This is a genomic window from Candidatus Hodarchaeum mangrovi (assembly GCF_975850365.1).
The window spans coordinates 1-45,732 of sequence record NZ_CDLCQJ010000126.1 but is presented as its reverse complement, the minus strand read 5'-3'; the positions used below and the strand labels follow the sequence as shown (position 1 = coordinate 45,732).

Below are 45,732 nucleotides of genomic sequence, written 5' to 3'. Positions count from 1 at the left end.
TTTTTGCTTTTAAATTTAAATAATTTCGATTTGTTTGCAATTTATAGAGACCATTAGGAACATATGGATATCCAAATCCTTTCTTTCGGTAAAATTTCACTATTAGTGGCCAGAAAGGCTTTATAAATATTAATGGAAAATACGGTATAAAAATTGGACGCCTACGACCAATTTTGTCTGCTATTGTACAAAAAATTTGTCGATAGCTTTGGGGATTATCAGAAACCAAATGATATATTTGTCCCTTAGTTATCTTTGGATTTTGAATTATCCGGATAAGTCCTCTAACCACATCATCGACATAAGTAAATTGAACATTATTCATAGCTTTTGTGGGAATAAATTTATTGAGAATGGTCCGATCTATTGAATCAATTATTTCTTTAAATACATAATTTTCTCCTGGACCAAAAACTCCACTGGGCCTTACTATCGTAACTGGAAAATTCTTTTCATGATACATTTGAAGAAGGATTTTTTCTGCTTCCATTTTGCTTTTGCCATATACCTCATCAGGATGGTATTCAGATTCCTCTGTTCCATCAATGACAACTCCTAGGGCTTCTGTACTTGAACAATATATAAAGTGGTTAGTATTTAACGAGAGACACGTCTCAGCAAGTTTCTTTGTTGCCTCAACATTCTCCTTGAATAAAGATTCCTCTGATGCTAAAAAGTTAAAATTTGCTGCTAGATGAACTACAACATCCTTGCCCTGAACAGCACGTTTAAAGGTAGTATAATCATTTAAATCAAAATTTTCTAGTTTAACTCCCAATTCCTCCAGTTTAGTGATGTTAGAAGTCTTTCTAACTGCCCCAAAAATGTTGTAATCAGGTTTTTCAGTAACTAAATGATGAATTAGGGTGGTACCAATAAATCCACTAGCTCCAGTAATGAGGATTTTCATTTGAATCAAACTTCGATCAGATAAATAGAAGTACGTAAAATTTTCCTACATATTTCAAAATATTAAGGTTTTAAGACATACCATTTTTATAGATAAAAATGATCTGTATTTTTAAAATATTTCATGAAATCTAATATTTCTATAATTTGAGAACAAAGGATTCATCTGAATTGAAAAAGATTGGTTTTATAGTTAATCCTATTGCTGGAATTGGAGGTAGAGTGGGATTAAAGGGAACTGATTCAATAGAAATCCAAAATGAAGCTCTAAAAAGAGGTGCTATTCCAATAGCTGCAGATCGAACACGTCGATTTCTTAGTCATTTTTCCAAATTCCCTGAAGTGAAAAATGTTGAATTTTTTATTCCTAAAGGAAAAATGGGAGAAGAAATTTTCCATTCATTTCAACAAACCAAATTTGTAATAAAATATTTCGTTTTGGATGAGATAATTATCCCTGATTTAACTACTTCAAGAGAAACGATACTATGTGTAAAAAAACTCGTCTCTCTGAATGTCGATCTCATAATTTTTGTAGGAGGAGATGGTACTGCACGTGACCTACATCAAGCTTTAAAATCACAAACTCCAATTCTTGGTATCCCTTCGGGAGTAAAAATGCATTCAGGAGTTTTTGCTCAAAGTCCGGAAAAAGGAGCTGAAATTTTACGTAAATTCGTTATGGATGAAGTATACTTTATGGAATCAGAAATAATAGATTTAAATGAAGAAAAATTTCGCAAGGACTCTATTCAAACAGAATTATATGGATTAGGAATTATTCCCTATGTACCAACTCTTATGCAATCCACAAAATTAATGACAAAGATAGAAGATACTGAGCTTGAAAATATTGAGGGAATAGTTAAAACATTGAAAAATTTAATAAAACAAGATGTTATTTATATTTTAGGGGCGGGATCAACTATAAAACAAGTATCAAAAGCATTTGGATCTCATATCTCTACTAATAAAACAGTTTTAGGAATTGATGCTGTAATAAATGGAACCTTCCTTGGAAAAGATCTTTCAGAATATGGGTTACTTGAAATACTTAATAAAAATAAAGAGAGGGAAGTTATAATCTTATTAACACCAATTGGAGGACAGGGTTTCATCTTAGGAAGAGGAAATCAACAAATTAGTCCTAATGTCTTACAAATTGTTGGAATAAATAACATTCTAATAATAGCATCAAAAAATAAATTAAACAAGATCGAAAGAAAGACTTTGCATGTTGATACAGGGGACTTACAGCTCGATGAAGCATTAATTGGGTATGTTAAAGTCCTAGTAGACTTTGAAGAATATATGATGGTAAAAATTAGCTAATTTATTCAGAAAAAGAGATTAGACCCTAATCGATTCGAGAATTTGATTTGCTTCTCCAGGTAAACTAAATTCTAATAATTGAGATAATTCTTCCTTCATACTATTGTTTAAATTTAATACTATTCTTTCAAAGATAGTGTCCACAGTTTTTTTATTACCTTGAGTTTCAGGAAACCTAGGATTCACACTACAACACCCTCCTGGAAGAATTGAAGCGTGATAATATCCATACTTCTTTGATAATTCCACAACTTCTTTTTTATTATATCCAATCAGTGGTCTAACCACAGGGATATCAATCTCAGCATTAACTAAAGGGAGATTACTAAGAGTTTGACTAGCCTGTTCTCCCAAGATCTCACCTGTGACTATAATATCAGCAGAAACTTTTTTAGCATAATATTCAGCTTTTCTAAACATTTGGATCCTACAGAAAAGACAAGTTTGCCTTATTTCTTTGTCATGAAGTTGATTAAGTATAATTTCTTGGGATTTACCGTGTGGTATTATGATTAGACTAATATTTTCGTCTAGATTATTTAAAGCAATTTTATTTGAGATTTCAATAACTTTTTCAAGAGTACCGAGAGAATGAAAGGGGTAATTGTGATAATGTAACAAATATGGTTGGAAACCAAGATTTATCGCTATCTGAACAGCAACAGGACTATCGATCCCACCAGATAATAAACAAACAGCTTTCATGACGCATTTTTTCCCTTACTGACTAATATGCCTTCATTTTTTTATTTTAGAGTCAAATTATAGTTTTTCGTTTCTGATTTTAGAAGCTACTTCTTTTCAAACCTAAGAAAATTTCCCTTAAAATTAACTTAGATTAACGTTATTTGAAAGAGTATGATTCTTAAGATAATTTACAATCTCGAATTAAAAATTGAATATGGGTTTATTGAATGGGTGCTCTAAGCTTTTCTATCAGTCCTTGTACATCTAACCCTAGGCGATGGTATGTATATTTCTCAATTAAAAGTCCTTTTAACATGGAACAAGTGAAAAAGTCTATGAGTGGGAAAAATTTTACGATCTTAGCAGATACACCTAGTGTAGTAGTATTTCGTTCCTCACTCCATCGTTTAACATGGCATCGACAAGGTATGATTCAGATTGATATTTATGCATCAAATGGAACCAAAAAAGATAATATCGAACAGCTTATTAACCACATTTTGGAAGATAATTCGATTGAAATATTTGGGTGATTTTTTTGGATGATGCCCGTTTAGAAATATCTACTAAAAAGTTTACTTATTATTTCCCTTTAGATAGATACTATTACTCTAATGATCCAGGCCATATTTGGTTTAAGAAAATAGATACTTTAATTGAAATTGGATTTGATGATTTCGGGCAAAAGCAAGCAGGGCATCTTCATCATATTCGAACACGGCGGATAGATGACGAATATCAACAAGGACGAGCTTTTGGAACTGTTGAGAGTGATAAATGGATGGGGCAACTTCGATTACCCCTTTCAGGCATTCTAAAGGAAGTAAATGAAAAAGTTATTAAAAATCCATCCTTGGTGAATACAGATTGTTATTCTAATTGGATTGTTCGGATCGAACCAACGAATTTCAAAGAGGAAATCAAATCTCCAGATATTATTAAACAAGGAGAATGTGATAAGTTAAGGGATTATATAACCTCTGATTTGCAGAAATATGATGAGCCCCCTATCTAACAGTTAATGGTTTATATAATATGGGATGTCTTTCTAGTTAGGTTTAAATAGTGGAATTTTGATTAAACAAAAATGATTGATGAATAAAGAAGATATTCTGAACAATAAAAAAAAGAAAAGTAAGGGGATTATTCAATTTGGATATTTGGTCACTCATAATAACATTAATAATAATTGGTGTCATTAGTCTTCTGGGGATTTTTCTTATTGTTGGGATAATAATTCTTGCATATCTAGCATTGACAGGTAACCGTTGGGATTAGCCTCCCATACTATTTTTGAAAGATTTTATCTGAAAATAACACTTTATTACCATAATTTTCTTCGATAATAATTTTGAGCCATTTAAAAGTATTAGGATACATTTCATTGATTGCTTTAGAGATTTCTAGATGAAGATATTTAGCTAGATTTTCAGAAGTGATTGCAGAAAATCCTTCTAATATTATAACATCTTTCTTTGGAAAGGAATATCTTTTTTCACCAGTTGTCACAATCCAATTAGAAATATTTAATGCAGATTCAATTAAGACTTCAAAATTAGAGCCAGCAAGTAAAATTTTTTGATCAAGAACTTTTACTTTTGATCTTATCAGTAGATTTATTTCTGAAAAATTTACAGCAGGGACATTTTTCTTGTATTCAAGACGGACCTCCACTATATAGTTATGACCATGTAATCGTTCACATTTTCCAAATCCTAATAAAAAATGGCTTGCACAAAAAGAATTTTGGGGGTGGGAAAAGACTAATTGAAGTGATGACATATATTTCAGCAATTTATTCATCTAATTTCAGTAATAAATTATTTTTCTATTATCAGTTGGGTTAACTTGTGGAATACTCTATCTCCCATAATATGTTAATATCATGTTTTCTTTAATTTTTATTTGAGACTTATTCATTCATATACTGCTTGGAGATAAGAAGCTGGCTACAGAAGTAATTGCTAGTAAATTGATCTTGATCGGTGATGGAAAGGTTGGTAAGACTTCATTATGCTCAAACCTTCGAACAAAAAGAATTCCAGGTACTTATGAACTAACAGTTGGCTTAAATATTGAAGTTCATGAAACCCTGTTCAATAACAGATCTATAAAACTTGTATTATGGGATTTAGCTGGTCAAGAACGATTTGGTTGTATAAGGGGTGATTTCTATTATGGGGCTTGTGTAGCAATCATTGTTTTCGACCTTCAGAATCGTGGTTCCTTTTTTGATATCAAACATTGGGTTAGAGAACTTCGATTATATGCTAAGAATACACCTATAATTCTTGTTGGTAACAAAAACGATGTGTTTAAACGAGAAGTTACAAGAGAAGAAGGAGAACTTCTTGCTAGAGAATTAAACGCTCCTTATTTTGAAACAAGCGCTCTAAAGGGTAACAACGTGGAAGAATTATTTAAAACAGCTGCAAAGATTGCGTTACAAGGAACCGCTGTAGCATATTAAAATAAAATACAGCACTATATTAGAAACAAACCTATTCAATCTGGATTGGAAAATTACTTCATAAACTCATCTTTTTTAATTTTTTCAAAGGAGAAACAATGAATTGATCCATCTTATTACTTCTCGAAACTTACTAAAGTAGTTACATATTTCCGGAATATCGATGTGTTTTTCAGCATATATACTTTTACAACCACAAAAAGCTTTGTATTGTTACATTGATTCCCCCTTAGTAAAATACAGGTGACACACTTAATGAAACAATTATATAAGAGGATTTTCATTTTATTCATAATTTTAGGAATGATAAACTTAGCTAATTCAGTTACAAATGGTCAAAAAATATCGATTGATGCATCTCCTCTTATAGTTTATCAAGTTGCTGACCCTATTACTGTTTATCAGACTGAACAATTCAACTTAAGTATTTCCGTCACTAATATTTATTTTGAAGATTTTTACAATGTATCTCTTAAAATTATAGTACCATCTCAAATTGAATTTTTAAATAGTTCAAAAACTGGAACCGAATTTAACAATGAAACCGATGAAATCCTCTATCATATTGGTAATTTATCTGTTAGTTATAATTTTCAACTTACTATTATTTATAATGTCACTTCAGATAATATTGAAACACTTGTCCTACCAGAGGTTGAAGTAACATTTTACTTTGAAAATGGCATCTCTGGAAGCATTAAATCATCAAGCAATATAGAAATCTCTTTTAGAGGAAAGAAAATCACAACAACAACCACTAGTTTACGACCCATTCCAACAGGAACAATTGATCCTCCTCCATTTATAGAATTACTAATATTTATCATTCCATTAGCAGCATTTACCTTTGTTGTTTTTGCTCTCAGAAAGTTGAAGCTCTAGAAGAATAATAAATTTTTCAAATTGCTAAAAAACTTCTATTTTTCCATCTCCACAGTCTCTAAGTTCCTATTATTTAATCCGAACAGTTTTAAAAATAACTAGCTTCACTGGGATTTGTATCTTCTTGTATAAATTCATGGTGAAATTGTCTATGACATTTACTCAACGATTCATTCACCCATATCTACCTCAAACTGATGCTCAAATTAAGAGTATGCTTGATGAAATCGGTATCTCATCTATTGAAGAATTATTTTCAGATATCCCCATAAATATTAGGTTTTCAAAAGAGCTTGATCTTCCTAACATGCATTCCGAACAAGAAACCATCAATAGAATACGAAAAATACTTTCCAAAAATGTAGAAGTATCAAAAGTCTCATCATTCCTAGGAGCAGGAATTTATTATCAAGCAATTCCAACCATAATAAATGCTATACTTAGTAGATCAGAATTCTATACAGCATATACCCCTTACGCTCCAGAAATTTCCCAAGGTATGCTACAAGGGCTGTGGGAATATCAATCGATGATTGCTGAATTAACCCAACTGGATTTTGTAAATTCATCGATGTATGACATGGCTACAGCATTAGGGGAAGCTGCTTTAATGTGTACAAGAACAAATGGAAAGAATGTTTTTCTTGTTCCTTCTGCAATTCAACCTGAGCGATATCAGACTCTTGAAACCTATGCTTCTGGAGCAAACATTTCTGTTATTAAATATCCATTTAATTCAAATACAGGGGCTACAGATATTTCTGCTCTAGAAGAGCTTTTAAAAATGTATAAAGGAAAAATTTCAGGTGTATATACTGAACATCCTAATTTCTTTGGCGTGATAGAGACAAAAATTAATGAAATCAGTAAAATTGTTCATCAAAACGATGCTCTTTTTGTTGTAGGAATAGATCCAATCTCACTAGGAATTTTAAAATCCCCTGGAGAATATGAAGCAGATATCGCAATTGGAGAAGGACAATCTTTGGGATTACCAATGAACTTTGGTGGACCTTTACTTGGGCTTTTTGCTGTGAAAAATGATATAAAATTATCAAGAACAATGCCAGGCCGAATTATTGGGTTGACTACTGAAAAAAAATCAGAGAAACGAGCATTTATTATGACTTTGCAAACCAGAGAGCAACATATTCGTAGAGAAAAGGCAACATCAAATATTTGTACTAATAATGCTCTTTGTGCCTTAGCATCGGCAGTTTATCTTAGTACTATTGGAATGAACGGTTTAAAACAGCTTGCGAGGATAAATATATCAAAAACAAATTATTTGATTCAACAAATGAAAAAGATAAAAATTCTTAGTGTGCCTGTTTTTTCAAATCCTCACTTTCGAGAATTTGTTTTCCAACTTAATAATGAAAATTTACAAACAGATTTTGAAAATCATATGTTTAAAAACGACATTTATCTAGGATATTCACTCAAAAAGTTTTATCCAAATCTTGGAACATCTTATTTATCTTCTGCAACTGAAATGACACAATTATTTGATATTCAACATTTTATATCACAATTGAATAACTTTCAAAATATTACTAGAGGTGCCTGAATGTATCGCCAAACTACTTGGGAAAAGGAACTTATTTTTGAGAAATCAAAACAAGGACGTATTGGATTCCTTGAAACTGCTCTTTCAGAGGAAGAAAATGAAATTTTTGACCAAGTCATTCAAACAATCCCTACAGACCTTATTAGAAATAAACCATTAGAACTCCCTGAATTGAGTGAACTGGATGTTGTACGACATTATACTAGACTTTCTCAAATGAATTATGGGGTTGATTCTGGGTTTTATCCTTTGGGTAGTTGCACAATGAAGTATAATCCTAAAATTTGTGATTTAGTTACCTCTTATCCGGAGGTTCAAAACATCCATCCTTATCAAGATCAAAATAGCATCCAAGGATGTCTCCAAATTATCTATGAACTATCAAAATGGTTAGCAGAGCTTTCTGGGATGAATAAAGTAACTCTACAACCAGCTGCAGGAGCTCATGGAGAATATACTGGAGTTATGATTATTCGTAAATATCATGAGATTAAAAAGAATCTATCTAAAAAGCTTGAAATAATAGTTCCTGATAGCGCTCACGGCACAAATCCTGCTACAGCCACCATGTGTGGATTTAAAACGGTTGTTATCCCTTCAAACGAAAAAGGCTGTGTTGATTTAGAAGCTTTACAATCGGCAGTGTCAGATCAGACAGCTGGTATGATGTTAACCAACCCAAATACTCTAGGAGTATTTGAGTCCAACATAAAAGAGATTATTGATATAATACATGAAGTGGATGGATTAGCATATTACGATGGTGCCAATTTCAATGCGATCATGGGGAAGGTAAGACCAGGAGATATGGGGTTTGATATTGTTCATTTTAACCTTCATAAAACCTTTGCAACACCTCATGGAGGAGGTGGGCCAGGAGCGGGACCAGTGGGAGTAGTTGAACGTTTAAAACATTATTTACCAGTTCCTACAGTTGATTATAGTCCAGAGAAGGATGAATATTTTTTCCAATATGATCATCCTTATTCAATTGGTAAAGTACGTAGCTATTTTGGTAATTTTTCTATCATCCTTAGAGCTTATGCCTACATTTTAAGATTAGGTAAGGAGGGATTACAATCTGTTTCAGAAATGGCTGTTCTTAACGCTAATTACCTGAAAAGTATTACTCAAAAGATAAGAGGATTTTCTGTTCCCTATAGAGAAAATTCCTTTTGTATGCACGAATTTGTTCTATCAGCCCGAACTTTAGGGAAAGAAACTGATATTTGTGCAAATGATATAGCTAAATTTCTACTCGATCATGGTTATCATCCTCCCACTATATATTTCCCTTTAATCATTCCTGAGGCTTTAATGATAGAACCTACTGAAACAGAGCCAAAGGAAATGCTTGATGGTTACAAAGAGATATTAAAAAAAGTTTCTGATTACGCTTATTCTGGAAAACGGGATATTATCTTGCAATCGCCGAAAAATACTTCAGTTGGACTAATAGATGATGTCAAAGCAGCACGAAATCCAATACTTAGCTATCGGATGCTAAAAAAAAATAGAAGTTAAAAAGTCTTTCAATTTTTTTTTCGATAATCTTCAAGTAGTTCATTTATTGTTTCTACCAAATTCTCACGATTTAATGCTAATACAACATCTCCACGAGTTTTTTCGGTTAAATTACGCACAAAATCTGTTTTCTTGCGTAAGTTGTAAGTTAGTCCATCAGGAAAATCAAGTGTAATTAATAAGGAATAGAGGTCATCCATAAAATCTAATGTTTCTAAAGCAAATGCTATGCTTTTTTGCTTTCGGAGAGCGTCAAGAATTACTCTCCTTAATTCTCCAATATAATCTGTAATTCCATGTAAATAAGCTAAGTATGGTATGTTTAAATCTTTATAAGTCAGAAAAGGCTTTTGGTTAAGAAAAGAGTATAAAAACATCGATTCAGCGTATTCCTGATAAGCACCAAGTAATATACCAAAGGGGGAGGGATCTAATTTCTCAGATAACTCATTAAGATTGGAAATTAGTTCTTTATTCTCTTGAATCAATAATTCAGCTTTTTCAATCTCTCTCCTGTGGAGATGACGAATAATAACTGAGGAAGTACGTATTGATTTTCTAGAAATTTTTAGAATTTCCTCACGAATCTCATTATCCTTCTCTAATTTCTCACGAATTTCAGAAAAAATGTCTTCAATATAATTCATTTTAGTTTTTCCTTTTTAGGATGTATTTAATATAATATTAATCGGAAAAGAACGCTCTAAATTAAAAATGGTGCGGGAGGTGAGATTTGAACTCACGAACGCCTATGCGACTGGATCCTAAGTCCAGCTCCTTTGACCTGGCTGGGAAACCCCCGCAATATTTATGTGTCTTCTTTAACAACAACAACTTGAATAACAATATTTTTCTCAAGTTTTCTATTTATTATTTTATTATCAGATCTTTTCTAAAGCATTTTGGTTAGATAGTAAATTTTCTCCTATCCTTCTAAAAAACCATTTTTGAGTTTAATTGTATACTAGTGGGCCGGACCAGATTTGAACTGGCGACCCATTGCGTGTAAGGCAATTGTCATAACCGAGCTAGACCACCGGCCCTATTTTTTGGTAACAATAGATAAGTTATTGGTTATATATAATTTAACACTTATATCATTCAAATAATCATAGCAGGATGCTAAATTATACAACGAATCTTCATTTAGAAGATATATTTTCTTCTTCCCTGCACTTTTATATATGATTAGCATCTATTCTATTAACGAAAAGCTTTCATTAAATTCCTTAATAGAATTAAAAAACACACACAGTTCAATAAATGATTTCATAATGATACTGATTTTTTAGATAATAGGAAGTAGCCTAATGGGAACGCAAATTGGAGTCCTTATCTCAAGTTGTCGGGTAGAAATTTCAAAAGAAGCACTAACTGGTAAAAAGGTTGGATTTGACGCATACAACCTTTTATACGCACTTCTCTCTTCAATTAGACATACTGAATCCTGGGGTGGTCATTTAACAGACTCAAAAGGTAATGTAACAAGCCATCTTCAAGGACTGTTCTACCGTCTTACAGACCTCTTAACTTATCAAATCTCTCCTGTGTTTGTATTCGATGGAAAACCTCCAAAATTTAAACAAGAAGAGGTGGCAATTCGAAAAGAAAAGAAAAAACGGGCAGAAATTAAACATTTAGAAGCGATTGAGCTTGGATTAAAAGAAGAAGCATTAAAATATGCCCCATTGACAACAAAAATTACTCCTCAAATAGTTAAAGACACAATGACTTTATTGGAAGGTTTTGGCATTCCTTATATTTTAGCAGAAGAAGAAGCTGAAGCACAGGGTGCATATATGGTCAAAAGAGGCATTATTAATGCAATGGCATCCCAAGATTATGACACATTTCTTTTTGGATGTGAGACCGTTATAAGAAACCTGATCGTTACACGAAGGAGAAGGATCACTGATCAATCCGTTCCTCCTGATTTGCCGATTGAAGAAATTAAATTGCCTAATTTGTTAAAAGATCTAAATTTAGAAACACAAGATCAATTAATTTTACTAGCTCTATTAATAGGTACTGATTATAACCCTGGAGTAAAGGGAATTGGTCCAAAAACCGCGCTTAAAATACTTCAAAAATATAAAACTGTTGAAAATACTTTAGATCACATAAAATTAAATTATGATATGAAAGAAGCATTCCCTTATGAACCTGAAATATTAATAGAATATTTTAGAAAGCCTATAATTAATCCTGTTATTGATATTTCTTTTAAAAGTCCAGACTTTTCAAAAATCAGTGATTTTCTCATTAAAGAACGAGGATTTGATGCAACTCGTATCAATCGACGACTATCTGCAATGGAAAAACAACAAAAACAGATTTCACGTAAAAGAAATCAACGTGCCTTGGATAGTTTTTTTTAATTATTAATATCCATATTTTCCTCGTAGAGGAACAAAAGCTACAGAAGAAAGCAATTCTTCTTTTATTTTGTTCTCATCTAATTTTCGAATCCTTGTCATTTGTTGCCATAATCCAGGACGTCCCAGGGGAATGACCAATATTCCTCCAATTTTTAGTTGTTCTATTAGAGGTGGAGGCACCTGAGGTCCAGCTGCGGTGAGGATTATGCGATCATAAGGAGCTTGTTCAGGATAACCCAAGGTTCCATCCCCACTGATAACTGTAACGTCTTCATTTAACCCAGATTTCTTCAAATTATTTTGTGCAAATTTTATTAATTCAGGAACAATTTCAACGGTATATACATGCCCCTTATTTAATGGATCAGAGCATATTGCTGATGCAATTAACGCTGCTTGATATCCTGAACCAGCTCCTACTTCAAGAATTTTCAATCCTGCTTTTAATTCTAAATAATCTAATATCATGACTGTCATATGTGGAGCAGAAATTGTCTGACCAGTATTCATTAAACTTAGTGGTCGATCAATGTAAGCTAACGAAATCTGATTAGGTGGAACAAAATTCTCACGAGGAACACAACGAAAAGCCTCAATTGAACTTTGATCCTTTACATAACCCATTTGACAATAATACTCAATCAACCGTTCTTTCTGTTCAGTAAAGTCAATCATCGTATCTACTCTACTTTTTATTAAAGAATTTGAATATCAAAATTCAATTGAATCTTAGACGGAGAAATTTCTCTTCCTATTTTATGGTATATTACCTTATATGATTTAAGACCTTTCAATGTTCTTTCTAATATATATGGGATTCCAGCTTCTGGTAAATCTTTTTTTGACATAAATTGATAAAAAGTGATAATCCCACCCTTCTTTAAAAATTTACTTGCTAGTAAGACGTATTCCCATGAATTTTGGGGAAAATTAATTATTATTCTATTAAAAGATTGTTTTTTGTTTAAAAAAAGAGTTGAGTCACTTATAACGGGATTTATTTTTCCTTTTAATTTGTTTTTAGAAATACTTTTTTTTAGTGACTCTATTGCGTGTTTATTTATATCAACCGAGATTACGTTACAAAATGAGTTTGCTGCACAATGAAGAGCAAAAGATCCTACTCCAGTAAACATATCAAGAATTAAGTCTCCATCAAATACGGATTTACCTACACGATAATGTTCTTCTGCTAATCGAGGGTTGAAATAAGCATTTTCTAAATCACAAAAGATACGCAAGCCATATTCACGATGCCAAGTCGTAGTTTGAGTTTTACCAGCAAGAATTTCAATAGGATAGAGTCTATTTTGTCCTTCGATGCTATCAATTTTGTTTAGTACAGTCTGAACTGTTGGATAATAACTTAAAATTAATTCCCCTATAAATTTTCTTAATTTAATCTCAGTTTTTGTAGGATCCAATTTAAGTACGATTAATTCTCCAATCTGGTCATATTTTAATGATATATCATTGTTAACTAGATTTGGATGATTAGTTTTTATTAGATCATCTAGAGGTATTTTCCTAGACCGATTTCTAAATTGATAGGTTCCTACAATCACATCTGGGCTTCGGATTACCTTTTTAATATCCATTGCATCAGTAATTGGAAAAAATACAAGATTATCCTTTCTAAACGGTTTAATTCCTGAAACTAATCTATTGGCCTTTAACAATCGAATTCGAGCAGATTCAGCATTTTCTATTGGGACTCCGACGCCAATATTCCATCGATCATTAGTCACTGCTTAATGCCTCTTTAAATCACCCCTTAAGGGAAATTAAACGGGCGTAGAGGGACTTGAACCCCCATTTGGGTGAGTAATGACAAATTACCGACTGACCAACGGGTTAAGAGCCCGTCGCTCTACCTTGCTGAGCTACACGCCCATCTAATACAATTTAAAATTGTCAAATTTAAGATCTATTATAATGAAAGTGGTAGAAGGAAAATAGATCATATTCTATGTGAGGCTGAATGTCTTCATAAGCGTTTTCTTCTGACTTTATCCCTCCAATTAAAAATAAAAGGGAAGGCCTCAATACTGAATTAAGAATCAACCACAAACTAAATCATGTACTCATGTCCTATTTTATTAATGAAGAATTCTCTATTTAATAATATAAATAAATCCTTAGAAAGGGATTTTTATGCCAAATCTTCAAGAGTTATTTGTTTTAAGGTGATCATTCTTGAAAGATTATGTTGATAATGCAGATTTGATTGGCTTACTTATTCATATTGGCAAAATGGGAGGGATTAGGCGTCCTATCTCTTGTACGACAAGTGAACTTGGAAAAATCATGGGGATATCTCAACAAAGTGCGTCACGTAAACTTAATCGAATGGAAAATGCGAATTTAATTGTTAGACAATATTTACAGAGAGGAAATCAAATTAAAATTACCCCAGAGGGAAATGCACTTCTAGAAAGGATATTCAAAGATCTTTGGATGATTTTAAATGTTGAAGGTCGTGAAGCTGAGGAAAAAATAACTTTAAGAGGAAAAGTGATCAAAGGTATGGGAGAAGGGGCCTACTATATGAGTCAAGAAGGGTACAAACAACAGTTCGCTGTGATGTTAGGTTATACTCCTTTTCCAGGAACCTTAAATTTGCAACTTCTTGAAGAGAAGAGTATACGTGATTTCGAGCAACTTATTAGAAGTCCAACTAAATTTATTCCTGAATTTCAGAAGGAGAATAGAAGATTTGGTAAAGTTTTTGTCTGGCCTACCTATCTTATTATAGGTAATAAAAAAATTGATTCAGCAATCATCCGACCAGATCGTACACATCATAATAATCAAGTAGAATTAATTGCAGAAGTAAGTATTAAGAAAACTTATCGAATTCAAGACGGTGAGGAATTAGAAATCATCGTCAAATAATGATTATTCAAATGAATGCTCATCAAGATTTTTTATCTTAATTGAACTCTTTTCATTAGGAATAAATGATCCCAACCGAATTATTTCGATCCCTTCGAGGCCTTTATCAGCTAAAAACTCCTGCAATTTATCTTCGGTTAAAGATTGATCATAACCTAAAGCAATCACATCAGGTTTATATTTTATAACTATATCCATGAATTTAGTGGGATCAGAGGTCCCCTTTTCAACTAAATCTACAATTTTGAGTTGTTTCAAAAGTTCCATACGATTCTCTTGGTTATTTAACGGTAACCTACCTTTACTTCTTTCAACAGTTTCATCGGAAGCCACAACTACCAATAAAAGATCTCCTTCTTTTGCTGCTTCTTCTAACGTTTTAATATGACCTAGGTGCAAAATATCAAACACACCTCCGGTCAATATTAGATTCAAATTTTTCCTTCCTCCTTCAGTGATTAAATAGTGTTGTGGATCATTTTTGACAGTATTTACCATGTAAATGCTCTTTAAAACTTTTAGAAGACTTATTGACTCTTCATTTGTTCGCATAAGGGCTTTTGAATAATCCTCAACGCTAAAACCTCCCTTTCCTACAGTCAATAAAAAAGCTATTTTTAAAAATTCTTTTAATAATGCTTGAAAACTATCTGTAGAATTTTCAGTAGATTTCATTGGTTTTCAGCTCGATAAAAACAATTTATTAATAATTTTGTCAAATATTCATCCCTTTCTTGTTTATTATCCTAATTTTCTATACCCCATAATTCTTTCAAAGATTCTTCTTCGGTAAAATGGAGGTTTTCAGCACAAACAATAAGGGCTTGAGGTGGACCAATTTCTCTCCAATGAATCTTTTTTATTTTAAGTACCGTTCCAGCGTGTATAAATTCATATTTATGACCTAATTGAGCTATTCCAATAACTTTACTCTCATTGATGAAGACATTTTCACTTTTCTTACGTTCAATTTCTAATAATTGATCTATTGCTTCATTAATTGCTAAAAAACGATTAGAAAAAGGATCAATATCTAAAAGAACAAGGGTATGAGCATTTATAAGCTTATTTGCCTTGATAATTTCGTAAGGGATGTCACTATAATTTTCAGAAAAAGGAAAGGTTACTGTCTTTCCAAACTTATATCCTGATAACCCAGATGCCGATGCAGCGGCAGATACAATTGATGTATTATGTACAACCTGACATTTAAAACCCTTCTTCTTAGCTGTAATTCTTAATGAAATATGGGTAGTAGCAATAAAAGGGTCACCAGGTATCAATAAAGCAATGGTTTTATTTCTATTTTTTTCTAAAAATAAAGAATCTTTTTCTTCAAGTTCTTCTCTAGTGACAAATTTAAATTTAAAACTCATTTTTTGCATTAAAGGAGGGAGTTCCTCTAAAATAAAGTTGGTATATTTCTCAATGTAGATTATATCGGCTTTTTGGAGGATATCAAGACATTCCAACGAACAGGTGTAAAATCCTCTTAAACCCATTCCAATAAAATATAGTGTAGATTCTTGTTTTTCCACAGTTTTTCATCTATATAAAAATAGAGATTAAAATTGATTAATCTAATAAGTTAGAATACGCTTCTGGAGTAAGCAATCGATCCCAATCCATTTCAAGATTAGATGGATTTATTTTTATTAACCAAGTTCCATAAGGGTCATTATTAACTCTCTCTGGTTCAGATGCTAGAATTTCATTTATAGCAACAACCTCACCAGCTACGGGACAAAAAAGATCGGAAACGGCTTTTACACTCTCAATTGAACCAAAAATTCCTTTGAAATCAAAATTATCTCCAATATTAGGTAATTCTACATAAACTACATCTTTTAAAGTTTTTTGGGCATAATCTGTGACCCCAACCAGAACCAAGTCGCCTTCAACCTTGGCCCAATCATGTTCTGCCAAATACTTCATATTTGGATCAACTTTATATTCTGTCATACTAAATCATCCAATAATCTATGATAAATTGAAAAATCTACTGAATTATCGATCTAATTTTTTTGATTTATTTTTTTTTCCACTAAGTTTCATACGATGATTACATTTATTTCGTTTTAACTATCATTTTTCACATTCCAGATACGATCGCCTAAATAGTGGATATTTAAAATCCCCTTAATCCTTGAAGTGAGTAACTCAGTAGAATTCAAAATTGCTTTTCCCAAAGCGAGTATAGAATCTTGAGGGTTAACAATTATAACGATTTCATTTTCATTAAACTCTTCAAGAATAGAAACAATACCTTGGGTATAAATATCTGCACCATTTAAGATATAAGGAACTGCACCTTGATCCACTTTAACTTTAGGAATTTTAATTGACGGATTACTTCTAATAAATTGTATACTGGGAAGGTATTTACCTTCATAAAGGAAAAATTGTAAACGTTGTTCAGGATCATAAAGAAAACTATTAATTCCATCTTCAGAATTTGAAATAAATTGAATTTTTTTCTTTAAAAGATTGTTAGGTATCCCAGGGGCGAAAACTTTAGAAAAAATATTTTTTTTTTCTTTTGAGCGGATTTCTTTTAGTAAAACCAATTGAAAATCTCCAGAAGAGGGTCTAGGCAAAACGAATTGTTTCTAAATTCATAGGTATGTCTATTTTCGCATGATAACGTTTTGATATTGCTTGAGCAAGAGATTGAGATTTACTTCGTTGTCCATGAACAAGAACAACTCTTTCTGGTTTGGGTGATAACTCCCGGAAAAAATTCATAATTTCACCACGATCAGAATGACCTGTAAAGCCATCAATCTGATGAATATCCATATTAACTCTTAGAAGTTTTGCTTTACCATCTTCATAACTTCTGATTTCCTTCACCCCTGATGAGATCCTATTTCCTAGAGTACCTTCAGCTTGATAGGAAACAAAAACAAGAGAATTCCTTGAATCTTGGGCTAATTTCCTGAAATATTCAACAGAGGTACCACCAGTTAGCATACCAGAGGTTGCCATAATCACAGCTGATTTTCCTTTACTTAACGGTTCTCGTTCATTTTGCTTATCTAACCGTATGAAAATTTCACTAAGGAAAGGATTTTTTCCTTCATTGAAAATTTGATCTTGAAGAAATTGTGATAAGTACTCAGGGTGACAGGAATGAATAGCTGCCGCTTCTGCAATTAATGAATCCAGATATACTGGAACTTCTACCATTTGGTTCTTTTGATACGCATTTGTAAGAACAATCATTAATTCTTGAGCTCTACCTACAGCTAAAGTTGGAATAAGGACTTTTCCACCTCGTTTAGCAGTCTGATTGATAATTTTAACAAGTTGGATTTCAGCATCATCTCTTCTTGGCATTGCATCTCTTGGTCCACCATATGTTGATTCCATAATAATCGCTTCAAGACGGGGAAAACGACTATTTGCTTTGTCAAGTAAACTATTACGACTTCTTCTAGCTTTAAAATCATTCATAACAGCTAGATTGTATTTTCCATCCCCAATATGCATATGCATAATAGATGAACCTAATATATGACCAGCTGGGGTCATTGTTAAACGGATGTCATTACTTAAGTCTGTAACTTCTCCAAAACGACGAGTTATTGTATGAAGGATCATATTTTTGATGTCCCCTGTGCTATAGGGGGTTATTTTGCCTTCACGAGCAGCTACCTCTATAAAATCCTTTTGAAGTAATGTCATTAATGATAAGGTGGCGTCATTCGAATAAACTGGCCCACGATATCCCCATTTATACAGAAAAGGAATTGAACCACTATGATCCAAATGTGCATGGGTCACAATAACAGCATCTAAGTCAGCGATATCAAATTCTGGACTATTGAAATGAGGAAACATTTGATTTGGCTCCCTAGAACCGACATTCATTCCAGCATCAATGAGAATTTTCGATTCAGCAGTTTCCAATAGGAAACAAGATCTTCCAACCTCTGAAAACCCTCCAAGACCCGTTAGACGGATAAAATCGTCTTCTTTTACTCGAGGACGATGAATTCGTAGTCCAATGTTTAATAAAGCCCGTTTTCTAAGTTCAGATTCAGCAGTTAAGGTATATCTAATCGAATTAATTAATTGAGACTGAATTGGAGGAGATCGGACTACACGAGGACGCCATGAAATTTCACGGGCAATTTCACGAAGTGTAGCTCCATTTCTACCGATTACTGCACCAGGTTTCTTAGCTTCGATAATTACTTCCCCAAGTTCATCATCGAAAATGGTATTAGTGATTTCAGCAGTATCAGGAACAATTTCAAGAATCCTAGCCTGCGCTTCATCTTTAGCACGTCTTACAGAGACATCAGATCTAATAACTATCCTTTTTCTTAAAGATTTAGCTAATCCCTTAACTATATCACCATTTTCCATCAAAACAGTTGGATTTAATGAATATAATACAACAAAAGGTCCTTCGAACACAACTTTAGATACTTGTGCATTAGGTGGTAATTCACTTATAAGATCAGCTTTAAGTTCTTCTATAGCTGTTTCTCGACTATAGCGTTTTCCCTTTTCTTCAGTCATAGTTAAACCTCGATAATAATTAGATTTTATTTTATTTTTAATGAAAATAGGGATTTATATTGAATCAAATTATCAATTGTTTTGTTCCAATTCCCACAGATTAAATTTTGTTGTAAAATCTTGAGTTAGCTTTTTCTAATCGCTCTTAGGAATGATTATAATCTTATATTCATGAATAAAAGTTTAATTTGTGTTGTCTATTTTATAATTTGAATTATATTAATATGCAATTAAAGGCTAATACTCTCATAAGTAATAAAGAAATAATAACAAAATCTTACAAAACATAATTAAAACTATTATGCAAGATGAACTTTTTCTTATAAAAATTCCCGCATGTTGTTATAAACACACAGTATTTATAAATTTTTTTGGATTGTTCTCAAATGGGCGTAAGTAAAAGGACTACAACAAAATGCCTAGATCAGAGATTCTTGAATCAGTTGTACCAAGATCGATTATTATTGGGGAATCAATTTTAGAGAAAATCCCATCGGTCGTGAAAAATTTACGGATACCACCGAAAGTGGTTATTTTCACTGGACCAAAAACTCGAAAAATAGCAGGGGAAGAGGTTTACGATATTTTGACAAGAAATGATATAGATTCAGAACTCATCCTTGTCGAGGACTCCAGTTTAGAATCTGCAATTGCAGTTAAAGAACAAAGTTTTTCTTATAATCCAAATGTGCTTATTGGGGTAGGAGGAGGCAAAGTAATTGATGTTACAAAATATTGTTTATTAGGTGGATCGAAAAAACAAGAGATGATTTCAGTTCCTACATCAACTCCTCATGATGGAATTGCTTCTCCCTATATTTTTTTGAAAAATCCCACTGAAACTTATATCGGTGAATGTCGTCCGCCATTAGCTGTTATTGCTGATATCAATAAAATCCTTCTACACCCCAATTTAACAAGATATTTAATTGCTGGGGTTGGAGATACCGTAGGAAAGATAACAGCAATTTGGGATTGGAGACATGCTTGGAGAATCAAATCAGAAAGATTTTCTCGTTTTGTTGGTGGAGTATTAGAAAATTCAGAAAGCTTATTACGAAATCAAGTCTCTGAGGTATTAAAAGATTTAAACCATGCAGTCAAAGTAGTCTTAAAAGCATTACTCATTGCTGGAGTCTTAATGGGCACATCAAATGATATCCGAGTTGGATACGGATCAGAGCATATGTTTTCTGCAGCACTTGATGCTGAAATTCCTAATTCAAATATTCTTCATGGAGAACGAATCGCTCTTGGAGCCATCATGATTGCAAGACTTCAAGGACAAGATGATTATCGTATAAAAGAATTATTAGAAAATGCTGGATGTCCAACAAGTATCGATGACTTAGAAGAAGAAATCCCTCCAGAGGCAATTGTACAGGCATTAACTAAAGCACATAAAATAAATTCAATGTATACTATCCTAGGTACCTCTGGATTAACAGAAAGTGCAGCATTGAATCTTGCAAAAAATACTGGAGTAATAAGGTCTTAGCTTATTCTTACATGGAAGTTTTTCTGGTTTGATTTTTATTAATAAAAAATAGTTCTTGTTAAATTGGAAATAACTTGTCAATTATTTTGGATAGTACAGTAATGGGAGCCATTTACAGGTTATTCTCAAAGACAGAAATGATCTAAAAGTGGAAAGGATGATAAATATAAACAAAAGAGTTTCAGGGATAACAACAATGACTTCATTTCGTATTTATAGGGCTGTTAATAATAAAAACATTGAGTATTTAGAGGATATCTGTATTCTTTTAGACATTTATGTAATTGCTGATCCTAGAAAAAAGACTTTATTTGTTATATTCGATTTTCATCTTTGTCACCCAGTAAACATCAAGTTGGGATAATTATTGACTCCATGGAGAATAAAAGACGTAGAGGATTCAATAAACGAAGTGTTGATTCCCCTAAAGAATTCGATCATCAAATGCATTTCTTTGGATTAAAAAATGGATCTTAAATAATGATTTTATCAATAGTATTCAATGATTTTATTTACACTTATTAGGGAATTTTTGAGTTGTAAAAGTAAAAAAAGACTTAAGCAATAATCAAAATGGATTAATTATGTTCATACGTAATATTAATTTTAAACACCCTCCAGAGAGATTTTTATGAAAAAGGAAGTCTAAAAAATGCTCAAGGAAGGAGATCCAGTTAAAATTGCCGATTTTTCAACACGATATGTAAAATCGTGGATTCTATTCCTTAAAAAAGACTCAGAATTTTCAACACATAGGGGAAAAATACTTCATAATGATATTATTGGACATAAATATGGAGAAATTATTCCAAATCTTAAAGGCCAATTTGTAATTTTAAAACCAACACCTAGAGATTTCCTTCGCAAATTTAAATTAAAAACACAAATTATGTATGAAGATGATTCAGCAATTGCTTGTAATATAGCTGGTATAACTAATGGAATGGTTGTTGGGGAAGCAGGAACAGGTTCGGGCGCTTTAACACTTATTCTAGCAAGTTTAGTTGCTCCAAGTGGTCATATCTATTCATTTGATATTAATGAAGAACACCAAGAAAATGCAAAAAAGAATCTTGAAATGACTGGATTTAGAAAATATGTTTCTTTTACTATTCAAGATATTCGAACTTCAATAGAATTAAAGGATCTAGACGCTTTTTTCCTTGATTTTTCTACTCCTTACGAAGCAATTAAATCTGTAGAACTTGCTCTAAAAGGAGGAGGTCATCTTATATGCTTCATCCCTAACTGGGGACAGGTTGAAGATACAGTTTATGAGATCCAAGAAAACCCTAATTTAATTCTTCAAGAATGCTTTGAATTAACTCGTAGGAACTTTATAATTGATCCAAGAAAGCATATCATGCGTCCAGTCTTTCGGGATCTTGTCTATTCCGGTATTCTCGTTCATGCAATTAAAATTTTAACGCCTTTGAGATGAATATATGATAATAATCCCAGATACAGTCTATAAAAGATTTTTGCAATTTGCACTGGAAAATGCACCACCTCATGACCGATCTAATTGGAAAGAATGTATCGGACTTGTTTTAGGTAAAATAGATAATGAATTAATGAGAGTCACTGATATTATCCCAATTGGATCTGGCACTTCTGTATTTGTAGATATAACTGACTATGAAAAAGTATTCTCTCTAATACCACCAAGTAAATTTGAACAAGGAGAAGTCATTATTGGATGGGCGCATACACATCCAGGTTTGGGCCTTTTTTTTTCTGGAACAGATAGCAAAACCCAACTCCTCTACCAAAGAATGCATCCAAAAGCATTTGGATTAGTATTGGATCCAACTGCAATATCATCTACAAAATCTGGTTTCAAAATATTTCGTGTTGATGATTTGGGAAGAGATTACTATGCTGTTGACTATCAGATGGATCCTATCTTCGATTTTCAAGAAGTAAAAAGAGAAATTATTTCACAATTAGCCTTATTTCCTGCATTACCCCCTAGTCCACAACGTATATCAAATACAGAAATCTCTTGGAAGAATATCAGAGTGATGGTTAGGGGCCCAACATTAATTCGAAAAAATCAATTATTTAAAGCCGCTTTAGTTTTAAAAACTACTTTAAATCAATTTATTCGGCTTCAATATCGGATAAAAATTACTGGAAAGATACAATCAGTAGTTCCATTAAAGGATTATAATCAAAACCAAATTGTTCACGAAACTATTTCTCAAGGAACTCTTGCTATAATTCAATTTATAGCTAAGGATAGTGGTTTTTCTAGCATTATATTAACCGATGTAAAGATAACTGATTATACTCAAGAACTTCAAAAATCACCTGATTTGGTTTTAAATCTAGAGGTCCAAGAGTAGCTTATAATTAGAGATCTTCTCTATATTTACGGTCACCATAAATCCCTATAACAATGACACCAATAAATAATATACTTACAAAGTAGAAAACGTATAAAATTATATATGGAGGGGAGGCATATCCTTTTACAAGGTCAAAAGTATAATTTTCAGGGTAAAAACTTGATTTAGGTAACTCATCACCATTATAAATGTGGAATTCTACTCTAAAAACAAATTTATATGTACCAATTTCTACTAGGGTTAAAGCTGGTATTTCTACAATATCTGACCTAGTAGAATTTGGAGGAAGTATTATTTCTGCTGGATCTAAGTACCTAAAATTACTAATCCCTGTATAGCTTTTGTTCAGTTGATCTGCTTCTCCAGTGATATCTTTATAAATATCAACTGAAAATTTTCGAATAACTAATGACTCTGATCTTCCGATTGGAAGGGAATAGGTTACCTGGACTCGGACAGAAGATCCATTAGCAATCTTAGGATTAGGATCTTTTTCTTCTACTTTTTGCGATTCTTCAATTAAATCTTCTAATTGAACATAGGTGTTTCCTTTTTTAACCTCTAGATGTAATAAATTGACTTCTAGGAGATTAGAAGACTCCTGAAGGGAGTGAGGAATGGCTTCGGCCCGTAAATCATGGTTTAAACCATTTATTTGTGTTGGAATGGAAATCAGAAACAGAATTATCAACAATAGGGCGAATATTTTTCTCATTTGATGTATCAACCTGTTTACGTTATTAAATATGTTCAATCATCGATTTAAGGTTCAATTGTATTTTTTTTTAACCTAACTATATTTTTTGTGATCTATACAGGTCAAGTGAGCAAAGTCTCTTATTCTTTAAAAATAAATTTCACTCAATTTATCTATTTTATAGTTCTTCATGGAATACTAGGTTGTGTATTCCATTGTAAAAAAACTCCTCATTTCTGTTTAGTCTTTTATCAAAGAAGTTTTCTAGAACTAATGCATCCCATTAAATGAAATTCCTCCAATGAGTGTCTCAGGCCAAGTAATATGTAATATCGAGTTATGTAAATTACTAATTCTATGTCTATCCTTCAAATTTATCAAAATCACCAGGTTTACTATTCTAACTCCATTATAGAAGTCTCCTCAGCAAGTAAAACTTTAACAACACTCTTAATTTTTGACTGTGACTCCTTAATTTCATTTAAATCATAGAACTTACTCATTTCCTTTTCAACGAGAAATTCAGGGTTATTTTTATTTTCTTCCGATAGGATAAGAAATATTTCTCTTTCGACAATACCTCGTGAAAATTTTCCTTTCAAAAGATCAAAAATTATCTCATGAGCAATTAGAATCTCAAGATCCTTTGGAGTAATTCGTTTAATTACTTCTTTATTAATCATTAGGAGAGAAAAAAGTTCACTAGATTGACTAGATGACGTCATAGTGACTATTGGGAGAATAATAGGGTTAAATCGATTTTCTAAAGAGGTTTGGAATAAGAAGGGGACAACATTAATTCGATAACGCTTAGCAATTTTTTGGGAATACTCTTTAAGATTTGATTGAATGCTTACCAGAGCTCGTTTTGCAACTCCTAATTCTTCAAAGAACTCAATCCTTTCTTTCTTGAAATCTTCATAGATTGTAGAAACAGGATGGATAGGAATACCCATTCGGACTTTCATTTTAAGTTGTATCTCAATTTTTTCAGCAAAATCCTTATATGGAATAATTTCTCGTTTCTGAACCTGTATTGGGGATAATCGCTTAATATCATTGAATGCCTCAACTTCAGCCTCAGAGAGAGATAATTTTTTTTCACACATAACATGTCTTAAAATCGCTGCTAGGTATTCCATAGAAGTAGTAAGTGCAATGTTATCTAAAGATTGAAAGATAGGAATTGAGAAGGCAATTATTAGGAACATTTGATCATTTGAATTGAATAAATGAAAACAAAAGGGGCTTATCTTTTTATTTTCTCTTTGAATTAAACCATTAACTCCAAAAAAACGGACTCTATCGACTACATCCATTAGACCTGCATATTGAAGAGTTACTTGTTCAAATTCAGTAGCCATCCATTCTTCTATAGTCAAACGATATTGAAATGATCGCGAAGGTATCTCATCAGTTCTGGGAATCATTTGAATAGCTTCTGTTTTATTATAATAAAAAAAATTTGGTAAAAAGAATTTCAAATGGATTAAAAGTAAATTAATATTTTTTTTTGCTACAAATCGCCAATATTTATACAATTAAGTAATTTTTTTTTGTTAAAATGTCCATTGAGATAAAAAAAGCTTGAATCCTCAAAATCGCTTTCCAGCTCTCTGATAAGCTATCCAAAATATTATGAGAAATATTGAAAACGCAAATATTATTGCAGTTGAACGACTAATCGTTTCTAGAGACCCTGAAGCGAAGTTAACAAGTTGGAAAAGGACTAGTGTTAACCACCCAGTAATACTAGTATCCTTAGTGCTAAGTAAACCCTTCCAATACCTAATAACAAGCATTATCACACCTAATATGACTGCACCAACATGAATCCAACTAAGAAAAATTCCAAAGGTGTCAGTGAAAGATAAAAATAATGTTTCTAATACAAGAAAACATGAAATAGAAATAATATTGATTATTAGGATTGGAACTTTCACAGTATAGTCTACCTGTTGAGCACCCTCATATATTAAGTAAAGAATCCCTCCAATTGTAACTGAATCAGCTAGTATTAATGCAGAAGTATATAAAATATCAATATTTTGGATCCAGAGATCTATTATATGGAAGAAAAAGCCTAAAATACCAGATCCAGTACCAAAGAGGTTATATCCAAAAAAAAATCCAATAACGACTAATAAGGGTAAAGGAAGGTATATCAGAGTCAATAAAATTGTTTTTCGTTGGGTGGTTATGACTTTACCCTCATCTCTCCACTTAAAAAGATAGATAGCGATGAAATATCCTCCGAATAGAGAGATAAAAGGTGTAATAATGGGAAATAAATAAATCATGCCAATAACAAAGTTAAATCCATAAAATGCCTTGATAGTGGTAGGAAGACGCCAGACTTCATGCCCAAAAGTCTCATATGCATCTCCTATTTGATATCTTTTACCATATGTCCAGAATAGGAATGGAAAGGCCATTATAAGGGGCCCGATTCCATAGACCAGAATATCGGAAATCAAGCGTAAATCTGAAGTGTCTAAAAACCAAATTACTCCATCTACAAAAATAAATGAAAGAACGTAGAAATAAATAGGAATTAAAATAGCTTGAAGAACAACAACTAATCTTCCATAATGAATGTAGGTGTCATAATCACTCAAGTTTTATATACTCCTAAAAAATGAATACTCTTAATTAGAAATAACTATTATTTCTTTAAAAGGATACCTAATCTGGCTTTATAAATTTTCCAAAGAGCATGCATTTTAAGAGGGGATTCAATTTTCAGCCCCTTTAACCCAAATGGGAGAAATAATATATGCCTAGAAGCAAAAAAGAAGTAGAGAATTTCCCTTATCAGTCAGATTATTACCATTTAATAAAGGGAAAGACAATCTCAAAAAGAGGAAGATGGTGGACAGCAGTCTTATTAGTCCAAAGTATAAATGACGCTAATAAAAGAGTTGTTTCCATAGAAAGATGGCAAAAAAGAAATAGAGCCGACCCTGACGCTGAAGGTAAGATGTCCAGCTATTGGGCCAGAGCAAAAAGCTTTACATTTACATCTAAGAATTCCTGGCAAATTTTGAAAGATAGTATAGAAGAGTGGATTTCAACAAATGACTGGGATTAAACAAGTCATTTTCTTTTAGTTCTTAAATAATCTCGATAAAATCATAAGCTTGATGTAGAGAATCGAAGGCATAATGTAACTTTTGGAAGTCTGAACGAAAATCAGTGACTTCCTGAGCTATTTTGTCAGGATTAATTCTTTTTATTAAGAGCTTATGGAAGAACTCTGCTATTATAACCATATCACTTTCTTTCATTCCTAATCGTGTAATTTCCTGCGATCCAATACGGATTCCTCCTGGATTTCGATAATTACGCTTTTCAAGAATATCCCAGGGAAGAAGATTCCGATTTGCTACAATATGAGCTTTTTCCAATAACTGTTCAACTTCTGCACCTAATCCAATCGAATTCTGAAAGTTAGTTATATCTACCAATATTGTATGAGACTCTGTGAAATCTTTTTCGGGACACACAACATGAATTCCCCGCTCATATAATGCCTGACCTAATGCTTTTGCATTTTTAATCACCTGTTTTGAATACTCTTTACCAAATTTTTTGAATTCTGCAGCTGCTATTGCTAAACCAGCAACATGCATTAGGTGATGATTTGACGTCATTCCTGGGAAAGCGGCTGCTTTAATCTTTTCCGCAAAATTTTCATGAGCAGCAACTACTATACCTTTTTGAGGTCCAGGAAACGTCTTGTGTGTCGATAATGTCATTGTGTCAGTTCCTTCTCTGATTGGATCCTGAAATTGACTACCAGCAATCAATCCAGCAACATGTGCAGCATCATAATTGACATGAGTTCCAACCTCATGTGCGACAGGAGCTAATTCTTTTACCGGATGAGGAAATAGAAATACACTAGCACCAAATTGAAGTATTTTGGGTTTTATCTTACGTATTGCCTTAATTGACTCATCTACATCTATATTCAATCCATATCGATCGAAAGGTAAATAATCTACATCAAGTCTAGAAACAGCTCCAGCAGTTCCACCAATGAAAGCACCAGTTTTAGCTTTATTTGGTCCAAAACTAATATGTCCTCCAACTGGAATAGATATGGCAAGCATCTTATCATGGGCTTGAGCAAAGGCAGTATAAATGGTTAAATTTGCTACTACTCCAGAAATTGGCCGAGTATCAATGAAAGGTGCATCAAAAAGATCTTTCAATAATTTAATGCATAGATCTTCAATATCATCAAAATATTGATTACCTGGATATACACGTTCACCAATCCACCCTTCAGCATACCGATGTGATAGGTCAGTAATTGCTGCTTCCCTTACAGCAGGACTTGTTAAATTTTCACTTGCAATTAAAGGAATGGAGTTTTTCCAATATTCATGATGGGCTTTCAGAATATCTCGGATTTTTTGATGGTCAGGATCAATAGCCATTGCTTTATCACCTTCTTTTCCTACTGACTAATTAGGAACTGCTAAAATTTTAAATAAATTCGCAAGAATCTTTTAAATGTATTATCCTGGGTATTTTTAACTAAAATAGTCTAAATCATTCTAGTTAATGCAATTATAAAAATAATGGTAATATGTTGTGATAGACAATGAGAACTCAATTGTATAATTGGCATTCAAAACATGGAGATTTAATAGAATTCGCTGGATTTGAAATGCCAGTAATGTTCTCCTCTATTAAGGAAGAGCATCTAGCAGTAAGAAATTCAGTAGGATTATTCGATGTTTCTCATATGGGAAGGATGTGGATTAGAGGTAAAGATGCAGAAAAGTTTCTAAATTTTTTAGTTCCTAGGGATCTTACAAAAACAAAAGTTGGAAGAGCATCTTATACCTTTATGCTAAACGAACAGGCTGGTTTCAAAGATGATCTTGTTTTTGAACGAATCGAACAAAATAATTGGCTGATGGTCTGGAATGCAGGAAATTTAATGAAAATTAAGCACTGGATCAAAACTCAATATGAATTTGTAAATACATTTAGTCAGATAGATGTTAATCTAGTAGATATATCGACAACATCAGCTATGTTTGCTTTACAAGGACCAAAAGCCATTGATGTTCTGAAAAGAGTGTTTAATAATTCAATCAATCTTCCTAACTCTTGGGGAGTAATTAGTATTACTTTTAATAACATAGATCTCATTATTTCTGGAACTGGATATACTGGAGAAGCAGGATATGAAATAATTGTATTGAATACAACAAACAAAGATCCTTCAGCAGCTGAAATTATTTGGGAGCTCCTCCTAAAAAATGGAGAGGAATTCAATATAAAACCATGTGGATTAGGAGCACGAGATTCACTCCGCTTAGAAGCTGGATATCATCTATATGGTAACGATTTAAATGAGAGTCTTGATCCTATTACAGCAGGATTATATTTTCCCCCTTTTATACATATTTTGAAAGAAAATTTTGTCGGAAAAGCCGTGCTAGAGATTCTTGAAAAGAATAAACCAAAGAAAAAACGAATTGGGTTAATTGCGATTAAGAAAGGACCAAGTCCTAGAGCAGGACAAAAATTATATTATGAAGGAAATGAAATAGGGCAAGTATCTTCTGGTGGATTTTCACCATTACTGGAATTGGGGATTGGGATGGGGTATATTGATGCTTCTGTTCCATCGGACTCTGGAATTGTTCAGTTTGAAGTTAGAGGAAAAATGTACGACGCACAAATTAGGAATTTTCCCTTGTTTGACCAAAAAAAGTATGGAAAAAATAGAGGATAAATTTTCTTTCCTCTATCTCTTTCGTTTCTTTTCTTCTTTACCCGATTCACCCCCGATTGAACTTAATTCCGATAATGCATCAGAAAAAAGTTCAGCTAAATCAGGAGGTTTGACCTTTGTTTCTTTTGATAACTCCTTAGATTCCTCTTTAACTTCTCCATATGCTACTTTTGGAATATTCAATTCTTCAGAGCTTAAATATTGTTCATCCTCAGAAATTGCTCTGACTATTGAAGACAGAGAATCGGGAACTTCCTTTTTAAAGAGTGAATCTGCTGAAATCTTAGAACTTTCATCTTTTCTGGATTTAGAGATAATATTTTGTGTATCTGCAATTGCCTTTTCAAGAATTGCCATTTCAGGAATTGAATCGTCTCTTTCCTGATACTCACGTGGCTCTTCCACTTTTTCAGCTCCGAAAATCGGTTTAGAACTCTCCTCTTGAACCATTCTTTCTAAGGGTGATAAATCTGGTGTATCTTTTTGTGTAATCTTCTTGGTTTCTGGAGAGAGAATTTCCTCTTCCTGTCCAGATTCTTTTCGCCATAGCCGGCCAAATGAATCAACCTCCCATTCTCCTTCGTCAGGGTAATCCTGTAAAATTTCTTTTGGTTCACTTGGAGTTTGACTAGAGAATAATTCGGAGATTTCGGAATCGCTTAATCCAGCTTTCATTTTCTTTTGAATAGGCTTAATTTCAGATTTCTTCACTTTTTCTTCAAATTGAGGTGAAAAAAGCTCACTAATTTCGTTATCTGATAAACTTGCATCACTCACATCTTTCGATTTACTTATTGGGAGTTCAAGGATTTCATCATCGATTTTTGGACTTTTAACAACAGGTTTTTCAGTTGGAATCCCTTTCAATTCTTGAGTAGCTTCAAAAAAAGCTTTTTCTACTGAATCAAGAGAAGGAATTTTATCTTTCTCATATACTGGTTTTGAATCAGTTGCTTGAGTTCCAATTTCATAACCTTTTATCACTTTTACAAATTCCTCATCTATCTTTTCCTCACTTAAATCTTCCGTCATATCAATCTTAGGGGTAACATCGGGTATAATAATTTGAGAAGTATCTACAATAATTGGTTTGGGTTTAACTCCAGATGAAGGTTCATCAGCTATCTGAGTTTCTATTTTTAAATCTGTTTCTACATCAATAATTAGTTCCTCTGGTTTTAGGACTCCTAACTGGCTCGCTCGTTTATCTAAAAGTGCTTTGAACTCTTTTTTATACTTTTTAGGACTAATTCCGAGATTTTCAAGATATTTTTGAACTAAATCCGCCTTAATTTTATCTCTTTTTTCTTTTGCATCATTAAGAAGGTAAACTAAAATACCTGCCACCTTTACATTTTGATTGATCATTGCACTGAGACGACAAATATAATCTAAATATGAATACGCAATTTTAAGATTATCATATTCAATAGCTGTTTCTATTAAAATGTGAACAGTATTAAACAATGCATCTAGGTCTTCTAAACTTTCTAATTTTTCTAGGGTTTGTTGAAATGATCCAAGGGCTGTTGAATGATTATAGCGAATTAGGTAACTTGTTAAGGCAGCAAGCAATTGAGCTTCATATTTTTCAGCGTTAAATTTCTTGCAAATTTGGATACCCCGTTTATAAGTTCGAATAGCTCTTTTAGGAGAGGGGTATTTGTCACCTAAATTAGTATAAACATTTACGATGCCTTCAAAATTATTTAATCGTCGATAAAATTCTGCAGATTGGTATGCGTATTCAGATGCTAAATCTGGATTTTCAAATGCAACAAAAAGGGCAAATTTTTCTGTAATCTTCGCAGCTAGAAGATTACCCTCACTACCAAATCTTTTTGTATCAGAAACCATTTGAAGAATTCGATCGGTATACTCTCGTGCAATTTCGAGTAATGAACCTGAAATTAATTCTTTTATAAATTGAAAAGCGTGAGGTAAAACTTCAGAAATTGGCTTAGTGGTCTTTTCTAATAATGTAGCCATTAAACGGGAGGATGACGAAAATTGATTGACCCTAAAAAATTTGGGGGAATATTTTAATACCAATTCATCTCCAAAATTATTTTTTCCCTCTTCATATGGATCAAGGAGTTGATTTACAATAAGATCAGCATTTTCTTTTGATAAATTTTCGCTCTGAAGCATTAAATCATAGATCGGTTCTGCAAATTCAAAAAATTCTTCGATTTCTGGTTTCATAACTCTCTTGATAGTAAGCAATAATTCAGTATCAGGATATTTTTGGAGAATTGAAGAAAAATGCTTTTTTGTGACTTTTTTAAAATCTCCTTCCTGATGTCGGGTTGTAACAATTCGTTCAAATACTCTTATTGCAGCTTCTTTATTTGTTTCATAGGTCGTACTGAATATCATTTGGAGAAATTCAAGAGCTTTATCAGCTTTACTATCTTCTTCAAGAAGTTTTGCCATTTCAATGGCAAATGTTGACGCAGACTCAGCATCTCCACGATCTAATGCATTTTTTGCGTAATTCTTGACAGCATTGATTGCTAATTTATACTCAGAATGACTTCTACCAAAACGTATTATTAGATCGGTCATACGATTTGCATCTTCGTATTGACCATGTTCTAAAAATATGTCACGATTCTTTTCTAAATATTTAATCACTTGAGATATATCACCAAGTCGTTCATAATACCGAGCTGTCTGAACAATAAATAGATATGCATCTTGATACCTTTTCATTTCAAATTGTTTCTCTATCAAACGTGAGACAATAGTTATACTCTTCTTAAAGTCCTGACGTGGTTCTAATTGTTTTAGGATCATATCAGTGATTTTTTGCGCCAAAATAACTGAGGACTTCAAAGATTCCTTTTGATAATCTATTAAACTTTCAATAGCTCCTTCCAAATCTCCCATATTATTATATGTTTCAGCTATTTTTTGAATAACCGCATAGAGAAGATCATAACGATTTGAATTTTCAAATAAATGAGTTACAAATCTTCCCATATAATCTATTGCCCGAGTTTGGTCTTTATTTTTTATTTGAAGAGCTGTAAGCTGATCTAATAAGAAAGCTGCTCTATCTAGCTGATTTCCAAGAAGAAGTTCTTTTATATAATCCATTAATAGATCATAATCTGTTTCATCAGTCTGAAGCATCAGACTAGCACTGTATTTCATATACTCAAAAATCATATCGAATTGTTTATGTTCTTTTAACTTATCAATAAAATTACGACAGAACTTAAGAACATCAGATATCTTTTTTTCTGTTAATAACTTACCAAGTTCAAGATTTATCATTTCTTGAGCAGTTAGAACAGCTTGACTTTGTAATAATTCATCTACATACTGAAGAACTATTTTTTCTCTCTTTTTTTGATCTTTAATAGTATCAAGAGCTGTTTGAATATAAACTTTTGAATGATCCTTCATTCCTAATTTTCCAAATAAATCTCCTAGAGCTAATTGTTTTTCAATTCTCCTAGATTCATTCGAAGCATAAGCCTGATCTATTAAATTTACAACAAATTTTAAATAATCTCGTGCTGCATTCGATTCTTTTAGTTCTAAAAGTCCTTTTACAATCTCTAGGCTAAAATCAACAGCCTCTTCTATTTTGTTAAGTTCATAAAAGTATTTTATAGTCTTATTGCCATACTCACATGCTTTAATATGATTATCAGAATCCATTAAATAAGAAGACCCATCTTTTGCATATTCAAGAGCAATATCTTTTTTATTTTGGGTTTCAGAGATCAGAATTAAACGATCAGCATATTTCGCAAATAATGGCTTATAATTATAAGTTTTAATTAACTTTAGAGTAGTTTCTAAGGATTCCATAAGCTCAAAATGAGCCTTTTTCTCATCTTGAGCATTAAACGCTTTATCCAAAAATTCACAAGCTATTTCTTGAAATTTTTCTATCTCTCTTGAAGATAATCCGATTTCTTCAGATTTACTAAGATATCGTATCAAGAAATGACCATATCGTAAAGAGTTTTCCCACATTACTACAGGTAGTCTTGCTTTTTCAAAAGAATCAACCTGCTTTTGAGCAAGATCAATTACCTTTTTTACATCTGAAATCTTAGTTTCATCTGATAAAAAGAAATCCAAGGCTAATCCAATTAAATTAGCCGCACTCAAATTATTTTCCTGTTCTATTAGAATTTTTATTGATTCATCCACGAATTCTAACGCATAGCTCGGTTCTAACTCTAATAATTCTTCAATTATTTCATCACGGAGCTTCCCTGCGTCGGAGGATTTTTTCTGTTCATCATAATAATAAACTAATTTTTTGCCAAATTGTAAAATTCCTTTAGCATTTCTTTCTTTTTGAAAACGTTTGTAGAGTACTTGAGTTACTTTAGTAGCTCCTTTCATATCTTTTTTGGATTCAAATTGTTCAATTACTTCAAGATAATGCCCAACCGCAACATTTATTATGATTTCTTCCATGGGCTTTTGAGAAAGTAACTCTATTGTCTGTAAGACTTTTTCAGAAGCATCATATAAATAACTAAATGAAATCTGGGGTATATCTTTATTGATTACCTTTGCGATTTCATCTTGATTAATCTTTACTTCGGTTAAAGGAGTTAATGAACCTGAAGGCAACCGAAATCGTAGATACCATTTTTCCATTTTTCTTAGAATAATGCACACTGAGCCACCTGATTGTTCTATTTTCATTTCTTTCACAGGTAGAGGCTGCCCTTGACTTACAAATTCCTTAACTTTGACCAAGAATTTATCAAAATCTTCAGCTTTTGTGTATTCTGAAGTATCTAATTCGGATAAATCTATAATAGATAAGTCATCTTCAACTATACTGCTCTCAACTTCTTGTTCTTCTTCTATATAACTCTCAACTTCTTGTTCTTTCTGGATAGTATCTTCAGACATAGTAAATTCTTCAGGGTGTAGAATAATTTTCTCTATCTGTTCAGCAGAGTCATAAATGGCAGAAAAAGAGAGAAAATCGACCCCTGATTCAGTTATTAAAGTAACGATTTTATCTTGATTAATATTTTCCTTTGTAAAACTTTTTTTAATTAATGGAGTGCTCCCTCTGAAAATAATTATTGCATATTTCCCTTCAACAGTGTAATAAATCTCGGCAAATCCCCCTTGGGAGTATGGCATCGTAAATTTACTAAGGAGTTTGTCAGTAACATCTATTTTGACTTTAGGTTCTAGTTTACTCTCTTCAACTATTTCAGTGGGTGTATGGCTTACCTCTTTATCCTTGTATTTATCCGATATTTTTCGTGATATATCGTCCTTTGTAATTTTTGTCTCAACAGGATAAAATTCTTCCTCTACATGTAGTTTTGATGTCATTGATTTAATAGTTGATAATAATAAATCAGCCACATCAAAAATTGCCGAAAAACTAAAAAATTCTACTCCTGCATCACTTAAAAGGTCAACCATTTTATCCTGATTTACTTGTGTGACTGATATTGCGGTTGATTTTAGCTTTCTTTCATTCTGAAAGAACGTAAAAACATATTCATCTCGATTTAAATCCTTACGTACTTCACATTCGACTCCACTTGTTGAAGGAAGCTCTAAACGTACTGAATTTTCTTCTCGTGTAGCCATCTAATATCCCTATAGCTATTTACCTTAATAATAAGGAAAGTCAATTATATAAGGAAATTGGAAAATTTAAAATAATTCTTATTTCTGTAATTTTTTCCTCTATTTTTGTATATCAAGTGTAGCTTTTAGCCCTTTCCAATTTCATGATTTTCTAATAGAAAAATAAAACTAAATTTTGCTTTAAACATTTAGATTAATAATTATCTTTTTAGATGAGGCATTTATTATATCTTTATTTTTGTTTAAGCGTCTTCTAATCCTCAATATAATCCAAATAATCGGTTTTAGTCTATCTAATGTGAAGGTATAATAGTTTCTTACGTTATTCTATAAGTTACTCTGATCTTTCACGAAAAATCTGAATCAGATTTAGTATTGTTTCCACTGATTTTTCTATGGCTAATAAAGGAACAAACTCCTTTTTACTGTGGAAGTTCATGGCTCCAGAAAAAATATTAGGTGTAGGAAGTCCTTTATAACTTAATCTTGCCCCATCAGTTCCACCACGAACAGGTTTCTTTATAACATCTATCCCAGAACGTTTAATGGCTTCCTCAGCATATTGAATGGTATAAGGGACTTTTTCAAGCTGATACTTCATATTTTTATATTGTTCTTTGATAGATAGATGAATTTTAGCTTTAGGATATTTGTCTTGAATATTCCCCACTATCTTTTCAATCCTACTAATCTTGTTCTTAAGCTCTACATAATCAAAATCACGAAGAATAAACCGAATTTTGGATTCATTAACAGATCCTTCAGCCTCATAAACATGAAAAAAACCTTCCATCCCTTCAGTTGTTTCTGGAGCTTGGTTTAAAGGAAATTGATTAATAATCTCTCCCATTATTCGAAGAGAATTGACCAATTTATCTTTTGCATAACCAGGGTGAAAATTAAATCCCTTAATCGTGATGGTTCCTCCTGCTGCATTGAAAGTTTCAAATTCTAAGACTCCCATTTCATCACCATCAATTGTATAACCAACATCTGCACCCAATGCTTTTACATCAAGTGCATCAACTCCATGACCTACTTCTTCGTCAGGAGTAAAGACTATTTTAATAGTTCCATGTTTAATGTGGGGATTTTTATGTAATGTCTCGACTGCTGTCATGATAGCAGCAATTCCTGCTTTATTATCACCCCCTAATAGAGTAGTTCCATCCGTAGTGACAATATCACTCCCAATAAAGCGCTTTAATGCAGGAGTTTCAAATGGAGAGATGAAGATTTCGGAATTATTTGGTAATAGGATATTTCCTCCATCATAATTCGTGATTATTTGAGGATTAACATTTTCTCCAGGTTCTTCAGGAGAGGTATCCATATGGGCTAAAAAACATATTACTGGAATCTTGCTAGACTGTTCTTCAGGTAAATTAGAGGGGATTGAACCAATAACATAACAGTGATCATCTACAACAGCATCAAAAACCCCGATCTCTTTTAATTCCTTTACAAGAACTTTTGCAAGATTAAATTGTCTAATAGTACTTGGGATATTGTCGATATCCTCTTGGCTAGTGGTATGGATTTTCACATATCTTAAAAAGCGTTCTAAAATAGGTGTGGTCATCTTAACATCATAAGATTTTTGTAAAACTCCTTGATATAGTTGTTTTGATTTGTTGAATACACTTGTTCAATGTTTATCTTTTCAAAAAAAGATAAGGAAAAAAAAGGCCCACTCCTATTTTTAAATCACCAATTCTGTTATTATTTAATCTTAAATCTAGCTAGTATCTTCAACAGCTCTTCCCCTAATTTAGTTAATGACCAGTATCGCTGTCTACAATTTGTAAAATAATTATTTTATATAAAAAATAGATTTTGAATTAAAACTATTAATATTTGATAAATTCTAGCTATATTTAACTTTATATATTTAAAAAAAAGAGAAAATGAAGGTGTTTTACCTAGAAACAGGGAGATGAGGAATTAATAATGCTGCTAACAACCCTATTTCACGATTTTGAGTATAAACGACTCCTGGACCACGATATCGAATCACAATACCTTCCCCACCGAGTATGAAACTCTTTCTTCCACCTACCTTCGAGACAGTATGGTTCATATGCGTTTGAAATGCCATCATCACGCCATTGTCGACCACTAGCTCTTCATCATCCTTAAGGTCATGGCGTTCAACAAAACCATAACCTCCAATCCAGACATCTCCTTCTGCTTCAGCATACAATTTTGTTAAAACAAGTCCTTCTCCACCAAGGACACTTTTAAATCCTCCTAACTGAGATGTAACTTCAATACTTGGAGTTCCACAGATATATGCATCTCTACTTAATGTCCATTCTTCGCCCTGATTAAGATGCAAATGTACAATGTCTCCAGGGGCACCATGGGCAAAAGCAACCATACCAGGAGGTGAACCATCAGGAAGAGTAAAGAAATTCTGAAACATTGATTCACCTGAGAATTTTCGTTGTAGGCCCTTCATAAGGCCGCCAGCGGATTTTGTTTCCATAGAAATATGTCCTGACATATAAACCATAGCACCACCCTCGGCTCTAACCTGTTGTCCAGGCTGTTCAAGATGGATTCGGACTAAAGAAAACGCTGGTTTACCTGTTATTTCATATTTTAAAAAAGACTTATCTTGATTCATGTTATCACCAAAATTAAATCTATATTCAAGGTAAAAATATTGAAGTATTAATAAGTAAGTAAACCAAAATTAGTAAAATTATGAAAGGAGAACCTCTATCAGCTAAAAAAAAGGGAGGTGAAAAAAAAATTAGGGGGATAGATTTTGTTTTCTTAATGAATACATTGTTGCGGTCATTTTCTTCCGATTTAACTTTGAATAACTTTCTTGATCCAACATATCAGACAAAATGCTAGTATTTGTACTTTGGAGCTTTTCTAATATTTGCGAACCCCCTGTTTTCTCTATTCTTTCCTTGAGCTTCTGTTGAAACTCATTCATTGTCCTTTGAGCATTTGAAAATTGTCCCTGATCTGCAAAATTAATCACTTCTTGGTGAATAAAAACTGCTTCAAGCAAATGAGCATTTTCGATGATCTCATCATCTTCCTGTGCTAGATAATCTTCATTTTCAGTGTAGATAATTTCACAACTAGAATGTGTTTTATCCTCTTTTGGTATTCCACTTCCAGGAATCCAACATACTGTAAAATCTAGGATTTTTTGCTTAGAACCTCCTAGAGATTTTGGCGGAACTACAACATCGAGGATTAGAATGATTTCTTTTTCACTTCGTAAATCACCGAGCTTAGTTGAATTGGAAAAACGGGATTCATAGGGAACTCCCAGGACTCTATTAATTTTTAAGCCTTCAATTCCCTTCCATTGTACTTCTAAATTATAAGCAACTGTTTCAAGTAATCCTTCAAACTCTTGTGCAATATATTTCGGTATATCATCTGCTGTCTCTATAAAATAGAATGTACCACCTGCAGAATCAGCAATAGTAACAAGAAGATCCTCATCAAAATCTTCTCCAACCCCAAATGTGCTAATGCATATTCCTTTATTATAGATCCCTTCTACTCCAGATTTTATCGTTCCTTTATCAGTTATACCTTCATTCACTAATCCATCTGACAAAAGCAAGATCATATTTCTAAACTCCTTATTTTTCCCCATTTCAACTTGCTTTACTCCTTCCAAGATTCCTCCATATAAATTAGTTCGACCACGATCACAAACATTCCTTATTTTGTTGATTGTTGATGTTTGTGATATTAAAACTCCAGAGGGTATCAAATTCTCAATTAAGTGGTCATAAACTGTAAAAGAAAATATATCTGTGTTTGTAAGATTATTGACTATAAATTCCACAGCTTCTTTAGCTTTTTGGAGTTTTTTTCCTCTCATACTTCCTGATCGATCAAGTACAATACCTAAATTCAAAAAATTTCGTTGTTTAACAGGATTAAAGTTAATTCCGGTTATTTTAAGCTGAACAAAAAGGTGTGTATTTCCCGATGCTAGAGCATAGGGGGAACTTAGAGTAACTTCTAACTTAAAAGGTTTTTTATGTTTCATACCATTCATTTTATTTCTTCCTTATTTTGATCGCCTTTCAATTGATTTTTGTTCGTCATAAACTTTTTTACCCTTTTTTGTAGGCTTTATTTTTTTATTTGGCCTTCCAGGTTTGTTTTTTTTATAAATTTCTTTTTGATCACGGCTTCTTGTTGTTTTTGAATAATAATTTGTTTCTTCTATTAAATCTAATCTGTTCAACTCCCGTAAGCCTTGAACAACTGTATTGGGGGATAATTGAGTGGAATCTTGAAGAGCTATAACGTTAATCCCCTCATTCAAGTTTATTTCTTCAAGTAAAATTCGTTGTGATCTTGAGAGCTGTGAAAACTCAGGATGAGACACCAGTTCCTTCTCTAAAATATTAAATCCCTCAGGGGTTAATGAGTATGATTTAGAATTTGGAGGATCTCTTGATATCAGGCCTGCTAACTCCATTTCTTTAATTCTTCTATAAACGGTCGCAGTTGTTACCTTTCCCCTAAAAGAGTAAAAAGAACTCTCATTTATTTCTTGATTTATATCTGGGGCAGTTTTCTGAGGATTAGATTTAAGATAATTCAAAATTTCAAGCGTTCCTTTAGCAGACAATAAATCCAACATCATAAATCATCCTTAGGTTTTTTGAGTGGGGTGAATTACCTCAGGAGGGGCTTGATTTATTATTTCTTGTCTTTGTATTAAATTTCGAATCTGATAACCACGAGGTATAGTTCTTGGAGATTTTCTCTCTTTTAAGATATCAATGTGTTTCTTAGAGGCATAGAAATGAGCTGGAAAATCATCAAACATAACACAGATACCCTCCCATTTGTTATCATTGAATTTATACAGTGATCCACCTCCAGTTGCTTTGAGTGGTTTAACTTCTAAATCTTGAAACTCCTTCTTTAATATGTCATTTATATCTCCAGAAAAACCTTTAGATATCTTTTCATGGAAAAAAACTTTATCAGTAAGAAATCCCTTCAATACTACTTCATTAAATTGAAGCCAAAGAGAATTAGACCCATAAATCTCTATTCCGAGTAATTTATCGTTATAGAAACATAACAAACCTACCTGATTGGGAATCATTAAATCAGGCTTTAACTTTTGAAATATTTCCGACATTTTTTGGCTTTTTTCTATCGATTTCTGTTGAATTTCGCGGTAGCTACTAGTAGGGGCTTCATCGATTCCAAGATTGAGAGCATCTGCAACCACTTCTATGGCATTCCAGACTGTTGACTGATCAGCTCCCATTGAAGCAACGTATCCCATTTGAGGGGTCATTCTTGTATCTGCAGATTTAAATTTAAATGTGGTTGCTTCGCCATGTGAACTTTCGTAATTCCATCGCGATCGTTCAATACATCGCGCAGGTATTTTCAAGGGATTGTCCTTTGTACGACCTGATGGAATAATAATAGGTTCAAAAATGGTTCTGTCCTGTTTTCCTCCTTCAACCTGATGAAGGTAGGGTATGAGAATAGGTAATTCACTTAGATTTATTGCTTCCAACCATTCTACCGACTCAGCCCTCTCATTTTCTTGGATCCAACCCAATTCACGTTTCTCAGCTTCAGTAATTCCTAACATTGAGAGGCTAGATTTTTGGATTATTGGATAAATTGTAAAACCTTCACAATATTTAGAGGATTCAAATTCATAGATTTCTGTAAAATTATATAAAATCTTCTTAAAACTCGCTTCTGTCATTTTATAATCACCATCTGGCTTAATATTCAATTTTTCTTTTAAATAAATTATAGATTTTTTATTATTAAATCGGACATACTTAATTAATTCTCTTTGTTCTAGAATATTTATAATTTGAAAGATTTTTGCAGTAGTTACTTTTTTATGCATCTTAAGAATAAGATATTCATTTAAATCATCAATAGATACTCTAGGATTTCCATTAAGGAATTCTAAAATATCTAATGTGAGTTTTCCTTTTTGATTCATTTGGCTCAAAACAGGTTTTAATTAATTATACTTTTTGATAATTTATAAATTTAACTATTTCTATCAAAAAATATAATAAAAATTTAATGACTTTGTTTTAACAATTTCAAATCATATTCGATTAATTATCAAAAAAATTATTCTAGAAGATATAATTTAAGCCATAATTTAAAATTCTTTTATAAAATCCTTATAAAAAATACGTGAAAATGATATTCCTTATATTATGAAATTAAGATAAATTAGAATGATAAATTTCCTAAGTAAAACATATAATCAAAGAAAAAAGGAAAGAAGTTCTATTCTCTCAATTAACTATATGGAGCACGTTTTCCTGCTAAAAATTTTTTGTGATAACTTGTTACACGAGTAAAGAAGGAAAATCCGATGAAGAATAGGATAAAGAGAATAGCTATCCCAATTTTAAATGCAATCGCATTGGATCCAAACCCTTGACTAGATGAAAAAAAGCTAATTACCGCTCCAAAGGCTAAAGAACCAATAGCACTACTACCCTTACCAGCAAGCTTACTAAAACCAAAATATTGACCAATTTTATCTGGAGGGGCTAATTCAATCGTCATTGTACGCTGAACTACCCATATTGAACCCATACCAAACCCAACTAAAAGTGCCATCAAAAAAATTGTGTAATTGGGTAAAAAACTCAGAAAGAAAGGTAATTCAACTGTAGGATCAAAGGAATCTGCAAAGATGGGAATTGAGAGAGCGACTAACCAAACAATAGAAACAATTACAGCAAGAACTTTTGGGCCATATCTATCAGATACAGGACCAGCGATACCAGTAAGAACCACAGCACAAACCACTCCGATTAAAAGGAGAATAGATGCGGTAAAATCCTCCATTCCAAAACCTAAAACTGCAGCAGGTTTCATAATATTTATAACTGTCTGAACGACATCTACAGTAAAAAACCATCCGATGACAAACCATCTCATATCTTTATAATTCCAAATTTCTTTAGCTGTTACAATTGTATCATTTAATGCACTTTTAACTAATTTCCCAACTCCCTCTTCTTTTATTCGATTTCTATCTGGGTATTCTCTTGTCCAAAGAAATGGAATAGCTATTAATAGGAATCCTAAAGCACATAACCACCACATTTCATCAAAATAACCAAACCAAGTTGATTGAGACCCTAAAATGGATGAATATTGATTTGGATCAATTTCACCAATATTATCGGGTAAATCTATGACGTCTCCGAAAAATGATGGGGCAATAAAACTGAATGCTACTGCAAAGAAGGAACCAAAATATCCTAAAGCCACTCCAACTGCTGAAACCCAACCCAGATCTTTATCTTTTGCTATTCGAGGAATCATGGTATCATAAAACAGATTACCCCATTGATAAAATACATTAGCCGCAATAAACATAAACATGGCGATAAAAACGTTATCAAATAGAAAGACAATACCTGTGAATAAGATTGTTAACGAGCCGAACAGAATTGTCCCAGGTTTCCCCTTTCCGTTATTATCAGCAAAAGTTCCCATCACAGGGATAGTAATTGCAACAAATAATGTACTTATTGATACTGCTATATTAGCAATAAAAAAACTTAGGCTGTACCCTAAACCATTCATCATTCCTAATAACGTGCCATATTGTAGCACAGTCATGCTGACAATACCCATACTAAAAACCGTATTAGCAATGTCATAAGTTGTCCAGAGAAGAACGTTTACTATTGACGTTTTAACTGTGTCATGTGTCATAATACTTTCCTCTTTTGACAAAAATAATCATTTTTACAACTGAATCATTTTCAGAAATAAGAATTTTTCCTATTAATTTTAGCTAGATAAGCATAAAATTATTATTTAAAATGAAATAGGAATAAACAATACCATTGTTATTGATTTTGTGAAATGATCATGGGAACTCTCACATATCAAAGTCTAGGAAGGCCAACTGACACAAGTCTCCCATTAATGGGTCATCGCCCAATGTATCTTATGCATAAATTTTTTGCCAGAAAACAGGCAAATGTTATCCGAAAGTACATAAAATTGCATTCTTCTGAACAAGATGTTGTTTTAGATCCATTTTGCGGTAGCGGAGTAATGATTGGCGAAAGTCTTCGTTTAAAACGGCACGCTATAGGCATTGACATTAATCCAGTTTCAATCTTTATATCAAAAAATACTTTAACTTTTGTTTCACCTGATTTAATATTAGATGAGTTCAATCGCGTAAGATTTGAGGTTGCAAAGGAAATTGAATCCTTATATAGATCTACATGTCGTATATGTGAATTACCTATAAATGCTATTTGTTTGACATGGAATCACTCTGAATTAGTTGATATACGCTATAATTGTCCTAAAGATGGAAAGCGAATAGACCTAGTAAATGATTATGATTTACAACTTATTGATTTTATTGCTAATAACAAAGATTCACGGTTTTTTAAAAAAAATGGAGAATCAAAATTTTGGTTCCCAAAATTGCCTTTGGTTTATCCTGATGGAACTCCCTTTCTTAAAAGGGAGCATTATAACAATATTCCAGAGTTATTTACTCCTAGAAACTTAATATCCTTGGCAAAATTATTCTCAAGTATCCAAAAGTGTTCCAATCCACAATTGAAAGAATCACTTTTGTTTGGCTTCTCATCGATTGTTCATTTAGCGTCAAAAATGGTTCCTGTTCGCCCCTCAAGACCCTTTAGTTCAGCCTGGGTACAACAGAGTTATTGGTCGGTTCCAAATTTTATGGAATCTAATGTATGGAGTCTCTTCGATCGAGCAATAACAGGAAAACAAGGACTCCTAAATGCAAAAATAGATTTAAAACAATCTATAGATAAAATCCAGTATAAATCTGACATTAACGAACTATTTCAAAAGCAGAATTCTCAAATTCCAATCTATACCTTGATAAATTCATCCCTTGAAAAGCTTAAGAATATCCCTGATGAATCCATTGATTATGTCATTACTGATCCTCCTTACGGACATTCAATACAATATGGAGAACTATTGTTTTTGTGGGGGGCATGGTTAAACTTAGTTGACGAATATACAACAGCTCTATCTCAAGAACTAATTGAAAACTCTCGTCAGAATAAAACAATAGCAGATTATGAAAATCATCTCTTTATTATTTTTAAAGAAATTTTCCGTGTATTAAAACCATCAAAATGGCTTACAGTAACCTTTCATAATCCTCAATTAAAATATCGTACCATCTTATATCGTTGTGCAATTTTATCAGGTTTTTCTCTCGAGGAAATCCATTATCAACCACCAGCTCGACCATCAGCCAAAAGTTTGCTTCAACCATTTGGATCATTAAGTGGAGATTATATTTTTCGCTTTAAGAAGCCTAAAAATGCAATAAATAAGGATTTTCAACTAATTTCTGAAGATCAATTTGAGAAAATTGTAGTGAATTTGGTTTATAAAATTATAAAGGAATACAAAACTCCGATTCCTTTTACTTTAATCCAAAATTCTTTGGACCCAAAGCTTTATAAGAAGCTCTATGAACATGATATGCTTCTAACATTTCATCCTAAGAAGATAGAAAGTATTTTATCTAAACATCTAGGGAATCTATTTGTTTTGAGTGATATCAAGTGGAAAATTACTGCAAATAAGGAAGTTTCCATGAAAGGGTGGTTTATAACAGAAAACAAACATCCCAAGAGACCTGTTTCCTAAAAATGATTTTTGTTTGAAATGATTATTTCTCTTAACATTAAAACTCAAAATATTTAAAAATGATATAATCTAGCGTTACATGCCCTATAATTTCGAGAATGAACCACGATCTACAAGAAATAATCTGAAAATCTAGGATCTTCCTAGCTTTCGAATTATTCTTCAATCGTATCATTCACGGGATTATAGGCAATAATAAACCGAGAGGGATAAATATTTGAAAATTAATAAGTTTTATAATGATAATCGCGCTAATTTCCCAAGGACTGCAGCAGTAATTTTTGACGGAAGCTATTGGAATACTATTCGACGGGAATTAGGGATGCTTGAGGTCGATTTAACCCTATTAAGTGAAGCACTTTGCAGTCCTTCTTATCGCTTAAGATCTTATTACTTTGATGGGAAAGATAATCAAAGACAAAGCTTCCATGATGGATTACAGTTTCTACCACGTTTTGAAGTAATTCTTGGCGATGTAGTTGAACGACAATCGGAATGTCCTCATTGTCATAAAGAAATAGTCTCACGAGAGCAAAAGCGAGTAGATGTACAACTTGCAGTGCAAATGGTTCATCTTGCTACATCACGTCAAGTAGACATGATAGTTTTAGTAGCAGGAGATCGAGATTTTATTCCATCATTGGAGATAGCAAAATATGCTGGTGTTGTAGTAAGACTGGTTCATGGACCAAAAATCACCACATCAACTGACTTGAGATTTCATGCAGATGAAACCTTTGAATTAACACAAAATTATCTTTCAGAATTCATTCGTTCTAATAAAAAGCAAAAAACTAAGAAATCATCTGTGAAAAAAATTACAAAAATTCCATCCGTCCAAGAAGAATCTATAACTAAAGAATTAAAGGTTGAAGCGAAAAATCTTCTTATTAGTGCCCTAAGTGAGCTACAGGAATCATCTGATGAAGATATATTAGCAAGTCAACTAGGAATTGTTCTTACCAAAATTAAACC

The 45,732-nt window shown here is 32.5% G+C and carries 40 protein-coding genes and 3 tRNA genes; 18 read left to right on the top strand and 25 right to left on the bottom strand.

What is annotated here, in order from left to right:
- Positions 1-910, bottom strand: a 910-nt coding sequence (locus ACWVCY_RS12275) for an NAD-dependent epimerase/dehydratase family protein (protein ID WP_455143121.1), incomplete at its 3' end; no start/stop codon positions are given.
- A gap of 170 nt (positions 911-1,080) precedes the next feature.
- On the opposite strand from ACWVCY_RS12275, the gene ACWVCY_RS12270 reads away from it, so the two are divergent.
- Positions 1,081-2,241: an ATP-NAD kinase family protein gene (locus tag ACWVCY_RS12270; RefSeq protein WP_455143120.1), complete on the top strand. Its 1,161-nt coding sequence runs from the start codon at positions 1,081-1,083 to the stop codon at positions 2,239-2,241.
- Between the two features lie 18 nt (positions 2,242-2,259).
- Here ACWVCY_RS12270 and ACWVCY_RS12265 read toward each other — a convergent pair whose 3' ends face one another.
- Positions 2,260-2,946 carry a 7-cyano-7-deazaguanine synthase gene (locus tag ACWVCY_RS12265; RefSeq protein WP_455143119.1) on the bottom strand — a complete coding sequence of 229 codons (687 nt, stop codon included), beginning with the start codon at positions 2,944-2,946 and terminating at the stop codon, positions 2,260-2,262.
- A gap of 209 nt (positions 2,947-3,155) precedes the next feature.
- On the opposite strand from ACWVCY_RS12265, the gene ACWVCY_RS12260 reads away from it, so the two are divergent.
- The 3 genes from ACWVCY_RS12260 to ACWVCY_RS12250 all read left to right on the top strand — a co-directional run bounded on the left by ACWVCY_RS12260 (position 3,156) and on the right by ACWVCY_RS12250 (position 4,206).
- Positions 3,156-3,461: a hypothetical protein gene (locus ACWVCY_RS12260; RefSeq protein ID WP_455143118.1), complete on the top strand. Its 306-nt coding sequence runs from the start codon at positions 3,156-3,158 to the stop codon at positions 3,459-3,461.
- A 5-nt stretch (positions 3,462-3,466) separates the two neighbouring features.
- A complete protein-coding gene (locus tag ACWVCY_RS12255) occupies positions 3,467-3,943 on the top strand; it encodes a glycine cleavage system protein H (protein WP_455143117.1) in 477 nt (158 codons plus the stop codon).
- Between the two features lie 137 nt (positions 3,944-4,080).
- Entirely contained in the window at positions 4,081-4,206 is a 126-nt protein-coding gene (locus tag ACWVCY_RS12250; protein ID WP_455143116.1) for a hypothetical protein, read from the top strand.
- Positions 4,207-4,215: 9 nt separating this feature from the next.
- Here the strand turns inward: ACWVCY_RS12250 and ACWVCY_RS12245 are convergent, their stop codons facing one another.
- The gene (locus ACWVCY_RS12245; protein ID WP_455143115.1) at positions 4,216-4,710 is read right to left on the bottom strand and encodes a 6-pyruvoyl trahydropterin synthase family protein; all 495 of its coding nucleotides are present in this window, start codon (positions 4,708-4,710) and stop codon (positions 4,216-4,218) included.
- 190 nt (positions 4,711-4,900) lie between these two features.
- Here ACWVCY_RS12245 and ACWVCY_RS12240 point away from each other — a divergent pair, with 190 nt between their 5' ends.
- The 4 genes from ACWVCY_RS12240 (at position 4,901) to gcvPB (ending at position 9,374) form a co-directional block, all read left to right on the top strand.
- Positions 4,901-5,398 (top strand): Rab family GTPase, encoded by a 498-nt coding sequence (locus ACWVCY_RS12240; RefSeq protein WP_455143114.1) that lies wholly within the window; start codon positions 4,901-4,903, stop codon positions 5,396-5,398.
- A 255-nt stretch (positions 5,399-5,653) separates the two neighbouring features.
- Entirely contained in the window at positions 5,654-6,280 is a 627-nt protein-coding gene (locus tag ACWVCY_RS12235; RefSeq protein WP_455143113.1) for a hypothetical protein, read from the top strand.
- A 151-nt stretch (positions 6,281-6,431) separates the two neighbouring features.
- Positions 6,432-7,850, top strand: a complete 1,419-nt coding sequence (gcvPA, locus tag ACWVCY_RS12230; protein ID WP_455143112.1) for an aminomethyl-transferring glycine dehydrogenase subunit GcvPA — start codon at positions 6,432-6,434, stop codon at positions 7,848-7,850.
- Positions 7,851-9,374: an aminomethyl-transferring glycine dehydrogenase subunit GcvPB gene (gcvPB, locus tag ACWVCY_RS12225; RefSeq protein WP_455143111.1), complete on the top strand. Its 1,524-nt coding sequence runs from the start codon at positions 7,851-7,853 to the stop codon at positions 9,372-9,374.
- An 8-nt stretch (positions 9,375-9,382) separates the two neighbouring features.
- Here the strand turns inward: gcvPB and ACWVCY_RS12220 are convergent, their stop codons facing one another.
- The 3 genes from ACWVCY_RS12220 to ACWVCY_RS12210 all read right to left on the bottom strand — a co-directional run bounded on the left by ACWVCY_RS12220 (position 9,383) and on the right by ACWVCY_RS12210 (position 10,417).
- The gene (locus tag ACWVCY_RS12220) at positions 9,383-10,021 is read right to left on the bottom strand and encodes a hypothetical protein (protein ID WP_455143110.1); all 639 of its coding nucleotides are present in this window, start codon (positions 10,019-10,021) and stop codon (positions 9,383-9,385) included.
- Positions 10,022-10,089: 68 nt separating this feature from the next.
- Positions 10,090-10,177, bottom strand: a tRNA-Leu gene (locus ACWVCY_RS12215).
- A 165-nt stretch (positions 10,178-10,342) separates the two neighbouring features.
- Positions 10,343-10,417: transfer RNA gene (locus tag ACWVCY_RS12210), tRNA-Val, on the bottom strand.
- Between the two features lie 267 nt (positions 10,418-10,684).
- On the opposite strand from ACWVCY_RS12210, the gene ACWVCY_RS12205 reads away from it, so the two are divergent.
- A complete protein-coding gene (locus tag ACWVCY_RS12205; RefSeq protein WP_455143109.1) occupies positions 10,685-11,752 on the top strand; it encodes a flap endonuclease-1 in 1,068 nt (355 codons plus the stop codon).
- Positions 11,753-11,755: 3 nt separating this feature from the next.
- On the opposite strand, the gene ACWVCY_RS12200 is transcribed toward ACWVCY_RS12205, so the two are convergent.
- From ACWVCY_RS12200 to ACWVCY_RS12190, 3 genes are all read right to left on the bottom strand, one after another.
- Positions 11,756-12,427, bottom strand: a complete 672-nt coding sequence (locus tag ACWVCY_RS12200) for a protein-L-isoaspartate(D-aspartate) O-methyltransferase (RefSeq protein ID WP_455143108.1) — start codon at positions 12,425-12,427, stop codon at positions 11,756-11,758.
- Between the two features lie 20 nt (positions 12,428-12,447).
- Positions 12,448-13,500, bottom strand: a complete 1,053-nt coding sequence (locus tag ACWVCY_RS12195) for a class I SAM-dependent methyltransferase (protein WP_455143107.1) — start codon at positions 13,498-13,500, stop codon at positions 12,448-12,450.
- 41 nt (positions 13,501-13,541) lie between these two features.
- A tRNA-Lys gene (locus ACWVCY_RS12190) sits at positions 13,542-13,645 on the bottom strand.
- Between the two features lie 303 nt (positions 13,646-13,948).
- On the opposite strand from ACWVCY_RS12190, the gene ACWVCY_RS12185 reads away from it, so the two are divergent.
- Positions 13,949-14,647 (top strand): DUF120 domain-containing protein, encoded by a 699-nt coding sequence (locus tag ACWVCY_RS12185; protein ID WP_455143106.1) that lies wholly within the window; start codon positions 13,949-13,951, stop codon positions 14,645-14,647.
- A 3-nt stretch (positions 14,648-14,650) separates the two neighbouring features.
- Here the strand turns inward: ACWVCY_RS12185 and ACWVCY_RS12180 are convergent, their stop codons facing one another.
- From ACWVCY_RS12180 to ACWVCY_RS12160, 5 genes are all read right to left on the bottom strand, one after another.
- Positions 14,651-15,322: an adenylyltransferase/cytidyltransferase family protein gene (locus tag ACWVCY_RS12180; RefSeq protein ID WP_455143105.1), complete on the bottom strand. Its 672-nt coding sequence runs from the start codon at positions 15,320-15,322 to the stop codon at positions 14,651-14,653.
- Between the two features lie 71 nt (positions 15,323-15,393).
- Complete coding sequence (dph5, locus tag ACWVCY_RS12175; RefSeq protein ID WP_455143104.1) at positions 15,394-16,185, bottom strand: diphthine synthase; 792 nt, start codon at positions 16,183-16,185, stop codon at positions 15,394-15,396.
- A gap of 37 nt (positions 16,186-16,222) precedes the next feature.
- Complete coding sequence (gene gcvH, locus ACWVCY_RS12170) at positions 16,223-16,609, bottom strand: glycine cleavage system protein GcvH (protein WP_455143103.1); 387 nt, start codon at positions 16,607-16,609, stop codon at positions 16,223-16,225.
- 116 nt (positions 16,610-16,725) lie between these two features.
- Positions 16,726-17,214, bottom strand: a complete 489-nt coding sequence (locus ACWVCY_RS12165) for a PUA domain-containing protein (protein WP_455143102.1) — start codon at positions 17,212-17,214, stop codon at positions 16,726-16,728.
- A 22-nt stretch (positions 17,215-17,236) separates the two neighbouring features.
- On the bottom strand, positions 17,237-19,177 hold the full coding sequence (locus ACWVCY_RS12160; RefSeq protein WP_455143101.1) for a beta-CASP ribonuclease aCPSF1: 1,941 nt from the start codon (positions 19,175-19,177) through the stop codon (positions 17,237-17,239).
- A 415-nt stretch (positions 19,178-19,592) separates the two neighbouring features.
- Here ACWVCY_RS12160 and ACWVCY_RS12155 point away from each other — a divergent pair, with 415 nt between their 5' ends.
- From ACWVCY_RS12155 to ACWVCY_RS12140, 4 genes are all read left to right on the top strand, one after another.
- Positions 19,593-20,675: an iron-containing alcohol dehydrogenase gene (locus ACWVCY_RS12155; RefSeq protein WP_455143100.1), complete on the top strand. Its 1,083-nt coding sequence runs from the start codon at positions 19,593-19,595 to the stop codon at positions 20,673-20,675.
- A gap of 157 nt (positions 20,676-20,832) precedes the next feature.
- Positions 20,833-21,039, top strand: a complete 207-nt coding sequence (locus tag ACWVCY_RS12150; RefSeq protein WP_455143099.1) for a hypothetical protein — start codon at positions 20,833-20,835, stop codon at positions 21,037-21,039.
- Between the two features lie 288 nt (positions 21,040-21,327).
- Positions 21,328-22,116: a tRNA (adenine-N1)-methyltransferase gene (locus ACWVCY_RS12145; RefSeq protein WP_455143098.1), complete on the top strand. Its 789-nt coding sequence runs from the start codon at positions 21,328-21,330 to the stop codon at positions 22,114-22,116.
- Between the two features lie 4 nt (positions 22,117-22,120).
- Positions 22,121-23,023 (top strand): Mov34/MPN/PAD-1 family protein, encoded by a 903-nt coding sequence (locus ACWVCY_RS12140; protein ID WP_455143097.1) that lies wholly within the window; start codon positions 22,121-22,123, stop codon positions 23,021-23,023.
- A gap of 7 nt (positions 23,024-23,030) precedes the next feature.
- On the opposite strand, the gene ACWVCY_RS12135 is transcribed toward ACWVCY_RS12140, so the two are convergent.
- The 3 genes from ACWVCY_RS12135 to ACWVCY_RS12125 all read right to left on the bottom strand — a co-directional run bounded on the left by ACWVCY_RS12135 (position 23,031) and on the right by ACWVCY_RS12125 (position 26,341).
- Entirely contained in the window at positions 23,031-23,741 is a 711-nt protein-coding gene (locus ACWVCY_RS12135; RefSeq protein ID WP_455143096.1) for a hypothetical protein, read from the bottom strand.
- A gap of 377 nt (positions 23,742-24,118) precedes the next feature.
- Positions 24,119-25,153, bottom strand: a complete 1,035-nt coding sequence (locus tag ACWVCY_RS12130; RefSeq protein ID WP_455143095.1) for a hypothetical protein — start codon at positions 25,151-25,153, stop codon at positions 24,119-24,121.
- 165 nt (positions 25,154-25,318) lie between these two features.
- The gene (locus ACWVCY_RS12125) at positions 25,319-26,341 is read right to left on the bottom strand and encodes a hypothetical protein (RefSeq protein ID WP_455143094.1); all 1,023 of its coding nucleotides are present in this window, start codon (positions 26,339-26,341) and stop codon (positions 25,319-25,321) included.
- Between the two features lie 158 nt (positions 26,342-26,499).
- Between ACWVCY_RS12125 and ACWVCY_RS12120 the strand changes: the two genes are divergently transcribed.
- Complete coding sequence (locus ACWVCY_RS12120; protein ID WP_455143093.1) at positions 26,500-26,814, top strand: hypothetical protein; 315 nt, start codon at positions 26,500-26,502, stop codon at positions 26,812-26,814.
- 22 nt (positions 26,815-26,836) lie between these two features.
- Here ACWVCY_RS12120 and ACWVCY_RS12115 read toward each other — a convergent pair whose 3' ends face one another.
- A complete protein-coding gene (locus ACWVCY_RS12115) occupies positions 26,837-28,168 on the bottom strand; it encodes a serine hydroxymethyltransferase (RefSeq protein WP_455143092.1) in 1,332 nt (443 codons plus the stop codon).
- Between the two features lie 167 nt (positions 28,169-28,335).
- Here ACWVCY_RS12115 and gcvT point away from each other — a divergent pair, with 167 nt between their 5' ends.
- The gene (gene gcvT / locus ACWVCY_RS12110) at positions 28,336-29,481 is read left to right on the top strand and encodes a glycine cleavage system aminomethyltransferase GcvT (RefSeq protein ID WP_455143091.1); all 1,146 of its coding nucleotides are present in this window, start codon (positions 28,336-28,338) and stop codon (positions 29,479-29,481) included.
- Between the two features lie 12 nt (positions 29,482-29,493).
- Here the strand turns inward: gcvT and ACWVCY_RS12105 are convergent, their stop codons facing one another.
- The 7 genes from ACWVCY_RS12105 to ACWVCY_RS12075 form a co-directional block, all read right to left on the bottom strand.
- The gene (locus tag ACWVCY_RS12105; RefSeq protein WP_455143090.1) at positions 29,494-35,076 is read right to left on the bottom strand and encodes a tetratricopeptide repeat protein; all 5,583 of its coding nucleotides are present in this window, start codon (positions 35,074-35,076) and stop codon (positions 29,494-29,496) included.
- A gap of 334 nt (positions 35,077-35,410) precedes the next feature.
- Positions 35,411-36,658: a peptidase T gene (pepT, locus tag ACWVCY_RS12100; protein WP_455143089.1), complete on the bottom strand. Its 1,248-nt coding sequence runs from the start codon at positions 36,656-36,658 to the stop codon at positions 35,411-35,413.
- A gap of 336 nt (positions 36,659-36,994) precedes the next feature.
- Positions 36,995-37,705, bottom strand: a complete 711-nt coding sequence (locus tag ACWVCY_RS12095) for a TIGR00266 family protein (protein ID WP_455143088.1) — start codon at positions 37,703-37,705, stop codon at positions 36,995-36,997.
- A gap of 129 nt (positions 37,706-37,834) precedes the next feature.
- Positions 37,835-39,118: a vWA domain-containing protein gene (locus ACWVCY_RS12090; RefSeq protein ID WP_455143087.1), complete on the bottom strand. Its 1,284-nt coding sequence runs from the start codon at positions 39,116-39,118 to the stop codon at positions 37,835-37,837.
- Between the two features lie 12 nt (positions 39,119-39,130).
- On the bottom strand, positions 39,131-39,715 hold the full coding sequence (locus ACWVCY_RS12085; RefSeq protein ID WP_455143086.1) for a hypothetical protein: 585 nt from the start codon (positions 39,713-39,715) through the stop codon (positions 39,131-39,133).
- Positions 39,716-39,724: 9 nt separating this feature from the next.
- Positions 39,725-41,059, bottom strand: a complete 1,335-nt coding sequence (locus ACWVCY_RS12080) for an ARPP-1 family domain-containing protein (protein ID WP_455143085.1) — start codon at positions 41,057-41,059, stop codon at positions 39,725-39,727.
- A 311-nt stretch (positions 41,060-41,370) separates the two neighbouring features.
- A complete protein-coding gene (locus ACWVCY_RS12075) occupies positions 41,371-42,807 on the bottom strand; it encodes an MFS transporter (RefSeq protein WP_455143084.1) in 1,437 nt (478 codons plus the stop codon).
- 159 nt (positions 42,808-42,966) lie between these two features.
- Between ACWVCY_RS12075 and ACWVCY_RS12070 the strand changes: the two genes are divergently transcribed.
- Positions 42,967-44,757 carry a DNA methyltransferase gene (locus ACWVCY_RS12070; protein ID WP_455143083.1) on the top strand — a complete coding sequence of 597 codons (1,791 nt, stop codon included), beginning with the start codon at positions 42,967-42,969 and terminating at the stop codon, positions 44,755-44,757.
- 217 nt (positions 44,758-44,974) lie between these two features.
- A partial coding sequence (locus ACWVCY_RS12065; protein ID WP_455143082.1) for an NYN domain-containing protein occupies positions 44,975-45,732 on the top strand: 758 nt, incomplete at its 3' end.

Coding starts and splice junctions, on each gene's coding strand:
- pepT (WP_455143089.1), bottom strand. CDS start 36,658: ATGACCACACCTATTTTAGAACGCTTTTTAAGATATGTGAAAATCCAT.
- ACWVCY_RS12245 (WP_455143115.1), bottom strand. CDS start 4,710: ATGTCATCACTTCAATTAGTCTTTTCCCACCCCCAAAATTCTTTTTGT.
- gcvH (WP_455143103.1), bottom strand. CDS start 16,609: ATGACAGAATATAAAGTTGATCCAAATATGAAGTATTTGGCAGAACAT.
- ACWVCY_RS12130 (WP_455143095.1), bottom strand. CDS start 25,153: ATGATTCCCAGAACTGATGAGATACCTTCGCGATCATTTCAATATCGT.
- gcvT (WP_455143091.1), top strand. CDS start 28,336: ATGAGAACTCAATTGTATAATTGGCATTCAAAACATGGAGATTTAATA.
- ACWVCY_RS12220 (WP_455143110.1), bottom strand. CDS start 10,021: ATGAATTATATTGAAGACATTTTTTCTGAAATTCGTGAGAAATTAGAG.
- ACWVCY_RS12080 (WP_455143085.1), bottom strand. CDS start 41,059: ATGAATCAAAAAGGAAAACTCACATTAGATATTTTAGAATTCCTTAAT.
- ACWVCY_RS12160 (WP_455143101.1), bottom strand. CDS start 19,177: ATGACTGAAGAAAAGGGAAAACGCTATAGTCGAGAAACAGCTATAGAA.
- ACWVCY_RS12235 (WP_455143113.1), top strand. CDS start 5,654: ATGAAACAATTATATAAGAGGATTTTCATTTTATTCATAATTTTAGGA.
- ACWVCY_RS12200 (WP_455143108.1), bottom strand. CDS start 12,427: ATGATTGACTTTACTGAACAGAAAGAACGGTTGATTGAGTATTATTGT.
- ACWVCY_RS12140 (WP_455143097.1), top strand. CDS start 22,121: ATGATAATAATCCCAGATACAGTCTATAAAAGATTTTTGCAATTTGCA.
- ACWVCY_RS12115 (WP_455143092.1), bottom strand. CDS start 28,168: ATGGCTATTGATCCTGACCATCAAAAAATCCGAGATATTCTGAAAGCC.
- ACWVCY_RS12155 (WP_455143100.1), top strand. CDS start 19,593: ATGCCTAGATCAGAGATTCTTGAATCAGTTGTACCAAGATCGATTATT.
- ACWVCY_RS12075 (WP_455143084.1), bottom strand. CDS start 42,807: ATGACACATGACACAGTTAAAACGTCAATAGTAAACGTTCTTCTCTGG.
- ACWVCY_RS12260 (WP_455143118.1), top strand. CDS start 3,156: ATGGGTGCTCTAAGCTTTTCTATCAGTCCTTGTACATCTAACCCTAGG.
- ACWVCY_RS12070 (WP_455143083.1), top strand. CDS start 42,967: ATGGGAACTCTCACATATCAAAGTCTAGGAAGGCCAACTGACACAAGT.
- ACWVCY_RS12105 (WP_455143090.1), bottom strand. CDS start 35,076: ATGGCTACACGAGAAGAAAATTCAGTACGTTTAGAGCTTCCTTCAACA.
- ACWVCY_RS12205 (WP_455143109.1), top strand. CDS start 10,685: ATGGGAACGCAAATTGGAGTCCTTATCTCAAGTTGTCGGGTAGAAATT.
- ACWVCY_RS12085 (WP_455143086.1), bottom strand. CDS start 39,715: ATGATGTTGGATTTATTGTCTGCTAAAGGAACGCTTGAAATTTTGAAT.
- gcvPA (WP_455143112.1), top strand. CDS start 6,432: ATGACATTTACTCAACGATTCATTCACCCATATCTACCTCAAACTGAT.
- ACWVCY_RS12095 (WP_455143088.1), bottom strand. CDS start 37,705: ATGAATCAAGATAAGTCTTTTTTAAAATATGAAATAACAGGTAAACCA.
- ACWVCY_RS12145 (WP_455143098.1), top strand. CDS start 21,328: ATGCTCAAGGAAGGAGATCCAGTTAAAATTGCCGATTTTTCAACACGA.
- ACWVCY_RS12120 (WP_455143093.1), top strand. CDS start 26,500: ATGCCTAGAAGCAAAAAAGAAGTAGAGAATTTCCCTTATCAGTCAGAT.
- gcvPB (WP_455143111.1), top strand. CDS start 7,851: ATGTATCGCCAAACTACTTGGGAAAAGGAACTTATTTTTGAGAAATCA.
- ACWVCY_RS12265 (WP_455143119.1), bottom strand. CDS start 2,946: ATGAAAGCTGTTTGTTTATTATCTGGTGGGATCGATAGTCCTGTTGCT.
- ACWVCY_RS12150 (WP_455143099.1), top strand. CDS start 20,833: ATGATAAATATAAACAAAAGAGTTTCAGGGATAACAACAATGACTTCA.
- ACWVCY_RS12135 (WP_455143096.1), bottom strand. CDS start 23,741: ATGAGAAAAATATTCGCCCTATTGTTGATAATTCTGTTTCTGATTTCC.
- ACWVCY_RS12090 (WP_455143087.1), bottom strand. CDS start 39,118: ATGAATGGTATGAAACATAAAAAACCTTTTAAGTTAGAAGTTACTCTA.
- ACWVCY_RS12180 (WP_455143105.1), bottom strand. CDS start 15,322: ATGAAATCTACTGAAAATTCTACAGATAGTTTTCAAGCATTATTAAAA.